The following is a 41,901-nucleotide window of genomic DNA, read 5'->3' as shown; positions in this document are numbered from 1 at the left end:
AAGGCCGCTATGCAGCTCGCCTTCTGGCTCACGGCTTCACTATTGATCGGCGCTTTCTCTGCCAGCCTGGCGGCGACCGAGGGTGGTGGACTTCGAGACGGAACCTGGAAAACGCGTCGCACGCGATAAGGAGAGAGCAATGCCTATTCTGCTATGGCTACTTGGAATTCCCCTACCACTGATCATTCTGGTTCTGCTGCTCCGATGAAATCAAAGGCCCCGGAAAACGGGGCCTTTGTTCATTTTCCAATGAGCGCGGCCTTAGAGCCCGCAATCAGCTGAGCGACGCAATTACGACGAATGCAAATGTGCGAGGATATTAATCAGACGGCCGAACGGGTCGCGAACGTAGAAGCGCCTCACGCCCCAGGGTTCTTCCCGCGGTCCATATTCGATGGCCATTCCTGCTGCCTCAACGCGCTTTAACACCTCCTCAAAGTCATCGACCTCAATTGAAAGATCGGGAACAGCAGTGCCAGAACCTCCCTCGCTCGCGATGCTGACCTGTGGTGCGGTCAAAGACTCTGGCGCAGCAAAGGTGACAATCCAGCCATGGTTCATGACTAGGTCGAGGCCCAATATCTCGCCGTAGAAGGTGCGAGCGACTTCAGGCTGCGGGGCCGCGATGTTGGCGACGATACGTTTAACGGCCATTATATTTCCTCTCGTCGCTTATCATCGCGGATCTGCCATTTTACCCGATGGCGGGGAGGGCGTCACGCTGCGGCCTGCCTACGGCCGCCTTGCAATTTGAACCTGCCAGGCCCCATTAGCGACCTAACAGCATGAAGAACGTGATCTATAATATCTGGAATAGAGTTGCCGACTGGATCGATGCTGCCATCGAACTCTATGACTGGACCGTCGATAGGCCCGGTCCTAACAACAGATTCGCCAGACCAGATAAAATTCTGGCTTCACCAAAGAAGCAGATCAGTGATTTCGACAGCGGGAACGGGCGCTAGAATCGGAATGAGCCTAGAAGACGTTCATCCCGTGGTCAGTCATTCCGACCGGGTTTCAGTTTTCATTCCGACCCGTCACCTGCTTTTGTTCTTGGACAGGCTCGGTGCTGGCCGAAATAGGCCACTGCAATTGTGCTATGCTCCCGCTGGGGAATGGGGATTCTACCGAGTGCTGCATTGAACAGTTCAGTGTGATGTCCAAGAGGTTCAACCGGGTCGTTGGGGCTGAACCATCTATCCCGGTAATCGCATGGTGCGAGGACCGGCGAGATTTCGCACGCGCGAGCTGGCCGTCGCAACCTGCCACGGCGAAATCAATGACGGCATTGAACGAACCCGACGCGCCGCTCGGCGGCGCACAGCAAAGTAGAGTCCGACCAAGACCTCCAGGCTCTATTTGTTCATCGAAGCAACGGGCACTTCCAGAGTGTAAGTGAAGCCCGATGGCGGGTAAGCCAGATGGACAGACCCGCTCAATTGCTGCCCGAGCGATTCCATCATGCGAGTGCCGAAGCTTCGGCGAGTGGGCGAGTAGACATGCGGGCCGCCGGTTTCGATCCATCTTAAGGTGAGCCGCTGAGATGGATGGTCAACCGTCCATTCAATCTTCACGCGACCTGCAGGGTCTAACAGAGCTCCGAATTTCGTGGCATTGGTGCAAAGTTCGTTGATCGTCATCGCAAGTGCGATCACTGCAGCCGAAGCAATATCAAGTTCCGGCCCTGATAAAACGAAACGGCCAGCAATCCTCGTGTCAAAAGGCTCTATAGCTTTGCGGAGTGTCATTCCAAGCTCCGCGCCGGCCCAGCTCACCTGCATCAACAGATCATGCGCTCGACCGAGAGCGAGAAGCCGCCCCTCGATGGCTTGCTGTGCATGCTGCACACTCGTGGCGGTTCGCAGGCTTTGAGACGCGATAGCACTGACCGTCGCAAGCGTGTTTTTGATGCGATGATGCAATTCCCCAAGGACAAGTTGTTGCAGCTTGTCGGCAGCTTCGCGCTCTTTGGCGTCTATGCCGGCCTGCGCGAGCAACAACTCGGCATCTATTCCGGCCTGTTCCAACAATAGTCGCAAGCTTCCGTTTTCGGCTGTCAGGGTTTCCTCGACGGCGGAATGTGCGCTCAATGTCGGATTGGCAGTCAAGGCCGCCTGTCCAGAGACTACTTCGAGCGCGCCTTTGCCCATCATGTCCTGCAGTTCAGCGATCATCTGCTTACTGTCGATGGGCTTACCGAAGAAGCGGCTATTCTCAGGCTTCTCTTCAGCCGACGGGTTGATCTGACCAGAAACGAGGATGATCTTAATGTCGGGCCATCTTTCATGAACAGCGTGTGCGAGCTTCAGTCCATCAATGCTCCCGGGCATCTGAATGTCTGAAAGCAGAAGCGAGATATCGGATCGTGCTTCGAGAACGCTCATGGCCTGATCAGCATTGGTTGCTTCGACTGCAGTAAATCCTGCGTCCTCAACAATATCGACGGCTCGCATCCGCAGAACCATCTCGTCTTCGACGACCAGTACGTTTGTTTTGCTAGTTGGACTCACCATAGCTGCTCCTATTAAGGCGGGAGCATTACAGGGCCCTCAGTCACCGAGCGCCTGTTGATTTGGAGGTGATGTTGCAACAGTACTCCGTCCGGTGTTTGATGTCGAAGAATCTATTCCCGCGAATGAGTGCTCGACCATGGAACTGAATACCATTCCGCGCATTGACCAAACGTCTCCCGCAAGAAAAACACAGGGCGACAAGGTGAATCATGAAAATTGCCAATAACGAGAAGACGCTGCGCGAAGTGCGGCGGCTGACGCAGCTTGCTCGGGAAACCGACGACGGCATCTTGCGAGCTGATTACTATAGGCTGGCGCAGCAGTCACGAGATCACCGGGTCACCGCACTCCCGCAAATTGACGGGCCGAGCGTAGCGACCCAACCGAAGCCACCTGCGATTTAATAGCGTTCATAGTCTAAATGCTATGCATCCTTGACCATTTGAGCACCGCTGGAAGCCGAGGAGCACCTGCATGGATTTTACTTGCATGGTCGAATCTTGCTTGGTCATGAGTGCATGGGGCATAGGTGACACTCCATCACAATCGTCCGTTCGTCGCCGTGATATTCATCGCGAACTGATTTGAAGCCCATGCGCTCGTAAAATCGTTCGGCTGTTACGGTCGAGGGGACGGACAGTTTTTCGATGCCACGTTGCCTGGCCTGTTCAATCACAGAGGAAATGAGTAATTTCCCGACGCCCGTGCCCTGAGCATCCGGCGAAACGAACACGGTGCGAACGACAGCTTGGTCTAAACTCGCCGTCCCAACGATCCGGCCTTCGATTTCTGCAGTGAACACGGTGCGTTTCGCAATTAAGGCTTCTACCTTTTCAGGTGCGAAGCTTTCTTCAACGCTAGCTATGATTTCAGGGCTATAGTCGCGACTATTCGTCTCTCTCAGTGCGCTGATAATGACTTTGCTGATGTCGGAAGCATCGCTTGGCTTCGAATGGCGGACTTCACAGTTCATGATTTTTGGCGCTTCCGATTTCAATTTTGGCCCGTCGTCCGTAGTTGCGCAGACCTCACGCTAAGGCTTCTTCCAGTTCGGCGCTGCAATGGCTGCGAAGCCAGTGAAGGCGCGCTCCATGGTCCTGCCGCCGTGCCGCTCCAGTTGGCGCATGGCCTCGATAGCCAATATCAGGGCGCGCTTGTTGCCGGCGACGGATGAATAGCGATCTACGGCCATGACCATAGGACACTTCTTAAGCATGAAGTAGACGGCAACGCCGGGGTCGTCCTGTCGCCGCTGGTCGGCATATGGAATGGCATCCTCCCGCAGTCGGACGTTCGATGAGGTCACGACGCTACCGGCACCGAGCCGCTGCAGCTCGGCGATGAGCTGGTCACGGGCTTCGCCCATCATCAGCTTGTCCCGCCCGCTGATCCGGCTATCGCTTTCGCGACGGTAGGTTGACGTGCAGGCCAGCCATCCGGCCACTGAAGCGGGAACGCTTCTGCGCTCATCGGCCCAGCCCCCCGAGCGAACAGGTGGGAAACAAATTCCACGGATCGGCGTGCGCGGTTCACGCATCGTTCCGTCGCGAGTTGCCAATTAGAAGAAGTTGAGGATGGAAAAAGCCCTTATTTCAGGGGCTTAAATGGTGGGCGCACAAGGGATCGAACCTTGGACCTCTCCCGTGTGAAGGGAACGCTCTCCCGCTGAGCTATGCGCCCGGGATGTCGTACAGACCAAAAGGCCGGGCAGGTGGGCCCGGCGGGGACTGACGTCAGTGGCGCGATTTAGGGAATAGGGGGCGGGGGTGTCAAGCGAACCCTGCCGCACATCCGCACAATAAGTCCCCCATCCGGCCGGTTGGGCCGATCCGGGTTCCTGGGCGTGCTTCTAGCCCGGTTGGGGCGCGCGGGAGGCGTGGGACTGCAGCGCCCGGATGCGGTCTGCGAGGGTGCTGTTGGGGGCAAAACCGGTGTCGTTCGCGGGGCGCGGCTGCGCTGTCGGGGCCGGTTCGGCGGCCAGGATCGCCTCGATGGGCGAATTCGGGCCCTCCAGCGTCATCGCCATCTTGGCCACTTCGGCGGCAATGTCGTTGATGCGCTCGCGCAGCAGGGCGTTTTCCATGCGCTCGGTGGCCCATGCGCTCTCGGCCTGCTGATGGACGCCGTTGAGATCGCGTTGCAACCTGGCGCGCTCCTCGCGGGCGGTGGCGAGCTCGGTCTCCACGGCGGCCTTTTCGGCGCGCAGTTTCTCGATGACGGGCGATCCCTTGGCGCCGTTCATGGCGGCGAGTTCGACGCGCAGGTCGCGCGCGATCTGTTCGGCGGCCTCATTGGCCTGGCGCAGCTGGCTGTTCTCGAAATCGCGCTCGGCCAGGATCCTGGTCTGGGTCGAGAGCTGGCTCTCAAGGTCGGTGACGCGGGCGCCGAGCTGTTCGGCTTCGCGCACCTGGATGGTGAGCTGCTGATCCAGATCCGTGACGCGCTGGCTGAGATTCTCGACCCGGGAGCGGGCCTCGGTCAGTTCGCGTGTCGCGGTGTCGGATTCGCCGCGCTGCAGCTCCAGCCGGTGCTGCGTGGTCGCGAATTCCTGTTCGGCATCGCCGACGCGGCCCTTCAACTCCTCGACCTGTGCACGCACGGCGATGAGCTCGATCTGGCGGCTGTCGGCCACCATGGAGCGGTCGGAGAGTTCATGGTTGAGCCTGGCGAGTTCGCTTTGCTTGTCGCTCAGCGCCTGTTCGGCCGATCGCAGCGACGCGGCCTTGGCGGTGAAATCGGCTTCGGTGGCGCCGAGCTTTTCCTTCACGGCGGCTTCGCGGGCTTCCAGCGCGAAGATCGTGGCGTTCTTCTCGCCGAGTTCGAGCTTCATGCGGTTGATGGCGTCGGATTTCTTGCCGAGTTCGGCGAGCTGATTGGTGGTCTTGTTCTTGAGCTGGTCGACGCTCATTTCCAGCCGCCGTGCCGACATCGCGAATTCCGCGCGCAGCTGGTCCTTGTCGGCCTGGATTTCCGCCATCGACAGCGGCGTGGCTGCTTCGAGCCGGCGGGTGGTGAGGCGAACGGCGCGGTTATGGACCAGTGGCATGATCATCAGGCCACACAGCATCGAGACCAGAAAACCGATCGCCAGATACATGATCGGCTCAACCATGACAGATGCTCCCACGCGCTCAAATGCAGCGGCTACCATGCCATGGCGGCCGGGGCAAAGACAGCGTAACGCCTCGTTAACCTTTACTCAGCCGTTCAGAAGCGCTTGATCGCGGGGGCTGCCGGAGCGATGGGCCTAGAACGGATTCCAGGTCGCGCTGGGGGTATATTTGAGATAGCCGATATTGGCGCCGAGCCGCAGGCCGAGACCCGAGCGGATCGGGACCAGCACGACATTGTTGGCAGTCAGTGCCGTCATGCCGAAACCGCCGATGATATAGGCGGAGCCGTCGATGCCGCCGAAGCGCTGATAGATCGCCTGGGTGGCGGGCAGGTTATAGACCAGCGTCATGGTGCGGGCGCCGTCGCCGCCCCAGTCGAAGCCGACCGACGGACCCTGCCAGTAGACGCGCAGATCGCCGGCATTCTTCGTATAGAGCGTGCCTTCGCCGTAACGCAGGCCTGCCACAATCGCGCCGCTGCCTTCTTCGCCGAGGATGTAACCGTTCGGCAGGCCCCACTGGCTGACGGCCTTCTCGATCACCGAGGCGAGGCCGCGCGAGACGTTGCCGAAAAACCGGTGTCCGGCCGTCATGAGTTCTTCGGACCGATAGGTATCCGGTCCGGCCTGGCCGCGCGGAGGTTGCTGCGCAGAGGCCGGCGAGAAGGCGAGCGTGAACGTGGCTAGCGCCAGCGCTGCCAGGCGTGATGCGAAGGTCATGAAAAGAACCCCTGGTATTTCAAATTAGCGACCGCGGCTTTAACCGGATGCTGAGAAGCACGGTCTAACTCTGCAGTCATTGTCCCCGACTCCCTATACTATCGGTATCAACTATGACGGCACAACGGCGGGAATTGTCAGGCAGGAGCCGTGGAATTGCCTTGATTCTGCTGCTGGCGGCCATTTTTGCCCCTGCAGGCCTCCGCGCTGCAACCAATGAACGCGTCGTCACTGACCGATATACGGGTCTCGCGATCGGCGGTTTCGATCCGGTGGCCTATTTCACAGAGGCCCGTCCGATGCTCGGGCAGCCCGATTTCGAGTTGTCGGAAGAGGGCACCGTCTGGCGCTTCCGCAACGAGGGCAACCGCGCCTCCTTCGCCGCCCATCCGGAGATCTACGGCCCGCAATTCGGCGGCTACGACCCCGTCGATGTCGCCCGCGGCGTCGCCTTTGCAGGCAATCCGCGGCTGTGGCTCATCGCCGGCGAGCGCCTCTATCTGTTCGGCCGCGAGGAAACCCGCGACGCTTTTGCCACGGCACCTGCCAAATACCTGCCCGAAGCGCGCAAGCGCTGGCCCGGCGTGCAGGATATCCTGGCGAAATAGCGCAAATGCCTCAGTTGCGCGCGGCCGCCGCGCGGTCGCCCCACGCAATGAATTCCGGCACGATGAAGTCTTCCCGGTTGCCGCCGAAGCGAAGCGCCTTGCCAAAGGTGTCCGTCACCTCGCCGCCCGCAGCGACCACCACGGCGTGGCCGGCGGCCACATCCCACTCACAGGTCGGCGCCAGTCGCGGATAGATGTCTGCCTGGCCTTCAGCCACGCGGCAGAATTTCAGCGCAGAGCCGAACTCCTGTCTCACCGCGCCGGGGCGGCTGGCGATGAAGGCTTCGGTCCGGTCGTCGCCGTGGGAGCGGCTTACGGCCGCAGTCCAGGCAGAACCGGGAGCCGGCGCTGTCCGCGTTCGGATAGGCGTCACTTTGTCGACGGAGAGGTCCGGCGCGATCTCGACGCGTTCGGCACCGCGTCCGACCAGCCCGCGCCAGATCAGCCCGAGGGCGGGTGCGCCCACGATGCCCAGCAATGGTGCGCCATCGACGATGAGGGCGATGTTGACAGTGAACTCCTGGCGGCCGGCGACGAATTCCTTGGTGCCGTCGAGCGGGTCGATCAGGAACAGACTGCCCGCATAGGGCGGCTCCGCGAGGTGCAGGCGTTCCTCCGACAGGGAGGGGATTCCGGGAAACAGCCGAGCCAGCCCTTCGCCGATGACTTGGTCGGCGGCGAGATCCGCTTCGGTCACGGGCGAGCCGTCAGCCTTGCCGTTCACGCTCATGACATTGCGGTTGACCTTGAGGATGGCAGCGCCGGCCAGTGCCGCCAGTTCGGTCAGCGGCTCCATCAAAGTGGCAGCACGCGCGACATCCATGGCCGGAAGGGGATCATTCGTCATCGAGTAGCCTTCATCCTCTGCGCCTCATCCCGGTTCATTTCTACGCCGGGGCGGTGCGCCGGTGGACTTTGCCAGCCTTGGTGTGGTCGCGCCACCATCTGCGGTGTATCTAACCGTAAAGCAAATGCTTGATTCGCCGTTCATTCTGTGTGGCCCAGGAGCGCATTTCATGTCTGATACCCCCACTCCCGGCGAGGTTACTTTGAGTCTGGCGCCCGATGCCCTCGAACTCGCGGCATTGCTTTGCTCGCGAGTATGCCACGACCTGATCAGCCCGGTGGGCGCAATCGTCAACGGGCTCGAAGTGCTCGACGACAATCCCAAGCCGGACGACAAGGAATTCGCGCTCGACCTCATCCGCAAGAGCGCCAAGACCGCGTCGGCCCGCCTGCAGTTCTGCCGGCTCGCCTTCGGGGCTGCCGGTTCAGCTGGTGCGCAAATCGACCTCGGTGACGCGCAGACCATGTCGCGCGGTCATCTCGAAGACGCCAAGACCAAGATCGAATGGAATCTGCCGCGCCTCCTGCTGCCGAAGAACAAGGTCAAGCTGCTGCTCAATATGCTGGTGATCGCGCAGCAGACGATCCCGCGCGGCGGCGTGCTCAAGGTCGATGGCATCGGTGAGGGCGAGCCGCAGGGCTTCAAGATTACCGCTGCAGGCCTCAACGCGCGTCTGCCGCAGGCCATCGTTGATATGCTGGCCTCCGAACAGGTTGGCAGCATCGATGCCCATGCCGTGCAGCCCTACTACGCGCGGTTGCTGGCACAGGCTTGCGGTCTCAAGGTGAGTTTGGTGTCCGAAGGCGATGCCATCGTCGTCACCGCGGCCTGATCGAGAACTCATTCAACTCTTAATGAACTCTTTACGGATCCGCCGCCCGGCGGGTCCGTAAAGCCATATGCGTATAGCTAATCGCTGCGTTCATTGTTTTTGGGAATGCTCAACTAATATTAAACGCTTTGCGCGGAAAGTAGCCAGACTTCGAAAGGCGTAGCGAAAGTCGCGCGCCTCGAGTGTGAAGGCCTATTTTCATGGATGATCTTCTCCGCGAGTTTTTGACGGAAACCAACGAGAGCCTGGATACGGTTGACAATCAGCTGGTCCGTTTCGAGCAGGATCCGAATAACGCGAAAATTCTCGATAATATCTTTCGCCTCGTTCACACCATCAAGGGCACGTGCGGATTTCTCGGCCTGCCCCGTCTCGAAGCTTTGGCCCACGCCGCCGAGACACTCATGGGCAAATTCCGCGATGGAATGCCGGTCACCGGAGAGGCGGTTACGCTGATCCTGACCACGATCGACCGCATCAAGGAAATCCTCGGTCAGCTCGAAGCCACGGAAGTCGAGCCTGAAGGCGTCGACGAAGATCTGATCGACGAACTGCATCACATGGTCGAAAAAGGCATGGAATCGATGACGGAATCTGCTCCTCCGATCGCGCCGGAAGCGCCTGTCGCTGCGGAGCCGGCCCCGCTGGTCGTTCCGACCCTGGAGCGTGAACTGCGTCCCGGCGAAGTCTCGCTCGAAGAGCTTGAGCGCGCCTTCCAGGAAACCGCCATCGAAGTTGCGTTGCCTGTAGTGGCTGCTGCGCCTGTTGCACCGGCGCCGGTTGCCGAGAAGCCTGCTGCTCCCAAGCCCGTGGTCAAGAAGACCGCCGTCGAAGTCGATCATCCGGAAGGCGCCGATAAGGTCGCCAACCAGTCGATCCGCGTGAACGTCGATACGCTCGAACATCTGATGACCATGGTCTCCGAGCTGGTGCTGACCCGCAACCAGTTGCTGGAAATCAGCCGTCGTCACGAGGATACCGAATTCAAGGTGCCATTGCAGCGCCTGTCCACCGTGACGGCCGAACTGCAGGACGGCGTCATGAAGACGCGCATGCAGCCGATCGGCAATGCCTGGCAGAAGCTTCCGCGTATCGTGCGCGATCTGGCCGGCGAACTCGGCAAGCAGATCGAACTCGAGATGCACGGTGCCGATACCGAACTCGATCGCCAGGTGCTCGACTTGATCAAGGATCCGCTCACCCACATGGTGCGCAACTCGGCGGATCACGGTCTCGAAACCCCGGCTGAGCGCGCCGAGAACGGCAAGCCGGAGCAGGGCACCATTCGTCTGTCCGCGTATCACGAAGGCGGACACATCCTGATCTGCATCGCCGACAACGGCCGCGGTCTCAACACCGAGCGGATCAAGGCGAAGGCGATCTCGAACGGCCTCGCCACCGAGGCAGACATCGAGAAGATGTCTGAAGCCCAGATCCACAAGTTCATCTTCGCACCGGGCTTCTCGACTGCGGCTGCCGTTACCAGCGTATCGGGCCGCGGCGTCGGCATGGACGTGGTGCGCACCAACATCGATCAGATCGGCGGCACCATCGACATCAAGTCGGTCGCCGGCGAGGGCTCCAGCGTTACCATCAAGATCCCGCTCACGCTGGCCATCGTGTCGGCGCTGATCGTTGAAGCCGGCGGCGATCGCTTTGCCATTCCGCAGCTCGCAGTCGTTGAACTGGTGCGTGCGCGCGCCAATTCCGAACATCGCATCGAGCGCATCAAGGACACCCCGGTGCTCCGTCTGCGCAACAAGCTGCTGCCGTTGATGCATCTGAAGAAGCTGTTGCAGATCGATGATGGCTCGTCGGCCGATCCCGAGAATGGGTTCATCGTCGTGACCCAGGTAGGCAGCCAGACCTTCGGCATCGTCGTCGATGGCGTCTTCCACACGGAAGAAATCGTCGTCAAGCCGATGTCCACCAAGCTGCGCCACATCGGCATGTTCTCGGGCAACACCATCCTTGGTGACGGTGCGGTGATCATGATCGTCGATCCGAACGGCATCGCACAGGAGCTTGGTGCTTTGGCATCGAGCGCCCACGAGATCGCCGATGAGAACGCCGCGATGCGCGCGATGAATGCCGAACAGCTGACGTCGCTGCTGGTGTTCCGCGCCGGTTCGGCGCAGCCGAAAGCTGTACCGCTTGGTCTCGTCACGCGTCTCGAAGAAGTGACTGTTGACAAGGTCGAACTGTCGAACGGTCGCTACATGGTCCAATATCGCGATCAGCTGATGCCGCTGGTGCAGATGGAAGGCGTAACAGTTCGTACGTCGGGCACCCAGCCGATCCTCGTTTTCGCAGACGACGGTCGCTCGATGGGTCTGGTCGTCGACGAGATCGTCGATATCGTCGAAGAGCGCCTGCACATCGAAGTCGCAAGCGGTCGCGAGGGCATCCTCGGCTCTGCGGTCATCAAGGGTCTGGCCACCGAAGTGATCGACGTCGGTCACTTCCTGCCGATGGCGTTCGCCGATTGGTTCTCGCGTAAGGAAATGCGCGTGTCCTCAACTGCCCAATCGGTGCTGCTGGTGGACGACTCTGCGTTCTTCCGCAACATGCTCTCGCCCGTTCTCAAGGCTGCCGGTTATAAGGTGCGCGTCGCCACCAATGCGCAGGAAGGTTTGACTTTCCTGCGCTCGGGTCAGGAGGTCGACGTGATCCTCACCGACATCGAAATGCCCGACATGAACGGTTTCGAATTCGCCGAGACCATCCGGGCGGATCAGAGGCTGAGCCACACGCCGATCATCGCCCTGTCGGCGATGATCTCCCCGGCCGCCATCGAGCGCGGGCGCCTCGCAGGCTTCCATGACTATGTCGCCAAGTTCGATCGCCCCGGCCTGATTGCGGCGCTGAAAGAACAGACCACTGACGTTCGCCACGCCGCGTGAGGGAAATCGCAATGACCACCACTACTGCCACCACCACCACGACCAGGGCTCCGATCGCTGACGGCGCAATCACCGAATACGTGACCACCATGATCGGTGGCCAGCTGTTCGGCATGCCGATCTCGCGCGTGCAGGACGTATTCATGCCGGAGCGACTGACCCGCGTTCCTCTGTCCTCCAGCGACGTCGCCGGCGTGCTCAACCTGCGTGGCCGGATCGTCACTGCAATCGATATGCGCTCGCGTCTCGGCCTGCCGAAGAACGAAGACGGCAAGCCGCCAATGGCGGTGGGCGTTGATCTCCGCGGCGAATCCTACGGCTTGCTGATCGATTCGATCGGCGAAGTCCTGAAGCTCGCCGATGAGAGTCGTGAGGTGAATCCAGTTAATCTGGATCCGCGCATGGCGAAGATGGCCGATGGTGTCCATCGTCTCGATGGTCAGCTGATGGTCGTGCTCGACGTCGATCGCATCCTTGAAATCTCGCCTGAAAAGCTGGCCGCCTAAGACCGGCATTTGGACAATTTTGTCCGCGGTGGAAATGAGGCTCACATGAAGACATGTCTGGTTGTCGATGACTCCAGTGTCATCCGTAAGGTCGCCCGTCGGATTCTCGAAGGTCTCGATTTCGAGATCACCGAAGCTGAAGACGGCGAGAAAGCGCTCGAAATCTGCAAGCAGAGCCTGCCGGACGCGGTTTTGCTTGACTGGAACATGCCGGTGATGGACGGCTACGAGTTCTTGCGCAACCTGCGTCGCATGCCTGGCGGCGACGTTCCGAAGGTCGTCTTCTGCACGACGGAGAACGACGTGGCCCATATCGCGCGCGCCCTGCACGCCGGCGCGAACGAATACATCATGAAACCGTTCGACAAGGAAATCGTGTCGGCGAAGTTTCAGGAAGTCGGCTTGATCTAAGTTCTACGCCGGAATTCCGTATCTGATTTCCGGCGCCCGCCTTTTTGTTTTGTGCATTTTTTTCTTCAGTGCATTTGTTGCGTTGTGTTGCGTCCGGTGAGTTCATGAGTGTTGATGTGATAAGTCCTCCTGTTGTCGATTCGCGGTATGAGCCCTTGCGAGTCATGGTGGTGGACGACTCCGTCGTCATTCGCGGCCTGATCTCACGCTGGATCGAGGCCGAGCCCGACATGGCTGTCGCGGCATCGTTGCGCACTGGTCTCGACGCCGTCAACCAGATCGAGCGCATCAATCCCGATGTCGCCATTCTCGATATCGAAATGCCGGAGCTCGATGGCATTTCGGCGCTGCCACAGTTGCTGGCGAAGAAGCGAAATCTCATTATCATCATGGCGTCGACGCTGACCCGTCGCAACGCGGAAATCAGCTTCAAGGCGATGTCGCTCGGCGCGTCCGACTACATTCCGAAACCCGAGAGCACGCGCGAAATCGCTGCGGCTGACATCTTCAAGCACGATCTGCTGCAGAAGATCCGTCATCTTGGCGCCAAGGTGCGTCGCCTGAAGTCGGCGACGACACCGTCGATCGTGCCAATTCCCGCAGCGCGTGAAGCTGCGCCGTCCTTCCGGCCCGTCACATCAGTCGCTGCGCAGGCGCAGCTCGTAAAGCGTCCTTTTAGCCCTGTGATGCCGCGCGCGCTGCTGATCGGCTCATCCACCGGCGGTCCGCAGGCCTTGATGACGCTGGTTGCCGAAATCGGTGCCGTGATCGACAAGGTGCCCGTGCTGATCACCCAGCACATGCCGCCGACCTTTACGACCATTCTCGCGGAACATCTCGCGCGGGCCAGCAAGCGTCCGGCTCGCGAAGGTGTCGATGGCGAACTCATCAAGGCCGGTCAGATTTATCTCGCGCCGGGCGGCAAGCATATGCGCGCCGTCAAGCAGGGCGCTAACATCGCCATCGCGCTCGATGACGGTCCGCCGGTGAATTTCTGCAAGCCTGCTGTGGATCCGCTGTTCACTTCCGCCATCGACGTCTGGCAGGGCGCCATTCTCGCCGTCGTGCTGACAGGCATGGGCTCGGACGGAATGCGCGGCGGTAAGGATATCGTTGCGGCCGGCGGCAATGTCATCGCGCAGGACGAAGCATCGAGCGTGGTGTGGGGTATGCCCGGTGCAGCCGCTAATGCGGGCATCTGCTCGGCTATCCTGCCGCTCAATCAAATCGGTTCGAAAGTGGTTCGTCTTTTCTCGGGAGATCGGTCATGATACCGGCAGACTACGATTTCCTGCGTAAGTTCCTGAAGGAGCGTTCGGGTCTCGATCTGTCTGCTGACAAGCAGTATCTGGTCGAAAGCCGGCTGATGCCGCTCGCACGCAAGGCCAATCTGTCGGGCATTGAAGAGCTGGTCCAGAAGATCAGGAACGGCTCGTCCGCGGTCGCGTCCGATGTGGTCGAGGCGATGACCACCAACGAAACCTTCTTCTTCCGCGATAAGGTTCCATTCGACCATCTGCGTGATGTCGTGCTCCCGGAGATGATCCAGGCACGCGCTGCCCGCAAGAGCCTGCGCATCTGGTGTGCAGCTGCGTCCACCGGTCAGGAGCCGTATTCGATCGCGATGACCATCAAGGAAATGAGCGCCCGGCTCGCTGGGTGGCGGATCGAGATCATCGGTACCGACATCTCGCAGCAGGTGCTCGAGAAGTCGAAGTCGGGCATCTACACCCAGTTCGAAGTCCAGCGCGGATTGCCGATCCAGCTGCTGGTCAAATACTTCAAGCAGACCGGCGAGATGTGGCAGATCAACCCGGACATCCGCTCGATGATCCAGTATCGCCCGCTGAACCTGCTGCAGGACTTCTCCAGCATGGGCAAGTTCGACATTATCTTCTGCCGCAACGTGTTGATCTATTTCGATCAGGACATGAAGACGCAGATCTTTGGCCGCCTTGCCAAATGCATGGAGCCCGATGGCTTCCTGGCGCTGGGCGCTGCCGAGACCGTTGTCGGGCTGACTGACGCGTTCAAGCCGCATGCCGACAAGCGCGGCCTGTACCGTCCGAACGTCGTGCGTGCCGCGCCATCGATCGTGCCGGGCATGGCGCCCGTGGGTCTCAAGGCCGCTGCTTCGCCGGTGCGCTGAGCGCCGTCACAGAATAGCGTGCGGAATGAAGCGTGACATATTGCCGGTGATCGGATTCTCATCCTCGCGGATCGAGAGCCCGCATGGCACGTCATCGACCAGCCAGCTGCCCAGCACCGGATACTGATCCGCAAAGTTCGGTAGCGGCATCAGCATCTGCCGGATGAAACCTTCTTCGCCATAGGGACCAGGCTGCGCATCGATGGCGCTGCCGCCACTCACCAGCGTGACATTGGCGCCTTCGCGCGAATAGAGCGGCTTGCGTACATAGGACGTGCCGAGCTCAGCGGCTGCAGCGTCGTCGTCAAAATAGGCCGGCAGCAGGTTCGGGTGGTTCGGAAACATCGCCCAGAGCAGCGGCAGGATGCCCTTGTTGGACAGGATGGCTTTCCATGGCGGTTCGATCCAGCGTGTCGACGCGCCCTTCAGACGACCTCCGAATGCTTCACGGAACATCCATTCCCAGGGATAGAGCTTGAAGATCAGCTCGATCGGCTTGTCTTGCAGATCGACGAACTGCCCGGTGTCGGCATAGCCGATGTCCTTGATATCGATCAGCGTCGGCGTGAGCCCGCCTTGCTGCGCGACATCGGCGAGATACTGCACCGTGCCGCGGTCCTCGGCATTGTCCATGGCGGCTGCGAGATGCAGTGTCCCGCCGGTGCCGATCTTGCGCCAGGCACCGATGAGGCGCTCATGCAGCGAGTTGTACTGATCGGCGCGCTTCGGAATGATCTGGCGCTCGATCGCCTGTTCAAGCCAGGTCCATTGAAACACTGCCGCCTCGAACAATGAGGTCGGCGTATCCGCATTGTATTCGAGTAACTTCGCCGGGGCTTTGCCGTCGAACTGGAAATCGAAACGGCCGTAGAGGCTGGGATCACCCCGTTGCCAGCTTGCGGCGATGAAGGTCCAATAGGCCTGCGGAATTTTCAGCAGCCGCAAATAGCGTTCATCCTTGACCGCGCGGCTGACCAGTTCGCGGCACATCGCATTGAGTTCTGCGGTGGGAGCTTCGATCTGATGCTCGATCTCATCCAGCGTGAATGCGTAATAGGCGCGTTCGTCCCAATAGCGTTCGCCGGCCTCTGTGTGAAACACGAAACCAGTGGCGGCTGCGGTGGCTTCCCAGTCGTTGCGCTCGGCGCAGGCGATCCGCTGCATGCGATGTCAGCCGCCGCCCGAGAAATGCGACATGAAAGAGCCGAAACCGCTGCGGGTGACATGGCTGCTGCTGGATGACGAACTGTCATACCCACCGCTCGCCGATGAGCCGGTGCTGGCGAAGTTGCTGCGCCCGGACGAGTTATTGCTACTGCCGCCGCCGGAATAGCCATGGCCTCCTGACGACGAACTGCGCTGCTGGCATTCCTGCTGTTGACCGGCGATGGCAGGCCGGTTCGGGTCGCAATGTTCGCTTGGCATCAGCGCATAGGCGCCGCCGCCCAGTGCCATCGTCCCCATCAGCAGGAGCGCGACATGATTGGAGCGTTTGCGGGCAGGTGCTTCCTCAAGCACCGGCTGGCGCTTGCCGAAGTTCTTCGCGGGTTCGCTCGTCATGGCGAATACACCATGGAGGCGGCGTTGAGCACGCCGGCAGCGAGAGAGGCGAGGCCGAGCCAGAGGGCCGGCGCCATCTGCCCTTTGGCGATGCGATCCGATAGTTGCGGCACGGGGATGCGGAGAATGAAATAGACGGCGATCTGCACGGTCAGTGCGATGATCGCCCAGATCAGACAATCGATCACATTGGCGGAGTGAACGATAGCGCTGGCCACCGGCAGCACGAAGCCGAGCAGGCTGAGCCCGAGCGCGATCGCAGCTGGCGCGCAATCGTTGCGGATCAGTGCGAACTCGTCATGCGCTGTGATGCGCAGATAGACGAACAGATAGAGCATCACGGCGACGATGCCGGTGCAGAAATAGACCAAGAAGGCCGGCAGCCCGACCAGAGATTGCAGAACCATTCCACCCCCGACTTATACGAAAACCGTTGCTCGGTATTCGCCTATGGCATTCGTCGCGTAAAGCCTCCGGCGGGTTCATTCACGCAAACAAAAACCCCGCCGGTGGGGGCGGGGCTTTGCTGAGAACTTTCAGGGAGTGACGCTTAAGTCGGCTTGAAACTCAAGCCGGGATGCGGATCTCTTCTTCGTGCGGCTCGCGGAGCACATAGCCACGGCCCCAGACGGTTTCGATGAAGTTGCGGCCTTCGGAAGCATTGGCCAGCTTCTTGCGCAGCTTGCAGATGAAAACGTCGATGATCTTCAGTTCGGGCTCGTCCATACCGCCATAGAGGTGGTTGAGGAACATTTCCTTGGTGAGGGTGGTGCCCTTGCGGAGCGAGAGCAGCTCCAGCATCTGGTATTCCTTGCCCGTCAGATGGACGCGCTGGCCGCCGACTTCCACCGTCTTGGTGTCGAGGTTGACAACGAGGTCACCGGTCTGGATGACCGACTGGGCGTGGCCCTTGGAGCGACGGACGATCGCATGAATGCGGGCGACCAGTTCGTCCTTGTGGAAGGGCTTGGTCATGTAGTCGTCGGCGCCGACGCCGAGACCCTTGACCTTGTCCTCGATGCCGGCGAGGCCCGAGAGAATGAGGATCGGGGTCTTGATCTTGGACACCCGCAGCTGCTTGAGCACATCGTAGCCGGACATGTCCGGCAGATTGAGATCGAGCAGGATAATATCGTAGTCGTAGAGCTTGCCGAGGTCGACGCCCTCTTCACCGAGGTCCGTCGTATAGACGTTGAAGCTCTCGGATTTGAGCATCAGCTCAATCGACTGCGCAACGGCGCTATCATCTTCAATTAGCAAAACGCGCATGCCAGTCCCCTTTAGTCGCCGCTCTGGGCGTCAGGTCGGCCGCCATACTTGCGGCACCAAAAAACGCCTACGAACAACTGATTCGGATCCTGACGGGATATGGTTAACAAAACCTGATTCTTCGACGCAAGCTCTAATCGTGCAATTTTGGTCGAATCGCGATAAGATATTGCAGCAAAGACTCTTTTTGTACCTGTACCCGCTCAAGTTCCACATTAAGAGCCGGACCTAACCGACTCCATCGACTCGCCCCTTCGTTCTGATGGCGCGAATGCTCTCAGTCATCCAAGACAGTGACGTAATGATTAACGATGCGGGTAAACACGGGGTTAAGACCGAGTCAGCAATGAGTCGAAACTTAAGGGTTTTGCAATGAAAGCCCTTGCGGAACAGATCTCCGACCTCGACGGCGTCAATATTTACGGCCGGGTGGTTGGCGTGCGCGGGTTAATGGTCGAGGTCGCCGGTCCGATCCATGCGATGTCGGTCGGCGCGCGTATCGTGATTGAGACGGGCACCAGCCGCTCCATCCCCGCCGAGGTGATCGGGTTCAGTGGCAACAACGCCGTGGTCATGCCCTTTGCCGGGCTGGAAGGCGTCCGCCGCGGCTGCCGGGCGGTCATCGCCAATGCCGCCAGCCAGGTGCGGCCCTCGATCGCCTGGCTCGGCCGGGTGGTCAATGCGATGGGTGAGCCGATCGACGGCAAGGGGCCACTGCCCCAGGGCGCGGCGCCGATGCCGTATCGTGCATCCCCGCCGCCCGCCCATTCCCGCAAGCGCGTCGGCGCCCCGCTCGATCTCGGCGTGCGCGCGATGAACACCTTCCTGACCTGCTGCCGCGGCCAGCGCATGGGCATCTTTGCGGGCTCCGGCGTTGGCAAATCGGTGCTGCTGTCGATGCTGGCGCGCAATGTCGATGCCGACGTCTCTGTCATCGGCCTGATCGGTGAACGTGGCCGCGAAGTGCAGGAGTTCTTGCAGGAGGATCTCGGCGAAGAAGGTCTCGCCCGTGCTGTGGTCGTGGTCGCGACCTCGGACGAGCCGGCGCTGATGCGGCGTCAGGCAGCCTATCTGACGCTGTCGATCTCGGAGTTCTTCCGCGACGAGGGCAAGGACGTCATGTGCATGATGGACTCGGTTACGCGTTTCGCCATGGCGCAGCGTGAAATCGGCCTGTCCGTTGGCGAACCTCCGACTGCAAAAGGCTACACGCCGACGGTTTTCACCGAACTGCCGAAGCTGCTGGAGCGGGCCGGGCCCGGCACCGACGAAGGCTCGATCACCGGCATCTTCACGGTGCTGGTTGACGGCGACGATCACAATGAACCCGTTGCGGACGCCGTGCGCGGTATTCTCGACGGTCACATCGTGATGCAGCGCGGGATCGCCGAGCGCGGCCGCTATCCTGCTATCAATATACTGAAGTCGGTGTCGCGAACCATGCCGCGGTCCTGCGACCCCGCCTATTTGCCGACGATCACGCGAGCCCGGCAGATCATGGCGACCTATTCGGATATGGAAGAACTGATCCGGCTGGGCGCCTATCGCGCCGGTTCCAGTCCGGAAGTGGACGAGGCCATCCGGCTGCATGAGCCGCTTGAGGCATTCTTGCGGCAACAGAAGGACGAAGTCTGCGGACTGGCCCAAGGCTATCAGCAACTGCAACAAATCGTTGGTGGTTTGGAAACGGAACGCTAACTTTGTCAGGCCATCATGACCCCCAGAGAAGAGTTTCGGCCTGCCAGCCCCTTGCGGCCGGTCGGTTGTGTCCCGCGTTGAGACTGGGACTTCTGGGGAGTATGAGTCGATGAAGTCACGTGACACCCTGATCCGCCTGAAGAAGTTCCAGGTCGATGAGAAGCGCCGACGGGTCAATCAGATCGAAGGCATGATTGCGGATTTCCAGCGCATGTCGGTCGATCTCGAGCGCGAGATCCAGACCGAGCAGGATCGTGCCGGTATTCAGGATCCGACTCATTTTGCCTATCCGACCTATGCGAAGGCCGCGATCCAGCGTCGCGAGAATCTGACGCGTTCGGCCGATGAGCTGCGTGTGCAGCTCGAAGACGCGAAGGCACTGCTCACCGAAGCGTTCGAAGAACTCAAGAAGGTCGAACTGCTCGACGAGCGCGACCAGGCCCGCGCGCGCGACGAAGAGAACGCCCGCGAGCAGGCCGACCTCGACAGCATTGGCCTGATGCGTGCCCGCATCGGCGCAGTGGCCTGATCGCACGAGCGAAGAGAGCGGTATCCGCTCTTCCAAAACCGAATCATAGCAACCCGGGCCGCGAGGTCCGGGTTTGTTGTTTGGGGTCTATCCACAGCGTCAACAGCAACGTTGGCCCGTACAATATGATCTGTGTTACGACAGGCAGCACTGCCGAGCGGCATCTCCGTACGGCCAAAGGTATATTGAGGTTGGGGAGACGGAATGCTGACGCCGGCTGAACTGGTCTGGCTCATTGCCGCAGTTGCCAAAGGGGACGAGGTTGCCTTTGAGCGCCTCTATGCTGCAACACGCGCGAAACTCTTTGGCGTCGTGATCCGTATCTTGCGCAGACAGGATCTCGCGGAAGAAGTCATCCAGGAGGCCTTCTTCAAGATCTGGAACAGTGCCGGGCAGTTCAATCCCGGTCTGGCATCGCCGATCACCTGGATGGTGTCGATCGCTCGCAATCGAGCCATCGATGTCGTTCGCAAGAAAGGTGAAGTCTCTATCGAGGAAGAACCGGCTGCAATGGAAGTGGCAGCCGATACACCTGACCCGCTCGCGCGTCAGGAAATGACTGAAGAATTGAAGCGCTTGTTGGAGTGCGTGGGTCGGCTTGAGCCGGACCGGCAGAAACTGGTGCTGCTTGCTTACTACAATGGATGGAGTCGCGAGCAACTCGCGACGAAGTTCCAGACGCCGGTCAATACAGTAAAGACGTGGCTGCGTCGCAGCATGATGGACATCCGGGAGTGTCTGGGACTGACATGATGGCCTATAGCGAAGACCATATCGCGCTCGCCGCGGAATATGCGCTCGGCACGCTCAGTGCCGAAGAGCGCGTGCAGGTCGAGGCCATGATGTCCGTCGACAAGGATTTTGTCGCGGTGGTTGAGGCGTGGGAGCGCAAGCTCGGCGTTTTGAATCAAATGGTTGGCCTCGTCGAACCGCGCCCTGAAGTCTGGGAGAAAATCCGCGTTGCGATCGGTCTGGCCGGTACGCAGGAAGCGATCGTGCATCCGGAAGCAGCGCAGCCCGCTGTTGCAGCCGTCGCTGAGCCATCTTCCATTGATAGTTCGACAGTTGACCGTCCGACGCTCGATCGTTCGAACGTGATTGATTTCTCGCAACAGGCGAAGCGCTGGCGCGGCGTCGCCACCGGCATGACTGCGATTGCCGCCATGCTCGTTGCACTGATCGCCGTGCAGGCCTATCGCCCCGAATTGCTGCCGCCAGGCTTGCGACCGAAGGCGACGCAGCAGGTGGCACAAGCGCCCGCGCCGGTCGCACCGGCCGTAGCAGCGCAGGCGCAATACGTCGCCTTGCTGCAGACCGACGCTGCATCACCTGCATTCATTCTCACCGTCGACGCGGCGACCAAGAATTTCACGGTGCGCAAGGTTGGCGCCGAACAGCAGGCCGGCAAGAGCTATGAGCTCTGGATCGTGTCTGACAAGCTGCAGCGCCCGCGTTCGCTCGGCGTGATCGGCAGCAACGAATTCACGTCGCGCGCTGCACTCGCTGCCTATGATCCTGACGTCGTCAATCAGGCCACCTATGCCGTGACCGTCGAGCCGGAAGGCGGCTCGCCGACTGGTCTCGCCACGGGCCCGATTGTCTTCACCGGCAAGCTGATCGAGACGGTGCCACCGGCGCGGTGATCGTTTAGCTCTCTCGTCATCCGGCATCGGTGCAATGACAGTCTGTGACGCGAGAACATTTTTTCCTATATATGTTGACAATGTACCTATAAGGATTATCCTCCGCGCGTCCGGTTCGCGAGGGGCGCTTCATGAGGCGTCTTGAAGTGGGATCTGGATTGCGGCGCCTGCGGGCATGAGGGAGACGTTCCCTCGCGCACCCGGGAGGCTCGGAGGTCACCGTCCGACCCCACTACGGGGGTCTGCCGCTAGCGTGCGGCTGGACTGGGACAGGTAGGCGCGGGAAATCCGCTACCGCCACGTCCCAGGAAGAACGGTCCCCGGCCAAAAATCGCCGCGGTGGCGCGCCCTCAAGGCGTTGCGCGGTTGCAGCTTCGTCGCCGACGGCGAAGCGGATCGCGACACACACCACCCTTCGCGTCTGACGGCGCGCCGCCACCCCTCATATCTTCGAGGGGGACTGCTCACACCTCGGACGCGCAAGCGCCGCGAGACAGGATATGTGTGGCTGTTTGAAATTCTGGATCAGAAATATTGGCATGCGCCCTGTGTCGGCCCGCATCATACGCGACTGACGCCAAGTGGGCTTCGGGCTACTTTTGAGCACCTGCGTCAACGACCTACCCCACAAAAGAAAAACGCCCGTGGGGAGCGGGCGTTTTCCATTCAGAAGCTCACTCGGGGGGAAGTGGAGCTCCTATATATTCACCTGACGACCTTGGGGGACATCGCCACGCGAATTCCGAAATTCCTTAGCGGACCATGCTGGCGTTCGAATTGGTCACAGCAACCGGTTGGCCTGCTTTGATCACGCGAGCGCTCACAGTCTGGCTATAGCCTTCGTCAGCATTCATGCGGGCAGAGATTCCGAAGCCTGCCACGAAGATACCGGCGACCAGAGCAACGATCACCACCTTCAGGTGGGTCATGCGATCCGCGCTGTAAATCGAGTGGTTCATTGGAAACGCTCCCTGCCGTCTTACTCTGCCTACGACCGTTTGTGTCGCGTCCGCGTCGGCAGGTTCAACTGATCACGCACAGGAAACGTGGTGTCGGGCCGTTCCGTTCCAAATAGGTGATCACAAGGCAGTGATAAGACGTGATCCGGCGCGATTGAGACGCCCGGTTTGGCCCCGGAGTTTATAAATTATTATTTAATCTCAGATCGTTAGGGGTGATTCGCGCTGTTGCCCCGAAATGGCCTCGGGGTGCGGCATTCTGGCAAATCTCTTGTCTGTGACGAATTTGCATCGGTTTCGGGCAAGGTTGCTGACCTCTTGCCGCCGAATCAGACGCTACCGACGGTCTTCAGGCGGGCGCGGGGATGGATTTCCGCCTGTGACAGCACGGTGGTTTGCGATCGGAACCGTTCCACCAGCGAGCGCACGAACGGCCGGATCGAGGCCGAGGTAACCAGCACCGGCGCTTCGCCTTCGCGCGCGGCCTGTTCGAAACGATCGCGCACGGTGGTCATGAACTCCGACAGCTTTGACGGCTGCATCGCGAGGCTGCGTTCTTCGCCGGTGCCGATGATCGATTCCGCGAAGGCCTGCTCCCACTGCGCCGACAGTGCGATGAGCGGCAGATAGCCGTTGTAGGACGTGTTCTGCGCGCAAATCTGTCGCGCGAGGCGCGCACGCACGTGCTCGACGATGGTCGACGGGTTGCGCGAGAAGGCGAGGGCGTCGGCAATGCCTTCGAGGATGGTCGAGAGATCGCGCACCGAAATACGTTCGGTGAGCAGCAATTGCAGCACGCGCTGGATACCCGACACGGTGATGAGCGAGGGGACGATATCCTTGACCAGTTCGCCTTGTTCCTTCGGCAGGTCCTTCAGCAGCTTCTGCACTTCGCCATAGGACAGTAGATCCGACATGTTGCCCTTCAGCAGCTCTGTCAGATGCGTCGACAGCACCGTGGCAGCATCGACCACGGTGTAGCCCTTCAGCGATGCCTCTTCCTTCAGGCCGGCATCGACCCAGGTCGCGGGCAGGCCGAATGTCGGCTCTGTCGTGTGAATGCCCGGGACATTGACCTGATTGCCGCCGGGATCCATGACCATGAACTGGTTCGGCCAGATGCGACCGGTGCCGGCGTCCACTTCCTTGATCTTGATGATGTAGGTGTTGGCCTCGAGCTGCACGTTGTCGAGGATACGGACCGACGGCATCACGAAACCCATTTCGACGGCGAGCGACTTGCGCAGTGCCTTGATCTGCTCGGTGAGGCGATCGGTGCCGTCCGGCCCGTTGACCAACGGCAGCAGCGCGTAGCCCAGCTCGATCTTGAGGTCGTCGATCTTGAGCGATGCGGAGATCGGCTCGTCCGCGGCAGCGGCTTGCGCTGCTGCGGCAGCAGCCGGTGCGGCGGCCTGGTGGGCGACTTCGGCACGGGCGATCTTGTTGCGCTTGTTGGCCGTGACGGCGAGATAGGCTGCGCCGCCGCCGAGTGCGAGGAACGGCAGCATCGGAATGCCTGGCAGCATCGCCAGCGTCAGCATGACGCCGGCCGACATGCCCAGCGCCTGCGGATAGCCGGAGAATTGCTTGATGAGCGCCTTGTCGGCAGCACCGCTGATGCCGGCTTTCGACACCAGCAGGCCAGCTGCCGTCGACACGATCAGCGCCGGCACCTGCGTCACCAGACCATCGCCGACGGTCAGCAGCGTGTAGGTGCGGCCTGCTTCGGCGAAAGAGAGGCCCTGCTGGGCGACGCCGATGATGATGCCGCCGATGATGTTGATGAACACGACCAAGAGACCGGCAATGGCGTCGCCGCGCACGAACTTCGAGGCACCGTCCATGGCGCCGAAGAAGCCGCTTTCGTCTTCGAGGTCCTTACGGCGGGCCTTGGCGGTGGCTTCGTCGATCAGGCCGGCGGAGAGATCGGCGTCGATTGCCATCTGCTTGCCGGGCATCGAGTCCAGCTGGAAGCGCGCCGCGACTTCGGCGATACGGCCCGAACCCTTGGTGATGACGACGAAGTTCACGATCACGAGGATGGCGAACACGATAATGCCGATGACGAAGTTGCCACCCATCACGAAGTTGCCGAATGCCTCGATGACATGACCGGCAGCGGCAGTGCCTTCGTGGCCGTGCGACAGGATCAGGCGGGTCGAGGCCATGTTCAGCGACAGCCGCAGCATGGTCGAGATCAGCAGCACGGTCGGGAACGACGAGAATTCCAGCGGCGTCTGGATGAATAGCGCCGTCATCAGGATCAGCACCGACATGGTGATCGAGATCGCCAGAAACAGATCCAGCACGATGGCCGGCAGCGGCATGATCAGGACGATCAGGATCGTCAACACGCCGAGTGCGAGGCCGATATCGCCGCGCAGCACCGCCGTCTTGATGCTGGCGAAGTCCAAACCGCCGCTCTTGGGTGCGCCCAGACCCTGGCCCGCGATCAAATCCGTCATCGATGCCGCTTCCCCGCGCGAATGTCGCTCGCGACTGCCGAACGTCTGCGCGGCGGCCGAAGGGCCGCCGATCCGCAAGTGAGGCACCGCACTGGCATCCACGGGCATTCCCCGGTCAGCTGACGAGACGCGACTCCACTCGGCAATTTTTGCCGTGTGTATGGTTAGTAAAGGGTTAACGAGGCGTTACTGCGCGGCTTTGCCACAAGCCCGGAGCCAGTTTTAGCCGAAACGGTCTGCTGTACTGTTTCTGCATGCCTAATCCTTCGGCATATCGCTTGACCCGTGGGCACACGCCGAGGATGTTGCCGCCGTGACCATCGCGACCCCCACCTCAGATTCGATGCCTTTCCTGCCCGACTCCCGTCAGGCATGGATCCGGCTGTCGCTTGCCCTGATCATCGGCTCGCTCGGCAGTGTCGGCATGTGGTCGGTAGTGGTGGCGCTCCCTGCCGTGCAGGCCGATTTCGCGGCCAGCCGCGGCGCAGCATCGCTGGCCTTTACCCTGACCATGGTCGGCTTCGGGCTCGGCGGCGTGGTCGCCGGCAAGCTCACCGACCGGTTCGGCATCGTGGCCACCATTGCATTCGCCGCCGTCCTGATGGGGATCGGCTATCTCATTGCCTCACAGTCCACGGCACTCTGGCAGTTCAATCTTCTGCATGTGGTGATCGGAGCAGGATCGTCGGCGACCTTCGGACCGCTGATGGCGGAGGCGTCGCACTGGTTCGAACGCCGGCGCGGCATCGCGGTGACTGTCGCCGCGACCGGCAGCTATATTGGCGGCACGTTGTGGCCGCCGATTGTCAGCTGGGGCATTCTGACTTTTGGCTGGCGCTCGACGCATATCAGTGTCGGGGTCGTCACAACCGTCCTGATGCTCCTGATGCTCGCGGTTCTGCGCGCGCAGATGGGCACGGTCACGCGACGTAGTCACGTCAATGCGCCGCCGCCCAAGGTCGATCTCCAGCTCAGCAACAACACGCTGACGACGCTTCTCTTCGTGGCCGGCATTGGTTGCTGTGTCGCCATGGCGATGCCGCAGGTCCATATCGTCGCTTATTGCGGGGATCTCGGCTACGGCGTAACGCGCGGCGCCGAGATGCTGTCGCTGATGCTGGCCTGCGGGATTGTCAGCCGTGTTGGCTCGGGTTTTCTGGCCGATCGTATCGGTGGCATTCGCACACTGCTGATCGGCTCGTTGCTGCAGGGATTCGCACTGCTGTTCTATTTGTTCTTCGACAGCCTGGCCTCGCTTTACATTATCTCGGCGATGTTCGGCCTGTTCCAGGGCGGTCTGGTGCCGGCCTATGCCATCATCATCCGCGAGGCGATGCCGGCGTCCCAGGCCGCGACGCGGGTCGGCATCGTCATCCTGGGTACCGTAGGCGGCATGTCGCTCGGCGGCTGGATGTCCGGCGTGATCTTCGACGCGACAGGCTCCTATGCGGCGGCGTTCATGAATGGCCTCGCCTGGAATGCGCTCAACGTCACTATCATCACGGCGCTGATGCTGCGTGCGCGTCGCCGGCTGGCTTTCTCGTCGGGGGCGTCGGTCGCCTAAGGCGCCAGATCCTGCACCGGCGGCATCGCCGGAAATCCATCGATAGGCACGTTTTCGAGCGCGCGTTTGGCCGGGCCATTGCCGAACATGCAATCCAGAGTCGGCTCGGCTATCGCCGTCATGGTCCGCTGGATCAAAGGTTGTTTTTCAGGTGACAGCCAGTTCTCGTTCAGCGTCGGCACGCCGCGCTCGGTGACCCCGTACAGGATGGCATCGAGAATGTCGCGATCGCCGATCTCGCCGATCAGTGCACTCCGCACGCAGTCGCAGATCGCTTCGGGATGTGCATAGCGCGACACCATGAAGGGCGCGCAGAGCCGAATGAACTCGCCGCGCGGATCGGGCATCAGGGACAGGCGGCGCGCGTCAGCCATCGACAGTGTCGGCATCCCGCAAACCAGCAGGCTGCTCAGGATAAAGGGAGACAGTGCGCTGAGGGACAGATGCCGCAACAAATTCACCCGGGAAGCAACCGCAGGACGAGAGAAGTGCAGGACCTGTTATAGATGATGTGCGGTACGAATGTGAATGCCGCTGTGACGTGCTACACGCCTTGGCCGACCTTCAGCAGCATGCAGCCGCTGATCTTCAGGCTGCCATCGGATTGCGGTTCCAGCGTATAGAGCGCATCCCACGGCACGCCGTCGGCATCGACGATGCGGACCTTCTGCTCGATCGTGCCGCCGGATGTGCTGCTCTCGGTGAATTCGAAGCTGCGATGGCGATAGACCGGTGCATAGGCGTTGCGCACCATGCTCATGAAGCTCTCCGGATCCGTGAACATGCCCTGGATGCCGGGGGCCGCGAAACCATAGGCTTTGGCGCCGTCGTCGCGGGTAAACGCATCGGCTTGCGCGCTGATGATTGCGCGCGCGGCTGCGACATCGTCTGCCGCGGAGACGGGAGCGGCGAGGCCGATCAGGACGATAAGGAACATAAGAAGCTGGCGCATGCGGTCACCTTTGCGAGGGGCGGATGATCCAGCTACGGCCAACCGGCGAAGCGGTTTTCACACCGTGGCAAGGTGCGGGCTACCAGTGGCCGCCAAGCTGGAGGCCGGCGACATAGAACACGGCGAAGGTGAGCGCCATCGCGGCGCCGGCGAGCAGGCGCTCGGAATGTGTAAGATTTTGGCCGGGCATGACTGCGATCAATGGATGGTCTGTGCAAAGGCATCGGCGGCAATGCCGGCGAGCATGAAGACCGTATAGATCGCCAGGCCGAGAACTTCGAGCTTCCTGCGCATCCGCTACTCCTTCAGATTGGGTATAAGGATGCCACTTCATGGTTAGCGCGCGGTTAAAACGCGGTTTCCACGCACGCCGAAATGGTGGGCCCGGCAGGACTCGAACCTGCAACCAGACCGTTATGAGCGGTCGGCTCTAACCATTGAGCTACAGGCCCCGCCGGCGTCCGCGGGATGTAGGGCCGGGGACGGCGGTGCAGGCATTCCTTATATCGACCGTCGCTTGCGGGCAATGCCGTGGCCTTGGGGCCGGAACTTTGGTCCGGTGGTGGCGTTGGGCCGCGCAATTTAACGCTTGGAGGCGCGGGTGTTTCGCTGGGCTGTCATCTGTCTGATCATTTCCTGATCGCCGGCGGCCTCGGCCTCAGCAATATCTCGGCCTTCGCCAAGAAGCTCTCGATCATCTTCTTCGCGCTGTTCTTCCTCGGCTTCCTGGCCCTCCTGGGCTTCGCGTATCTGGTCGCCGGGGCGGTCAGCAGTTCTCAACTACTGCCCGCCATGGTTGCGGTGAGCGTCTAGACAAAAGGGTGTCTAGCTCAGTCGACTGACACGCCGGCGAACTCCACCACCTTGCGCCATTTCTCGGTCTCTGTGGCTACGAGCTTGCCGAATTCCTCAGGTGTCATTGGCTTCGGCAGACCGCCGGTCTCGGCGAGCCGCGCGATGAGCTTGGGATCCTTCAGCGCTTCGCCCACGGCCTTGTTGAGGGTGGCAATCACTTCGGGCGGGGTGCCCTTCGGCGCGGAGATGCCGTAGAAGCCGACGGACTCGAAGCCCGGCACCGTCTCGGCAATGGCTGGGACATCCGGCACGATGGGCCAGCGTTGCGGCGAGGTGACGCCGAGTGCGCGGACGGTGCCGCCGCGCGACTGCTCGAGCGCCGTGGGCAGGTTGTCGAAGATCAACTGCACCTTGTTGGAGATGATGTCGGGAAACGCGATCGCCGAGCCGCGATAGGGCACGTGGATCATGTCGCACTTGGTCATCGCCTTGAACAATTCGGCCGACATATGCACCGAGGTGCCATTGCCTGATGAAGCATATGAAATCTTGCCGGGATTGGCCTTGCAGTAGTCGATGAACTCCTGGACCGTTTTCACGGGCATGCCATTCGACACCACCAGCATATTGGTCAGCTGCATGATGCTGGCGACCGGCACGGTATCGCGGATGAAGTCATAAGGCAGCTTCTTGTACAGCGAGGTGGAGATCGCATTGTTCGGCGCGACGAATAGCAGCGTATAGCCATCCGGCGCCGAGGTGACGGCTGCTGCTGCGGCCAGATTGCCGCCGGAGCCTGCGCGGTTCTCGACGACGAATTGCTGGCCGAAATGATCCGACAGCCACTGCGCCATGATGCGCGCCACGATATCGACCGGGCCGCCGGCCGCGAAGCCGATCAGCCAGCGCACGGGGCGATCGGGATAGCCGGCAGCAGAAGCGGGGAGGGTTGCCGTGGCAAGGCTGGCGAAGCCGACAAGACACAGAACAGCAGCACGCAGAAAAGCGATCATAATCCCTCCCAGACATGAAAATCGCGGCGGTGATGCGCGACGTTGTTTGATCGGGCTTGCCGCCCGTTACCTCCATGCTTTCACAGAATTCGGATTTTGCCTACAAGCATGGCTCAACGATGCAGGCTGAACGACGTCAGGATGCCCCATGAAAATGATGCCGCTTCTTTGCGCAGCACTTCTGATTGTCACCACGGCCGTTGCGCAGGAGGGAGCCAAGCCGATGTCGATCACGATGCCAGGTCCTGTTCTCAGCTTGAGTCTCGGCACGGCGACGCCTGGCGGCGGCTTTCCGCTCTATGGTGACGCTTTTGCCGAGGTGATGAACAAGGCCGATCCGTCGCTGACCCTTGCGACGCGCAATACCAAGGGTTCGACCGAGAACATCCCGTTGCTCGAAGCCGGCCAGCTCGATCTCGCGCTGGTGGCCGGTGAGCCAGCTTATGAGGCGTTCAAGGGCATTGGCCGGGCACCGACGAAGCTCAAGATCATCACCGCACTCTATTCCAATCCCGGCATGTTCGTGGTCCGCGCCGACAGCCCCTACAGGACGATCCGCGATCTCGTCGGCAAGCCGATCGCCTTCGGCGCAAAGGGGTCTGGTCTGGTGATTCTGTCGCGCTATGTGCTGGATGGGCTTGGTCTCGATCAGGACAAGGATTTCCAGTCGGTCTATCTCGACCGCGCCGGCGATGGCCCGGCCATGGTGCAGGACGGCCGCGTGGCCGCATTGTGGGGTGCAGGATTGGGCTGGCCCGGTTTCAAGGCCATGAGCGAAAGCCCGGGCGGCGCGCGCTTCATTGCGCCTGACGCGGCGGAGATCGCGCAGATCCGCGCCAAGCATGCTTTCCTCAAGCCGATGCTGGTCGACGCCAACAGCTACCCGAACCAACCGGTGCCAATCGCGTCGGTGGGCTCGTGGAGCTACATTCTCGCGCGCGAAACGCTGCCCGATGACGTTGCCTATCGACTGGCGAAGACGCTGCATGGCGCCGAGGCCACGCTCGGCGCCCGGCTCGCGCAGGCCAAGGAGACCACGGCATCGAACACGGTGGCGTCAGCACCTGACGTGGCGCTGATCCATCCGGGCGTGCTGAAGTATTTCAAGGAGATCGGGGTGGTGAAGTAGTCGGTCGTCTACTTCTTCCCCAATGCACAGGCTGGATCCGGTGGGCCGAACGCTTCCTCGCCGGAAATCTTCGCGAGGATCTTGTAGTAGTCCCACGGATATTTCGACTCTTCCGGCGACTTGACCTGCACCAGCATCAGGTCGTGCACCATCAAACCATCCTCGCGTAGTCTGCCGTTGCGCGCGAAGAAATCCTCGATCGGCTTCTCGCGCATTTTCGCGGCAACCTTCAGAGGCTCGTCGGTGCCAGCCTCCTTGATGGCATTGAGATAGACCATGGTCGAGGAATAGACGCCAGCCTGCCACATGGTGGGCATGCGCTTGGTCTTCTCGAAGAAGCGCTTCGACCAGGCGCGAGTCTTGTCGTCCATATCCCAGTAGAACGCGGTGGTGAGCAGCAAGCCCTGCGCGGTCTGGAGCCCCAGCGAGTCGATGTCGGTGATCAGCGCCAGCAGCGCCGCCATCTGCTGGCCGCCCTTGAACACGCCGAATTCGCCGGCGGTCTTGATCTCGTTGATGTTGTTCGGCGGCCCGCCGGCGATGCCGATGATCTTGGCCTTCGAGGCCTGCGCCTGCAACACGAAGGACGACAGGTCCGATGCGCCGAAGGGCGGTCGCACGTTACCCAGCACCTTGCCGCCGGTCCTGGTCACCACGGCCGATGCATCGCGTTCCAGCGCATGACCGAACGCAAAGTCATCGGTGATGAAGAACCAGCTATCGCCGCCGCGTTTCACCACCTCCTGTGCGGTGCCGACGGCGAGCGCGCGGGTGTCGAATACCCATTGCATCGTATAGGGCGAACAGAACTTGCCGTGAAAGTCTGCAGCGCCGGTCGAATGGGTGATGAACAGCCGCTTCCTGTCGTTGGCGACATTCTGCACGGCAAGACCAACGGCAGAGACCGGCACGTCGACGATGAGATCGACCTGATCGACATCATACCATCGCCGCGCCAGACTCGCGCCGATATCGGGCTTGAGCTGATGATCGCCGATGATGATGCTGATCGGCTTGCCGAGCACGGTGCCGCCGAAATCGTCCACGGCCATCTGTGCGGCGGTCACCGAGCCTTGGCCCGATGGCGTCGAGGCTGGCCCGTTCATATCAGTGAGCACGCCGATCTTGACGACGTCGTCAGAGACCTGCGCGGAGGCGACGGACGTGAGCAATACGAATGCAAGGCTAGAGATCACGGACAGAGATGTGCCGCGCATGAAGGTCCTCCCATATGTCGCGACACTTCGGCCGCGTGTTGGGAGAAGCTTAGGTCAGGCTTTGTCGTCGAGCAATGCGAGCCGTTCGGCTTCGGCGATGTCGTCCATCGTGTTGGCATTGAAGAACGGATCGACGGGATCGACCGGCCATTCCACGGTGGCGAGCCTGTAGCGGGACGTCCAGCGGCCGACCTTGCGGATGTCTTCATTGACAAGCGCGTGCCGTAACTCATGGCGCAGCGCGACATCCCACAGTCCGATGACCGGATGCGATTGTCCTGCGGAGGAGGCGACAGCAAGCTGCGCATTCTCTGCGATGCGGGCGTTATGCAAACGCGCGACGAGATCGCGCGGCAGGAACGGGCAGTCACCGGCGGCACTCAGCATCCAGGTGACGTCCGGTCGGTTGGCGGCTGTCCATTCCAGGCCTGCGAGAATGCCGGCAAGGGGGCCAGGAAAATCCGCGACGTCGTCGGCAATCACCGGCAGACCGAAGGGTGTAAATCGCGCGGGGTCGCCATTGGCATTCAGCACCAGCCCATTGCATTGCGGTGCGATGCGCGCGATCACGCGGGCCAGAATCGTCGTGCCGCCAATCTCACGCATCGGCTTGTCGCCGCCGCCCATCCGGCGCGCCATACCGCCCGCGAGAAGTACGCCCAGAGTGGCCGGATATGTGTTCGTCATCGCCATACCGCTGCATATGACATTTGACGCCAGCTCGATATAACGCAGTTACGCCAAGTGGAACCGCACGATGCCCGTGACCAAGCTCGACCTGACCGGATTGAAATGCCCACTGCCGGCGCTGATGACGCGCAAGGCGATGAAGGCACTGTCGGTCGGCGATCGGCTCGAAGTCCACTGCACGGACCCCCTCGCGGTGATCGACATCCCTGCGTTGATCCAGCAAAGCGGCGATCAGATCGAAGCCTCCGAACGCAGCGGTGACGTGATCGTTTTCTTCATCGAGAAACGAAATGCTGCGATTGCAAATCGCGATTGAATTGCTGCGATGCAGTGGAAATCATTGATAAATTTTCGTTGCTGATACCTTTGGACTATCGACTCTCGCAGTCGCTTCTGGCCCTGTTCCCAAAGTGCGAGTGCGCGTGAATCTTTGTCTGTGCACCGCAGGGGAATTGACGAAGCGACTTTTTCAAATCGCAGACCGGTTCAGAAGGGTCGGATGCAGGGGAGAACTTTCATGACAAGTGTGGGCAACGCCGGAACACTGTCTGGCACCAAGCCAGGATTGCTGGAACGCGAACGCATCATTGCGACTGCCGGCTTCAACCGGTGGCTGGTTCCACCTGCGGCACTCTGCATCCATCTCTGCATCGGCATGGCCTACGGCTTCAGCGTGTTCTGGCTGCCATTGTCGCAGGCGATCACCACACCCGCTTCGAAGGAAGTGTGCGACGGCATGAGCCTCGCCACAGAACTCTTCACCACGACGTGCAACTGGAAGGTCGCCAGCCTCGGCTGGATGTACACGCTGTTCTTCGTGCTGCTCGGTGTCTCCGCTGCCATCTGGGGCGGCTGGCTCGAACGCGTCGGTCCGCGCAAGGCCGGCTTCGTCTCGGCGCTGTGCTGGTGCGGTGGTCTCGTGCTCGGTTCGATCGGCGTCTACACGCATCAGCTCTGGTTGCTGTGGATCGGCTCCGGCGTGATAGGCGGCGTTGGTCTCGGCCTCGGCTACATCTCGCCGGTATCGACGCTGGTGAAGTGGTTCCCGGATCGTCGCGGCATGGCGACGGGTATGGCCATCATGGGCTTCGGTGGTGGCGCGATGATTGGATCGCCGCTCGCCAACCTCCTGATGAACTATTTCAAGACCCCGACCGATGTCGGCGTCTGGCAGACCTTCCTGGCCATGGGCGTCATCTACTTCGTGTTCATGACCATTGGCGCATTCTCCTATCGCATCACGCCACCGAACTGGAAGCCGGAAGGCTGGACCCCGCCAGCGACCGCGAACGCGATGATCACCACCGGCCACGTGCATCTCGACAATGCGCACAAGACCAAGCAGTTCTGGCTGATCTGGGGCGTGCTCTGCCTGAACGTGTCGGCGGGCATCGGCGTCATCGGCATGGCCTCGCCCATGCTGCAGGAGATCTTCGCGGGCAAGCTGATCGGCGCGCCCGATCTCTCCTTCAGCCAGCTCTCGGCCGCGCAGAAGACTGCGATCGCCGGCATCGCAGCCGGCTTCGCGGGTCTGATCTCGCTGTTCAACATCGGCGGCCGTTTCTTCTGGGCCTCGCTGTCGGACAAGCTCGGCCGCAAGAACACCTACTATACGTTCTTCATCCTCGGCATCGTGCTTTATGCGCTGGTGCCGACCTTCGCGGCGATGGGCAGCAAGGTTCTGTTCGTGCTGGCCTTCGGCATCATCCTCTCGATGTATGGCGGCGGCTTCGCGACCATCCCGGCCTATCTCGCCGATATCTTCGGCACCCAGTTCGTCGGCGCGATCCACGGCCGACTGCTGACGGCCTGGGCAACCGCGGGTATCGTTGGCCCCGTGGTGGTGAACTACATCCGTGAATTCCAGATCGCTGCCGGCGTGCCGCGGGCACAGGTCTATGACTTCACGATGTACATCCTCGCCGGCATGCTGGTGCTGGGACTGATCTGCAACATGCTGGTGAAGCCACTGGCGCCGCATTGGTTTATGAAGCCGGAAGAAGTCGCCGCGCTTCAGGCCAAGGGTGCTGCAGCCGCATCGACCGGCGGAGGCTCCTACGGCATCGGCAAGGGCGGTTTCGACGGCTCCGCCATTGCCTTCTGGGCCTTTGTCGGTGTCCCGCTGTGCTGGGGTGTTTGGCTCACGCTGCAGAGCGCCGCGCGCATCTTCCAGTAAAACCTGTGCGGGATCGGCAGCGAAAGCTTCCGGTTCCGTATCACATCTGACGAACAATCTTCAAAACAAGCACATTCGGGGATAACGATGACACGCATCACTACGGGCCTCGTGGCCGCACTGTTCGTTGTGACTTCAATGGGCGTTGCTTTGGCACAGGCGCCTGCGACGCCGGCAACCCCTGCTGCGCCTGCCAAGATGAAGCTGAACAAGCAGAGTCTGAAGGACATGAAGGCGAAGTGGAGCGCCAACAAGGGCAAGCTCAAGGCCTGCCGCAAGGAGGTCAAGGTCAAGGGCCTCGCCGGCGACGACCGCTGGTTCTACATCGAAGACTGCATGGCCAAGAGCTGAGCGAGCGCTGGTCTTTCCGGCAGTTCCAGCCTCCTGATTTTTATGCCGTGCCTATGAACAGGCGCGGCTGCCCGTCTCGATTTCATATGGCGATGTCCGCATCTTCTCACCATCCCGACGCGCTCATGCGCCAGGGATTTGAGAAGACGGACAACGACCATGACGATGTTCTACAATCGCGATACGCAGCTGCACGATTTTTCGGCCGACAGTGCCTATCGCAGCTACCTCATCAGCCGCAATCAGCCGCCGATCGTCCATCACTCGGGCGATATCCAATGGAAACGGCTCTGCGTCGCCGCCCGGCTGACGCGTAACCACATCAAGGGCTTCTTTGCCGCCATCCACATGGCCCTGGTGGCCGACAAGATGCGCCGCGCGCGGCGTGAACTGGCGCGCGTCCGTGTGCGCGCCGCCGATACGCCGGTGCTTCCGGATCGCCGGAGCGTGCCATGAGGGAAGACCGTTCTGCAGCGCTGTTTGCGCGCATTGGCTCCTATGCGGCGATCATGCCGGGCATCCTCGCCCGGCTATGGCGTTTCGTCATTGGACCTGCTGTCTATCGGCCAGCCGCGCATTACATGCGCGGACCCGGCCCGAAATGTCGTGAGAAGAACGAGCGCCCGCAAGCCTAGCGGGCGCGGCGCAGGGGCGGCGCGTCGTCAGGCTGCGCCCAGATCGCTTCCATCGCGGAATAGACCTGCTGCTGCTCGGTCTCGGTGAGCTCCGTCAGCGGCAGACGGACGGCGGCATTCCCCAATCCCCGCAAGCTCAATACAAATTTCACCGCCGATGCGACCAGATCCGGCGGCAGGGCTTCTGCGAGTGGCGCCAGCATGTCGGAGATGGTCGTCGCATAGCGGGGGCATCCCTGGCGGGCCGCGTAATACATGCCGCGGCAGAGCTGCGGCGCCACATTAGCTATCGCGGAGACAGCGCCGTCACCGCCGAGCAGCAGATAAGGCAGGGCTGCGGTGTCCTGTCCCGTCAGCATCCGGAAACCCGCTGGCAGCAGCGGTCGCAATCGCGCCAGTCGCCCGGCGTCGCCGGTGTCGTCGCGCAGACCTATCAATCGTGGCGAGGCGGCGAGACTGATGAGCGTGTCGTCGGTCAGCGCACGGGCACAACGCGACGGTGCGTCATGCACAATGACCGGCAGCAATGTCGCCTCCAGGATCGCACGGAAATGTGCTGCGATGCCACTTGCCGTCGGGCGGTTGTAATACGGCACGACCGACATGACGGCATCGGCGCCGACGGCCCATGCCAGCCGCGTCGATTCAATGGCGCGGCTGGTGCAGTTCGATCCCGCGCCGGCGATGACGTGGATGCGCCCGCGGGCGACGCCGGCGGCAGTCCGGATCAGCGTGGCGCGCTCGTTCGAGGTGAGCGTGTCGGCTTCGCCAGCGGTCGCGCCGACGAGGATGGCACTGGCGCCGGCGCAGACCTGTCGCTCGCACAGCCGTGCGAAAGTGATGAGATCGAGTGCGCCATGCGTGTCGAACGGCGTCGGCACATCGGCGATGATGCCGTGCAGCCAGTCGTTGGCGTGATGGGAGGCATGAGCTTGCGGGAGGGCATGAGCCCGAAGAGCAACTGTGGACATGGCGGGAAGCTCAGGCGACGCGCCGTTGTTGTAACCGTTCGACAGAGGTTGCTGCCGTGAAAGGCAGGGCGTTCATATCGAGTTCGATCGGCCCCGCCGTCTCGATGATAGCTTCGGGGCGATGGCCGTTCTCGAACAGAGCATAACGCACAGCATTCGCGCGGCTGACGAATAACCCGCCGAATAGGCCGTTTTGCTCCTGCGCGACCCACTGGCCGCGACCGTTCTTGCCGATGAAAACGAGGGATGAGCCACACGAGGGAGGTTCGATGGTGATCACTTGCAGTCTCCAGTTCATTCGCTTGAGCGAATGGCTGCAAGATGATCGGCCGCTCGTTTGAAAACGAGATGAGATGCGATGCCGCGTTATAGGGATTTCATAAGTACGTCCATTCGCACATCACCCACGCGGAACCATCACCGATGATGACGATTGAACGTTTCGATCATAAAGGGAGCGTTGAATGGCGAAATATTCCAAGAAGGCGGCCGCGAAGGTCGCGCGAGCGGTGAAGAAAGCAAAGGCCGGCACGCTGAGAAGTGGTCGTTCGAAAAAGAAGGTGACCAGCCGCAAACAGGTGATCGCTATTGGCCTCTCCGAAGCACGCGCCGAGGGCAAGAAGGTGCCGAAGGCGCCGAAGAAAAAGACGGTGAAGAAGAAAGCCGCGGCCAAGAAGGCAACCAAGAGAACTACGAAGAAGACGAATAAATCCAGAAAGACCTCGAAGAAGAAGTCCTGACCTCGGTCAGATCGAAGGCGACTTGTAGATCACTTGGTCTGCAGCGTCGCCTTCAGCAGATGGTCCTTGCATTCATCGTCCTTGCCCTCCGCCATTGCTTCGCTGGCCAGGCCGATCTCGTCGGAGGCGGTCTTCTTTTGTTTGCCGTCTGCCATTTTTGCGATGGCTTCGGCAACGAAAGCGATATTCGAGGCGTTGCATTCCCTTGTCTGTAGCTGCTGCGCCTGCGCTGCCACGGTCGGCATCAACGCGATGCCTATGATTATTCCCAGAATCTTCATCCGCTCAGCTTGCCTTGCGATGTCGCGCCGACGACCGCGCGGCCTTCTTGGCCGGGCGCTTGCGCGCCACATGTGGTCGTGACGACGAAGCGCGTTTGGTCGACTTGCCCCTGCCACCCTTGAGGCTCGCCTTCAGCGCATCCATCAGGTTGATGACGTTGTCCGGCTTCTGCTCCTTCTCGACGACCTTCACCGGCTTTCCCGCGGCCTTGCGCTTCACCAGCGTCTTCAGCGCGGTCTCATATTCATCCTTGAACTTGCTGGGATCGAAGTGCGCGGCCTTGCTGTCGAGGATATGCACCGCAAGGTCGATCATGTCCTTGGAGATCTTCGGCGACTTGATATCGTCGAAATAGTCCTCCTCATCGCGCACCTCATAGGGGAAGCGCAGCGTAGTACCGAGTAGACCCTTGCCGAGCGGCTCGATGGCGATGATGTGCTCGCGATTGGTCAGCACGATCCGCGCCAGCGCCACGCGGTCCTTGTCCTTCATAGCATCGCGGATCACGGCAAACGCATCGGTGCCGGCCTTGCCGTCGGGCGCGATGTAATAGGGATTGTTCAGATAGCGCCGATCGATCTCGTCGCGCGGCACGAAGTTGTCGATGTCGATGGTGTGATTGCTCTCAATCTGCACGGCTTCGAGCTCTTCCCTCTCGATCTCGACATATTGGCCCTTGCTGATCTCATAGCCACGGCCCTTTTGTTCCTTTTCCACGACGTCACCGGTCTCGGCGTCCACCATCTGCTGCTTCAGCCGATTGCCCGTCTCGCGGTTGATCATGTGGAATTTAGTCTTCTCCATCGTGGTCGCGGCCGGATACAACACCACCGGGCAAGTAACGAGGGATAGCTTGAGGGAGCCTTTCCAATAGGCGCGGGGCGGGGCCATACTCGTCCTCCAACTCGATCGACACAAAATGAAGCACGCAGGCCGCAAAGCATTGCGCCGGCGTGGGTTTCCAGGAACTTCAACGGTAGTTCCCGGTTTTGGTTCCGGGCCGGATCCTGCGGCCGATGATGCGTTGAGCGAGGTTTGCCTTGGCCGACAAGCAGCTATCGATTTATCGCCGGAAACGCGATTTCGCGCTCACCAAGGAGCCATCCGGCCAGATCGTGGTCGCGCCGGCGAAGCGTCGCCGTTTCGTGATCCAGAAACACGATGCCACGCGGCTGCATTACGATCTGCGGCTGGAGATGGACGGCGTGTTCAAGTCATGGGCCGTCACCCGCGGCCCGTCGATGGACCCCGCCGACAAGCGCCTAGCTGTAGAGGTTGAGGATCATCCGCTCGACTACGGCGATTTCGAAGGCACGATTCCCAAGGGACAGTACGGCGGCGGCACCGTGCAACTGTGGGACCGCGGCTATTGGGAGAGCGACGATCCGGACAAGGGCCTCAAGAAGGGTGATCTTAAATTCACGCTGGACGGCGAGAAGCTGCATGGCGGCTTCGTGTTGGTGCGCATGAAGCATGACCGCAATGGCGGCAAGCGGACCAACTGGCTGCTGATCAAACATCGCGATGAGTTCGTGAAGGAGGGCAAGGCCAACACCATCCTTGACGACGACAAGTCGGTGGCGTCCGGCCGCAGTATGAGTGCCATCGCCGCGGGCAAGGGCAATGCACCGAAACCGTTCATGATCGCCAGGACGGCGAAGATCAAAGCCGATGCTATCTGGGATTCCAGCGAGGGCAGTGCCGCGGAGGCGCGGGCGAAGAACGGCGTCAAGACCAAGGCGGATGTCGTCAAGCGCACGACGAAGAAAGTCGCTCCGAAGAAGGCCGTCAGAAAAACAGCGAGGCCGATCAAGGCGACGATGCCCGGTTTCGTTGCGCCGCAACTCTGCACGTCAGTCGATCGTCCGCCCTCTGCCGATGGCTGGGCGCATGAAATCAAGTTCGACGGCTATCGCGTGCAGCTCCGCGTCGAAGACGGCGACGCCACGCTGAAGACACGCAAGGGGCTCGACTGGACCGACAAGTTTCAGGCCATCGCCAGGGAAGCCACTGGCCTGCCGGATGCGATCATCGATGGCGAGATTGTCGGCCTCGATGCCCATGGCGCGCCGGACTTCGCGGCGCTGCAGGCGGCGCTGTCGGATGGCGAGACCGACACGCTCATTTTTTTCGTGTTCGACCTTCTGTTCGCCGAAGGCGAAGACCTGCGGAAGCTGCCGCTCGGCGAGCGCAAGGAGCGATTGAAGGCGCTGCTCGACAAGGCACGTGGTCGCCACAAGGAAAACCTGATCCGCTATGTCGATCATTTCGAGACCGGCGGCGACGCCATCTTGCAATCGGCGTGCAAGCTGTCGCTGGAAGGCATCGTCTCCAAGAAGCTCTCGGCGCCCTATGTGTCCGGCCGCTCGCCTAACTGGACCAAGGCCAAATGCCGTGCAGGCCATGAGGTCGTGATCGGTGCGTGGAAGAGCAATGCGGGAAGATTCCGTTCGCTGATGGTCGGCGTCAACAGCGGCGATCATCTGGCCTATGTCGGCATCGTTGGCACCGGCTTCGGCCAGGACAAGGTCAAGCGCATCATGCCGGCGCTGAAGGCAGCTGCGGCCAAGAGCAGCCCCTTTGGCGGCAAGGAGACGCCGCCGGGTGGCCGGGACCTGCACTGGCTCAAGCCCGAATTGGTGGCCGAGATCGAATTCGCAGGCTTTACCGGCGCCGGCATGGTGCGCCAGGCCGCGTTCAAGGGGCTGCGGCAGGACAAGCCGGCCGACGAGGTTGAAGCCGAGACGCCGAAGAAGACGGACCTTGCCGAGCCGAAGCGCGGTGCGAAGAAATCAGCGAGGACGACGCCGAAAAAGACGATCACGAAGAAGGCTGCACTCGCAAAGGCAGCGGTGGGCAATGTTGTCGTCATGGGCGTGGCGATCTCCAAACCCGACAAGGAACTGTGGCCGGATGCCGGCGACGACCAGCCTGTCACCAAGCGTGATCTTGCGGAATATTTCGAGGCGGCCGGCGACTGGATGATGAACTATCTCAAGGGCCGTCCCTGTTCGATTGTGCGGGCGCCCGATGGCATCGAAGGCCAGCAATTCTTCCAGCGCCACGCGATGCCCGGCACGTCCAATCTGCTGGAGCTCGTAAAGGTCTCCGGTGACCGCAAGCCTTACCTGCAGATCGACCGCGTCGAGGGCCTCGCGGCTGTCGCGCAGATCGGCGGGCTCGAATTGCATCCGTGGAATTGCGCGCCGGATGCGCCCGATACGCCCGGCCGTCTGGTGTTCGATCTCGATCCCGCGCCCGATGTCGCATTCGCCGCTGTCATGGACGCTGCGCGCGAGATGCGCGAGCGGCTGTCAGGCCTTGGCATGGAGAGTTTCTGCAAGACCACAGGCGGTAAGGGCCTGCACGTGGTTGTGCCGCTGCTCTATGGCGCGAAAGAAAAGGTGGACTGGAAGACCGCAAAAGCCTTTGCACAGGCCGTGTGCCAGAAGATGGCCAGCGACGATCCGGACCGCTATCTGCTCAACATGTCGAAGAAGCTGCGCGGCGGAAAGATCTTCCTCGATTATCTGCGCAATGACCGGATGTCGACCGCGGTCTCAGTGCTGTCGCCGCGGGCACGCAAGGGTGCCACGGTATCGATGCCGCTGACCTGGGCGCAACTCCGCAACGATCTCGATCCAAAGAAATTCACCGTGCGCAGCGTCCCGGCGCTATTGGCGAAGAGCAAGGCGTGGGCGGGTTACGATGACGCAGCATCGTCGATCAAGACGGCGATCAAAGGATTTGGATAGCGCATGAAGAAAAGCGCGACCCCAAATGGGATCGCGCGCCTTGAAATCAATATTCGCTCTTACAGCTTACCAAGCAACAGGAGGATCAGCAGGATCACAACGATGAGGCCGAGACCACCGCCGCCGTAATAGCCGGTGCCGTAGAACGGTCCGCCGCCGATACCGCTGAAACCACCAAGCAAGGCGATGATCAGGATAATCAGAATAATAGTACCAATGGACATGGAGTTCTCCTCAGCCTGGCAGACGGACAAGCCTGCTGCCTTCATGCGATAAAAACGCGCAGGCACTCCCAAGGTTCCATGATTGAGGCCGTGATCACGACTACCGCTGGACGAATTCGCGCTTACATCCCCACGAACTAACAAAGGATCGCGTGATGTCTGCACCGCTCGTCGTCTCCATTCCACACAGGCTCGGCCGCGAGGAAGCCGTGCGCCGACTCAAGACTGGACTGACGCGCGCAGCAACGAATGTACCAATGTTGAAAGTTGACGAGGAACGCTGGGACGGTGACCGGATGGTCTTCCGCGTGCGTGCCATGGGGCAGGCGGCATCCGGTCATGTCGATGTGGCCGAGGATCATGTCACCGTCGAAGTTGTGCTACCCTGGCTGCTGCAGCGTTTTGCGGAAGTGGCGCAGGCAGCGATCAAATCGCGCGGAAATTTGCTGCTCACGAAAAAGAGTTGAAGCGGCGATTGCGGCGCACCGAGAATCTCACGCATCTTCAATGCCTGTTGCCATGCAGCATAAAAGTGTCGTGCGATAGTGCGGTGCACGCGAGCTTGGTTGTAAACCACTCGCAAATAATTTGATGAAAAGCTTTGAATACGCGGAGGAAGGGAACCGACCTTCTTCGAGTCGGCACGACATCCGCCAGGCCGTCCGGCCGTTGATCCCGGG

At 61.0% G+C, this 41,901-nt stretch carries 47 protein-coding genes and 2 tRNA genes; 24 read left to right on the top strand and 25 right to left on the bottom strand.

Features of this window, described 5'->3' with window-relative positions; translation table 11 throughout:
- Positions 1-291: 291 nt before the first annotated feature.
- Positions 292-654 (bottom strand): VOC family protein, encoded by a 363-nt coding sequence (locus CIW50_RS12695; RefSeq protein ID WP_149531534.1) that lies wholly within the window; start codon positions 652-654, stop codon positions 292-294.
- A 131-nt stretch (positions 655-785) separates the two neighbouring features.
- Here CIW50_RS12695 and CIW50_RS12690 point away from each other — a divergent pair, with 131 nt between their 5' ends.
- On the top strand, positions 786-965 hold the full coding sequence (locus tag CIW50_RS12690; protein ID WP_149531533.1) for a hypothetical protein: 180 nt from the start codon (positions 786-788) through the stop codon (positions 963-965).
- Between the two features lie 393 nt (positions 966-1,358).
- Here CIW50_RS12690 and CIW50_RS12685 read toward each other — a convergent pair whose 3' ends face one another.
- Positions 1,359-2,516, bottom strand: a complete 1,158-nt coding sequence (locus CIW50_RS12685; protein ID WP_149531532.1) for a sensor histidine kinase — start codon at positions 2,514-2,516, stop codon at positions 1,359-1,361.
- A gap of 209 nt (positions 2,517-2,725) precedes the next feature.
- Here CIW50_RS12685 and CIW50_RS12680 point away from each other — a divergent pair, with 209 nt between their 5' ends.
- Positions 2,726-2,920, top strand: a complete 195-nt coding sequence (locus CIW50_RS12680; protein ID WP_149531531.1) for a hypothetical protein — start codon at positions 2,726-2,728, stop codon at positions 2,918-2,920.
- Between the two features lie 104 nt (positions 2,921-3,024).
- Here CIW50_RS12680 and CIW50_RS12675 read toward each other — a convergent pair whose 3' ends face one another.
- The 5 genes from CIW50_RS12675 to CIW50_RS12655 all read right to left on the bottom strand — a co-directional run bounded on the left by CIW50_RS12675 (position 3,025) and on the right by CIW50_RS12655 (position 6,348).
- Complete coding sequence (locus tag CIW50_RS12675) at positions 3,025-3,489, bottom strand: GNAT family N-acetyltransferase (RefSeq protein ID WP_149531530.1); 465 nt, start codon at positions 3,487-3,489, stop codon at positions 3,025-3,027.
- Positions 3,490-3,549: 60 nt separating this feature from the next.
- Positions 3,550-4,053, bottom strand: a complete 504-nt coding sequence (locus CIW50_RS12670) for a hypothetical protein (RefSeq protein WP_149531529.1) — start codon at positions 4,051-4,053, stop codon at positions 3,550-3,552.
- Positions 4,054-4,121: 68 nt separating this feature from the next.
- A tRNA-Val gene (locus CIW50_RS12665) sits at positions 4,122-4,196 on the bottom strand.
- A gap of 169 nt (positions 4,197-4,365) precedes the next feature.
- A complete protein-coding gene (locus tag CIW50_RS12660; protein ID WP_149531528.1) occupies positions 4,366-5,628 on the bottom strand; it encodes a coiled-coil domain-containing protein in 1,263 nt (420 codons plus the stop codon).
- Positions 5,629-5,763: 135 nt separating this feature from the next.
- Entirely contained in the window at positions 5,764-6,348 is a 585-nt protein-coding gene (locus CIW50_RS12655) for a DUF1134 domain-containing protein (protein ID WP_149531527.1), read from the bottom strand.
- Positions 6,349-6,461: 113 nt separating this feature from the next.
- Between CIW50_RS12655 and CIW50_RS12650 the strand changes: the two genes are divergently transcribed.
- Positions 6,462-6,956 carry a YHS domain-containing (seleno)protein gene (locus tag CIW50_RS12650; RefSeq protein WP_172980299.1) on the top strand — a complete coding sequence of 165 codons (495 nt, stop codon included), beginning with the start codon at positions 6,462-6,464 and terminating at the stop codon, positions 6,954-6,956.
- A gap of 10 nt (positions 6,957-6,966) precedes the next feature.
- Here the strand turns inward: CIW50_RS12650 and cysQ are convergent, their stop codons facing one another.
- Positions 6,967-7,803: a 3'(2'),5'-bisphosphate nucleotidase CysQ gene (gene cysQ / locus CIW50_RS12645; RefSeq protein ID WP_149531526.1), complete on the bottom strand. Its 837-nt coding sequence runs from the start codon at positions 7,801-7,803 to the stop codon at positions 6,967-6,969.
- Between the two features lie 169 nt (positions 7,804-7,972).
- On the opposite strand from cysQ, the gene chpT reads away from it, so the two are divergent.
- The 6 genes from chpT (at position 7,973) to CIW50_RS12615 (ending at position 14,604) form a co-directional block, all read left to right on the top strand.
- Positions 7,973-8,635, top strand: coding sequence for a histidine phosphotransferase ChpT (gene chpT, locus CIW50_RS12640; RefSeq protein WP_172980298.1), 663 nt, complete (start codon positions 7,973-7,975; stop codon positions 8,633-8,635).
- A 200-nt stretch (positions 8,636-8,835) separates the two neighbouring features.
- A complete protein-coding gene (locus CIW50_RS12635) occupies positions 8,836-11,538 on the top strand; it encodes a hybrid sensor histidine kinase/response regulator (protein WP_149531524.1) in 2,703 nt (900 codons plus the stop codon).
- A gap of 11 nt (positions 11,539-11,549) precedes the next feature.
- On the top strand, positions 11,550-12,044 hold the full coding sequence (locus tag CIW50_RS12630) for a chemotaxis protein CheW (RefSeq protein WP_149531523.1): 495 nt from the start codon (positions 11,550-11,552) through the stop codon (positions 12,042-12,044).
- 45 nt (positions 12,045-12,089) lie between these two features.
- Positions 12,090-12,455, top strand: coding sequence for a response regulator (locus CIW50_RS12625; RefSeq protein WP_149531522.1), 366 nt, complete (start codon positions 12,090-12,092; stop codon positions 12,453-12,455).
- Between the two features lie 104 nt (positions 12,456-12,559).
- The gene (locus CIW50_RS12620; RefSeq protein ID WP_149531521.1) at positions 12,560-13,726 is read left to right on the top strand and encodes a protein-glutamate methylesterase/protein-glutamine glutaminase; all 1,167 of its coding nucleotides are present in this window, start codon (positions 12,560-12,562) and stop codon (positions 13,724-13,726) included.
- Entirely contained in the window at positions 13,723-14,604 is an 882-nt protein-coding gene (locus CIW50_RS12615; RefSeq protein ID WP_149531520.1) for a CheR family methyltransferase, read from the top strand. The genes CIW50_RS12620 and CIW50_RS12615 overlap by 4 nt, the downstream gene beginning before the upstream one ends.
- Before the next feature lie 6 nt (positions 14,605-14,610).
- On the opposite strand, the gene CIW50_RS12610 is transcribed toward CIW50_RS12615, so the two are convergent.
- From CIW50_RS12610 to ctrA, 4 genes are all read right to left on the bottom strand, one after another.
- The gene (locus CIW50_RS12610; protein ID WP_149531519.1) at positions 14,611-15,768 is read right to left on the bottom strand and encodes a glutathionylspermidine synthase family protein; all 1,158 of its coding nucleotides are present in this window, start codon (positions 15,766-15,768) and stop codon (positions 14,611-14,613) included.
- 6 nt (positions 15,769-15,774) lie between these two features.
- The gene (locus tag CIW50_RS12605; protein ID WP_149531518.1) at positions 15,775-16,164 is read right to left on the bottom strand and encodes a hypothetical protein; all 390 of its coding nucleotides are present in this window, start codon (positions 16,162-16,164) and stop codon (positions 15,775-15,777) included.
- Positions 16,161-16,571: a DUF350 domain-containing protein gene (locus CIW50_RS12600; protein WP_149531517.1), complete on the bottom strand. Its 411-nt coding sequence runs from the start codon at positions 16,569-16,571 to the stop codon at positions 16,161-16,163. Before CIW50_RS12600 ends, CIW50_RS12605 begins: the two co-directional genes overlap by 4 nt.
- Before the next feature lie 160 nt (positions 16,572-16,731).
- On the bottom strand, positions 16,732-17,433 hold the full coding sequence (ctrA, locus tag CIW50_RS12595) for a response regulator transcription factor CtrA (RefSeq protein ID WP_068737116.1): 702 nt from the start codon (positions 17,431-17,433) through the stop codon (positions 16,732-16,734).
- Positions 17,434-17,805: 372 nt separating this feature from the next.
- On the opposite strand from ctrA, the gene fliI reads away from it, so the two are divergent.
- From fliI to CIW50_RS12575, 4 genes are all read left to right on the top strand, one after another.
- Positions 17,806-19,131, top strand: coding sequence for a flagellar protein export ATPase FliI (fliI, locus tag CIW50_RS12590; protein ID WP_149531516.1), 1,326 nt, complete (start codon positions 17,806-17,808; stop codon positions 19,129-19,131).
- Positions 19,132-19,240: 109 nt separating this feature from the next.
- Positions 19,241-19,660, top strand: coding sequence for a flagellar export protein FliJ (gene fliJ / locus CIW50_RS12585; RefSeq protein WP_092149167.1), 420 nt, complete (start codon positions 19,241-19,243; stop codon positions 19,658-19,660).
- Between the two features lie 204 nt (positions 19,661-19,864).
- On the top strand, positions 19,865-20,413 hold the full coding sequence (locus CIW50_RS12580; RefSeq protein ID WP_149531515.1) for a sigma-70 family RNA polymerase sigma factor: 549 nt from the start codon (positions 19,865-19,867) through the stop codon (positions 20,411-20,413).
- Positions 20,413-21,303 carry an anti-sigma factor gene (locus CIW50_RS12575; RefSeq protein WP_149531626.1) on the top strand — a complete coding sequence of 297 codons (891 nt, stop codon included), beginning with the start codon at positions 20,413-20,415 and terminating at the stop codon, positions 21,301-21,303. The genes CIW50_RS12580 and CIW50_RS12575 overlap by 1 nt, the downstream gene beginning before the upstream one ends.
- A gap of 752 nt (positions 21,304-22,055) precedes the next feature.
- Here the strand turns inward: CIW50_RS12575 and CIW50_RS12570 are convergent.
- Both CIW50_RS12570 and flhA read right to left on the bottom strand, forming a co-directional pair.
- Positions 22,056-22,262, bottom strand: coding sequence for a hypothetical protein (locus tag CIW50_RS12570; RefSeq protein ID WP_149531514.1), 207 nt, complete (start codon positions 22,260-22,262; stop codon positions 22,056-22,058).
- 329 nt (positions 22,263-22,591) lie between these two features.
- Entirely contained in the window at positions 22,592-24,829 is a 2,238-nt protein-coding gene (gene flhA, locus CIW50_RS12565) for a flagellar biosynthesis protein FlhA (protein ID WP_149531513.1), read from the bottom strand.
- A 241-nt stretch (positions 24,830-25,070) separates the two neighbouring features.
- On the opposite strand from flhA, the gene CIW50_RS12560 reads away from it, so the two are divergent.
- Complete coding sequence (locus CIW50_RS12560) at positions 25,071-26,291, top strand: MFS transporter (RefSeq protein ID WP_149531625.1); 1,221 nt, start codon at positions 25,071-25,073, stop codon at positions 26,289-26,291.
- Here CIW50_RS12560 and CIW50_RS12555 read toward each other — a convergent pair.
- The 3 genes from CIW50_RS12555 to CIW50_RS12545 all read right to left on the bottom strand — a co-directional run bounded on the left by CIW50_RS12555 (position 26,288) and on the right by CIW50_RS12545 (position 27,695).
- Entirely contained in the window at positions 26,288-26,665 is a 378-nt protein-coding gene (locus CIW50_RS12555) for a hypothetical protein (protein ID WP_149531512.1), read from the bottom strand. The genes CIW50_RS12560 and CIW50_RS12555 overlap by 4 nt on opposite strands.
- A gap of 170 nt (positions 26,666-26,835) precedes the next feature.
- On the bottom strand, positions 26,836-27,243 hold the full coding sequence (locus tag CIW50_RS12550; RefSeq protein ID WP_149531511.1) for a DUF4864 domain-containing protein: 408 nt from the start codon (positions 27,241-27,243) through the stop codon (positions 26,836-26,838).
- A gap of 376 nt (positions 27,244-27,619) precedes the next feature.
- Positions 27,620-27,695 (bottom strand) — tRNA-Ile (locus CIW50_RS12545).
- Between the two features lie 79 nt (positions 27,696-27,774).
- Here CIW50_RS12545 and CIW50_RS12540 point away from each other — a divergent pair.
- The gene (locus CIW50_RS12540; protein ID WP_246664234.1) at positions 27,775-28,056 is read left to right on the top strand and encodes a hypothetical protein; all 282 of its coding nucleotides are present in this window, start codon (positions 27,775-27,777) and stop codon (positions 28,054-28,056) included.
- 17 nt (positions 28,057-28,073) lie between these two features.
- Here CIW50_RS12540 and CIW50_RS12535 read toward each other — a convergent pair whose 3' ends face one another.
- Positions 28,074-29,051, bottom strand: a complete 978-nt coding sequence (locus CIW50_RS12535) for a Bug family tripartite tricarboxylate transporter substrate binding protein (protein WP_149531510.1) — start codon at positions 29,049-29,051, stop codon at positions 28,074-28,076.
- 148 nt (positions 29,052-29,199) lie between these two features.
- Here CIW50_RS12535 and CIW50_RS12530 point away from each other — a divergent pair, with 148 nt between their 5' ends.
- On the top strand, positions 29,200-30,180 hold the full coding sequence (locus CIW50_RS12530; RefSeq protein ID WP_149531509.1) for a TAXI family TRAP transporter solute-binding subunit: 981 nt from the start codon (positions 29,200-29,202) through the stop codon (positions 30,178-30,180).
- A gap of 8 nt (positions 30,181-30,188) precedes the next feature.
- Here the strand turns inward: CIW50_RS12530 and CIW50_RS12525 are convergent, their stop codons facing one another.
- Complete coding sequence (locus CIW50_RS12525; RefSeq protein WP_149531508.1) at positions 30,189-31,397, bottom strand: ABC transporter substrate-binding protein; 1,209 nt, start codon at positions 31,395-31,397, stop codon at positions 30,189-30,191.
- 54 nt (positions 31,398-31,451) lie between these two features.
- Positions 31,452-32,084, bottom strand: coding sequence for a molybdenum cofactor guanylyltransferase MobA (gene mobA / locus CIW50_RS12520; RefSeq protein ID WP_149531507.1), 633 nt, complete (start codon positions 32,082-32,084; stop codon positions 31,452-31,454).
- 70 nt (positions 32,085-32,154) lie between these two features.
- Between mobA and CIW50_RS12515 the strand changes: the two genes are divergently transcribed.
- The 5 genes from CIW50_RS12515 to CIW50_RS12495 all read left to right on the top strand — a co-directional run bounded on the left by CIW50_RS12515 (position 32,155) and on the right by CIW50_RS12495 (position 35,249).
- Positions 32,155-32,403: a sulfurtransferase TusA family protein gene (locus CIW50_RS12515; protein ID WP_093760742.1), complete on the top strand. Its 249-nt coding sequence runs from the start codon at positions 32,155-32,157 to the stop codon at positions 32,401-32,403.
- 201 nt (positions 32,404-32,604) lie between these two features.
- Positions 32,605-34,263: an OFA family MFS transporter gene (locus CIW50_RS12510; RefSeq protein ID WP_149531506.1), complete on the top strand. Its 1,659-nt coding sequence runs from the start codon at positions 32,605-32,607 to the stop codon at positions 34,261-34,263.
- Between the two features lie 87 nt (positions 34,264-34,350).
- A complete protein-coding gene (locus tag CIW50_RS12505; protein ID WP_149531505.1) occupies positions 34,351-34,614 on the top strand; it encodes a hypothetical protein in 264 nt (87 codons plus the stop codon).
- 159 nt (positions 34,615-34,773) lie between these two features.
- Positions 34,774-35,070 carry a hypothetical protein gene (locus CIW50_RS12500; RefSeq protein WP_197738362.1) on the top strand — a complete coding sequence of 99 codons (297 nt, stop codon included), beginning with the start codon at positions 34,774-34,776 and terminating at the stop codon, positions 35,068-35,070.
- A complete protein-coding gene (locus CIW50_RS12495) occupies positions 35,067-35,249 on the top strand; it encodes a hypothetical protein (RefSeq protein WP_149531504.1) in 183 nt (60 codons plus the stop codon). Before CIW50_RS12500 ends, CIW50_RS12495 begins: the two co-directional genes overlap by 4 nt.
- Here the strand turns inward: CIW50_RS12495 and dapA are convergent.
- Positions 35,246-36,220, bottom strand: a complete 975-nt coding sequence (dapA, locus tag CIW50_RS12490; protein WP_149531503.1) for a 4-hydroxy-tetrahydrodipicolinate synthase — start codon at positions 36,218-36,220, stop codon at positions 35,246-35,248. The two genes, CIW50_RS12495 and dapA, sit on opposite strands and share 4 nt — an antisense overlap.
- Before the next feature lie 10 nt (positions 36,221-36,230).
- Positions 36,231-36,500 (bottom strand): hypothetical protein, encoded by a 270-nt coding sequence (locus CIW50_RS12485; RefSeq protein WP_149531502.1) that lies wholly within the window; start codon positions 36,498-36,500, stop codon positions 36,231-36,233.
- 184 nt (positions 36,501-36,684) lie between these two features.
- On the opposite strand from CIW50_RS12485, the gene CIW50_RS12480 reads away from it, so the two are divergent.
- Positions 36,685-36,960 (top strand): DUF6496 domain-containing protein, encoded by a 276-nt coding sequence (locus CIW50_RS12480; protein ID WP_149531501.1) that lies wholly within the window; start codon positions 36,685-36,687, stop codon positions 36,958-36,960.
- A gap of 29 nt (positions 36,961-36,989) precedes the next feature.
- Here CIW50_RS12480 and CIW50_RS12475 read toward each other — a convergent pair whose 3' ends face one another.
- Both CIW50_RS12475 and ku read right to left on the bottom strand, forming a co-directional pair.
- Positions 36,990-37,205 carry a hypothetical protein gene (locus CIW50_RS12475; RefSeq protein ID WP_149531500.1) on the bottom strand — a complete coding sequence of 72 codons (216 nt, stop codon included), beginning with the start codon at positions 37,203-37,205 and terminating at the stop codon, positions 36,990-36,992.
- Between the two features lie 40 nt (positions 37,206-37,245).
- Positions 37,246-38,133: a non-homologous end joining protein Ku gene (ku, locus tag CIW50_RS12470; protein WP_149531499.1), complete on the bottom strand. Its 888-nt coding sequence runs from the start codon at positions 38,131-38,133 to the stop codon at positions 37,246-37,248.
- A 149-nt stretch (positions 38,134-38,282) separates the two neighbouring features.
- Between ku and ligD the strand changes: the two genes are divergently transcribed.
- On the top strand, positions 38,283-40,997 hold the full coding sequence (gene ligD / locus CIW50_RS12465; protein WP_149531498.1) for a DNA ligase D: 2,715 nt from the start codon (positions 38,283-38,285) through the stop codon (positions 40,995-40,997).
- Positions 40,998-41,056: 59 nt separating this feature from the next.
- Here the strand turns inward: ligD and CIW50_RS12460 are convergent, their stop codons facing one another.
- Positions 41,057-41,221 (bottom strand): DUF3309 family protein, encoded by a 165-nt coding sequence (locus CIW50_RS12460; protein ID WP_081422059.1) that lies wholly within the window; start codon positions 41,219-41,221, stop codon positions 41,057-41,059.
- Positions 41,222-41,376: 155 nt separating this feature from the next.
- Between CIW50_RS12460 and CIW50_RS12455 the strand changes: the two genes are divergently transcribed.
- Positions 41,377-41,688, top strand: a complete 312-nt coding sequence (locus CIW50_RS12455; RefSeq protein WP_149531497.1) for a polyhydroxyalkanoic acid system family protein — start codon at positions 41,377-41,379, stop codon at positions 41,686-41,688.
- The last annotated feature ends 213 nt before the right edge of the window (positions 41,689-41,901 follow it).

The organism is Tardiphaga sp. P9-11 (genome assembly GCF_008329525.1).
Lineage (GTDB): Bacteria > Pseudomonadota > Alphaproteobacteria > Rhizobiales > Xanthobacteraceae > Tardiphaga.
This window is presented reverse-complemented; position numbering and strand designations above follow the sequence as displayed.

Bases quoted from the DNA above. Each gene is read 5' to 3' on its own strand.
- CIW50_RS12580 (WP_149531515.1), top strand. From the start codon at position 19,865: ATGCTGACGCCGGCTGAACTGGTCTGGCTCATTGCCGCAGTTGCCAAA.
- CIW50_RS12660 (WP_149531528.1), bottom strand. From the start codon at position 5,628: ATGGTTGAGCCGATCATGTATCTGGCGATCGGTTTTCTGGTCTCGATG.
- CIW50_RS12695 (WP_149531534.1), bottom strand. From the start codon at position 654: ATGGCCGTTAAACGTATCGTCGCCAACATCGCGGCCCCGCAGCCTGAA.
- CIW50_RS12655 (WP_149531527.1), bottom strand. From the start codon at position 6,348: ATGACCTTCGCATCACGCCTGGCAGCGCTGGCGCTAGCCACGTTCACG.
- CIW50_RS12505 (WP_149531505.1), top strand. From the start codon at position 34,351: ATGACACGCATCACTACGGGCCTCGTGGCCGCACTGTTCGTTGTGACT.
- CIW50_RS12515 (WP_093760742.1), top strand. From the start codon at position 32,155: ATGCCCGTGACCAAGCTCGACCTGACCGGATTGAAATGCCCACTGCCG.
- ku (WP_149531499.1), bottom strand. From the start codon at position 38,133: ATGGCCCCGCCCCGCGCCTATTGGAAAGGCTCCCTCAAGCTATCCCTC.
- cysQ (WP_149531526.1), bottom strand. From the start codon at position 7,803: ATGACGAATGATCCCCTTCCGGCCATGGATGTCGCGCGTGCTGCCACT.
- CIW50_RS12670 (WP_149531529.1), bottom strand. From the start codon at position 4,053: ATGCGTGAACCGCGCACGCCGATCCGTGGAATTTGTTTCCCACCTGTT.
- CIW50_RS12530 (WP_149531509.1), top strand. From the start codon at position 29,200: ATGAAAATGATGCCGCTTCTTTGCGCAGCACTTCTGATTGTCACCACG.
- CIW50_RS12460 (WP_081422059.1), bottom strand. From the start codon at position 41,221: ATGTCCATTGGTACTATTATTCTGATTATCCTGATCATCGCCTTGCTT.
- chpT (WP_172980298.1), top strand. From the start codon at position 7,973: ATGTCTGATACCCCCACTCCCGGCGAGGTTACTTTGAGTCTGGCGCCC.
- CIW50_RS12685 (WP_149531532.1), bottom strand. From the start codon at position 2,516: ATGGTGAGTCCAACTAGCAAAACAAACGTACTGGTCGTCGAAGACGAG.
- CIW50_RS12635 (WP_149531524.1), top strand. From the start codon at position 8,836: ATGGATGATCTTCTCCGCGAGTTTTTGACGGAAACCAACGAGAGCCTG.
- CIW50_RS12475 (WP_149531500.1), bottom strand. From the start codon at position 37,205: ATGCCGACCGTGGCAGCGCAGGCGCAGCAGCTACAGACAAGGGAATGC.
- mobA (WP_149531507.1), bottom strand. From the start codon at position 32,084: ATGACGAACACATATCCGGCCACTCTGGGCGTACTTCTCGCGGGCGGT.
- dapA (WP_149531503.1), bottom strand. From the start codon at position 36,220: ATGTCCACAGTTGCTCTTCGGGCTCATGCCCTCCCGCAAGCTCATGCC.
- fliI (WP_149531516.1), top strand. From the start codon at position 17,806: ATGAAAGCCCTTGCGGAACAGATCTCCGACCTCGACGGCGTCAATATT.
- CIW50_RS12650 (WP_172980299.1), top strand. From the start codon at position 6,462: ATGACGGCACAACGGCGGGAATTGTCAGGCAGGAGCCGTGGAATTGCC.
- CIW50_RS12555 (WP_149531512.1), bottom strand. From the start codon at position 26,665: ATGGCTGACGCGCGCCGCCTGTCCCTGATGCCCGATCCGCGCGGCGAG.
- CIW50_RS12690 (WP_149531533.1), top strand. From the start codon at position 786: ATGAAGAACGTGATCTATAATATCTGGAATAGAGTTGCCGACTGGATC.
- CIW50_RS12550 (WP_149531511.1), bottom strand. From the start codon at position 27,243: ATGCGCCAGCTTCTTATGTTCCTTATCGTCCTGATCGGCCTCGCCGCT.
- CIW50_RS12480 (WP_149531501.1), top strand. From the start codon at position 36,685: ATGGCGAAATATTCCAAGAAGGCGGCCGCGAAGGTCGCGCGAGCGGTG.
- CIW50_RS12605 (WP_149531518.1), bottom strand. From the start codon at position 16,164: ATGACGAGCGAACCCGCGAAGAACTTCGGCAAGCGCCAGCCGGTGCTT.
- CIW50_RS12570 (WP_149531514.1), bottom strand. From the start codon at position 22,262: ATGAACCACTCGATTTACAGCGCGGATCGCATGACCCACCTGAAGGTG.
- fliJ (WP_092149167.1), top strand. From the start codon at position 19,241: ATGAAGTCACGTGACACCCTGATCCGCCTGAAGAAGTTCCAGGTCGAT.
- ctrA (WP_068737116.1), bottom strand. From the start codon at position 17,433: ATGCGCGTTTTGCTAATTGAAGATGATAGCGCCGTTGCGCAGTCGATT.
- CIW50_RS12610 (WP_149531519.1), bottom strand. From the start codon at position 15,768: ATGCAGCGGATCGCCTGCGCCGAGCGCAACGACTGGGAAGCCACCGCA.
- CIW50_RS12510 (WP_149531506.1), top strand. From the start codon at position 32,605: ATGACAAGTGTGGGCAACGCCGGAACACTGTCTGGCACCAAGCCAGGA.
- CIW50_RS12625 (WP_149531522.1), top strand. From the start codon at position 12,090: ATGAAGACATGTCTGGTTGTCGATGACTCCAGTGTCATCCGTAAGGTC.
- CIW50_RS12500 (WP_197738362.1), top strand. From the start codon at position 34,774: ATGACGATGTTCTACAATCGCGATACGCAGCTGCACGATTTTTCGGCC.
- CIW50_RS12675 (WP_149531530.1), bottom strand. From the start codon at position 3,489: ATGAACTGTGAAGTCCGCCATTCGAAGCCAAGCGATGCTTCCGACATC.
- CIW50_RS12525 (WP_149531508.1), bottom strand. From the start codon at position 31,397: ATGCGCGGCACATCTCTGTCCGTGATCTCTAGCCTTGCATTCGTATTG.
- CIW50_RS12535 (WP_149531510.1), bottom strand. From the start codon at position 29,051: ATGATCGCTTTTCTGCGTGCTGCTGTTCTGTGTCTTGTCGGCTTCGCC.
- CIW50_RS12495 (WP_149531504.1), top strand. From the start codon at position 35,067: ATGAGGGAAGACCGTTCTGCAGCGCTGTTTGCGCGCATTGGCTCCTAT.
- CIW50_RS12615 (WP_149531520.1), top strand. From the start codon at position 13,723: ATGATACCGGCAGACTACGATTTCCTGCGTAAGTTCCTGAAGGAGCGT.
- CIW50_RS12680 (WP_149531531.1), top strand. From the start codon at position 2,726: ATGAAAATTGCCAATAACGAGAAGACGCTGCGCGAAGTGCGGCGGCTG.
- CIW50_RS12600 (WP_149531517.1), bottom strand. From the start codon at position 16,571: ATGGTTCTGCAATCTCTGGTCGGGCTGCCGGCCTTCTTGGTCTATTTC.
- CIW50_RS12575 (WP_149531626.1), top strand. From the start codon at position 20,413: ATGGCCTATAGCGAAGACCATATCGCGCTCGCCGCGGAATATGCGCTC.
- CIW50_RS12630 (WP_149531523.1), top strand. From the start codon at position 11,550: ATGACCACCACTACTGCCACCACCACCACGACCAGGGCTCCGATCGCT.
- CIW50_RS12455 (WP_149531497.1), top strand. From the start codon at position 41,377: ATGTCTGCACCGCTCGTCGTCTCCATTCCACACAGGCTCGGCCGCGAG.
- CIW50_RS12560 (WP_149531625.1), top strand. From the start codon at position 25,071: ATGCCTTTCCTGCCCGACTCCCGTCAGGCATGGATCCGGCTGTCGCTT.
- CIW50_RS12620 (WP_149531521.1), top strand. From the start codon at position 12,560: ATGAGTGTTGATGTGATAAGTCCTCCTGTTGTCGATTCGCGGTATGAG.